The organism is Marinobacter persicus, from assembly GCF_900114155.1.
GTDB classification, from domain to species: Bacteria; Pseudomonadota; Gammaproteobacteria; order Pseudomonadales; family Oleiphilaceae; genus Marinobacter; species Marinobacter persicus.
The window spans coordinates 1-55,558 of sequence record NZ_FOSC01000012.1; the positions used below are offsets into that span (position 1 = coordinate 1).

Below are 55,558 nucleotides of genomic sequence, written 5' to 3' on the forward strand. Positions count from 1 at the left end.
GACGAACGTGGGCTTCGGTGTTTGGAATGGTGTAGAACTGCCCGGAGGGATGAAGGGCGATGTCCAGGTTGGCTTTACCGACATCGACACCGACATTGACTGGGGTTTGGATTTCCGTGTTGTTCATAATAAGCTGACTCTGCCTTGCTATACGGGCTCGAGGCCCCGATGACTGTTCGAGTTATCGCTTGAGAGTCATGCAGCGCTGCACACTTGTTATCGGTCTCTCGGAAGAGGAACCTTGCAGGCATCGAGCTGCTGCATGAAGGCCCCCAGCGGCCACTGGGGGTGGGCCTCAATTTACCCAAACACGGAAGAAATTATCCATACAAGTAGGCACCAACCTCCCCATTTAAGCCAGCTCGTCGGAACCAAAAGGGGCGCCCCAGCAAAGGTACGAGTGCTATTCATACCCCGCTTCCCTCAGTCTTGACCCGACGAGCGCTGAGAAGCAAGTATCAATTGGTTCAACCGTTGCTGGGTAGGGCATTGAGGGGGGCATTCGTAAGAGACGTGTTTGAGCAGCTCCGCCCAAACTTCTGCTGCCAAGGGAACTCGTCATTGCTGTCATAGTCGCGTCCATGTGTTTGTTTCCAAAGCCAGTGGAGCAGAGCGTACAAAGGGACACAGGTAAGTTGGAAACGAAAAAACTTGTCTGGGGGTATCAACTTATTCGATACTCGATCAGCGTTCCTTTTTGTCCATTCGATTGCCGTTCCCCCCAACATGCGCACATCAAGCAGTTGAGACGAGCCGGTCATAGGAGATATCAAAATGAAATGGAGCTTGGATCAGCTACGTACATTTATATATGTTGCGGATACGGGCGGTTTTTCGCGGGCAGGAGAACGACTTTTCCTGGCCCAGTCTACGGTCAGCTGGCAAGTGCAGCAGCTTGAACGTCAGGTTGGCGCGCCGTTGCTTCAACGGAATCCGAATGGCGTCACCCTCACTGAAAAAGGTATGGCCTTCTACCTGAGGGCGCAAAAGGTCGTCACCGCAAACGATGAAGCTGAGTTGTGGTTGACGCAGAACACCGTTGACCGACAAATCATTCGATTTGCCACCACCGATTGTTATGCAAGTTGTCTACTACCAGGACTACTTGAGCATTGGAAATGCCAGTTTCCCAACGTGCAAGTAACTTTGGATTGCAGCTTTAGCACTGGTATCTGGGAGCGTTATAAAAAAGGGGAGTTCGATATTGCTCTGGCACAGCATTGTCCTTCTGACATTAACGCAGAGCCCATCAGGGTCGAACCGTTAGAATGGGTATGTGCCCGAAAATCGTTAGCTTGGCAACAAACTACGGTGCCCGTAGCTTTGTTTGAGCACGGCTGCCCTGACAGAGAAGTGATGCTCGGTGCTCTCAAAGGTGCGGGACGTGAGTATCGAGTGGAATACGAGACCTACAGTTATGGGGGGCTTGTGGCGGCGGTGGAAAGCGGGGCCGTAGTTTCTGCTCTGCCCAGATCGACAATACCTTCCACACTCAAACGTCTTGGTAGTCAGCACGGGCTCCCAAGGCTACCATCTTTGAACGTGAATCTAGCAAGCCCAAACAAAAGAAGTAACGCCATATGCGGCCAACTATACGATGCCGTTATGCGCCACTTAATTGTGGGTAGCCCAAATTTTGCCATTGGTGGCGAGGAAGCAGTCCCAAGCTAGACGTGCATTATGATCATTCGGTTGCCACGCAAAAGAGCAATCTCGCACCAACTACCAATCACTGACTAGCTCCTCGACTGTATTAGCGAATGTCGCTTTCCCGGATCACCATCACCGCTTGGGAGGGCATTGCCAGATTTCCAGGCGTTATTGAAAGTATCGTTGATGCGCAGCTTGCGCGTGCGACGATCGGGAATAATGCCGTCGCATACAAGGAGTTTGACAATGCTCCCCGGTGATTTACCGACACCTCTTCATTGACATTTCTTTGTTCCTTTTGTAGAACGTTCTGTAAATAGAACATTGGAAGTGTTTTACATGGATCAGCTTTCTCTCGAAACCCTGGGGCGACACCTTCAGTCCTTGCGGGTGGCTCGCGGATGGTCGCTCTCGGGGCTTGCCGCCGCCGCAGGTGTTGCCAAATCGAATCTTTCCCGCCTGGAACAGGGAAACGGGAATCCGACCCTGGATACCATCTGGCGACTGGCGGTTCAGCTTAATGTCCCCTTCGGCAACCTGGTTGCCCCGATCCGTGTGCCGGTTGGTGAGGAAGGGGTGCAGGTCCGGCTTGTGGATCAGGGGGGAGACAATCCCCGGGTAGACGCCTACTGGATGTCCTGTGCCCCCAACACGACGCGTATGGCGGAGGGGCATACGCCAGGGACGGTGGAGTCTGTTACCGTCATCAGCGGTCAACTGGAAGTCGGTGTCACTGGCCACAGCCAGCATTTGCGGGCTGGCGAGAGCCACACCTTCGATGCTGATCAGCCACACTTATATCGTACCCGGGAAGCCTGGGCCACCTTACTGGTCACCATCGTGTATCAAAAAGAAGGTGAGGAATTATGAGTGTTCAGGTAGTCAGCGCGGGCGGGCGCGCCTGGTTGAGAGGGGTACGGGATGCGATTCCGCTGCTGGGTGGATACATTCCGGTAGCAATTTCATTTGGCCTGATCGCCAATCAGGCTGGTTTTAGCAGTTGGGAAGCCATCATCATCTCCCTGGTCATCTATGCGGGTGCCTCCCAGTTCCTGTTTGTTGGCATGGTGGCCTCGGGAGCCCCCTTGTGGCTTGTGGTTGTGATGACGCTGCTGATCAATGCCCGGCATATGGTGTATGCGCCGAACCTGGCGCCCTGGCTCACCGGGAACCGGTGGTGGTTCTGGTTGATGCACGGGCTGACAGATCAGGTCTTTGCCCTGGCGCACACCCGCCTGCCGGCGTTGCCATCCTCGGAACGCTTGGGGTGGTTCACTGGCGCCATGTTGCTTGCCTGGTTCAGTTGGGTAGGGGGCACGGCCCTGGGAGCTTTTGCGGGGCAGGAGCTGACCGGGCGCTGGCCATTGCTGAATGACGTTATGCCCTTCGCGCTACCGGCTCTGTTTGTGGTGCTGTTGGCCCCGAGATTCACTTCCTGGTTATGGGCTGCAGCGCTGGGGTGTGCCATTGTCGTAGCGTTGTTGTTCGCGGCTAATGGCCTGCCCAATATGGCGATACCGGTTGCGGCGCTTCTGGGCGCTGCGGTGTTCTTTGTGATGCAATCCAATACACGGGCGGAGGTTTAACGCATGGCTGGTGAGCTGTGGGTTGCGGTGATGGTTGCCGCAGCGGGTACATTCTTAATGCGTTTGTTACCACTGGTGTGGATGCAGAGGCGTCTGGCCCGGGAAGACAGTCAGGGCGCTACAGCGGCCATGCCCAAGTGGCTCGGGGTGCTCGGCCCGGTGATGATCGCGGCCATGCTGGGGGCTTCGCTGGTTCCCGTAGCCGGCACCCTGAATGCCTGGGTTGCAACGGCTGTTGGGGGATGCGTAACCCTGCTGGTCTGGTGGAAAACAAAGTCCCTGGGATGGCCGGTCGTCTGGGGCGTTGTGGCGTTTGGGGTGGTGCGGTTTCTCAATTTCGTTGTGATTTAACTGATCAAGGATAGGAGTGAATATGAGTACTCATACTTCCAGCCAGAAGATAACAACCTCTAAGATTCAGGCCATGAAAGGACGAGGCAGCATCGTTTCTCTCACTGCATACACGAAGCCCATGGCAGAACTCATGGACCCTTTTGTCGATCTGATCATCGTCGGGGATTCCACAGGGATGGTGGCTTACGGATACGATTCTACGTTGCCCGTTACTCTGGATATGATGATTAACCATGGTGCAGCAGTGGTGCGTGGCAGCCAGAAAGCCTGTGTCGTTATCGATATGCCCTATGGCTCGTATCAAGAAAGCAAGGAGCTGGCTTTCCGAAACGCGGCGCGCTTACTGACGGAAACTGGTGCTCAGGGCATCAAGGTTGAAGGTGGGTTAGAGCTTGTTGAAACGGTGGAGTTCCTGGTCAGTCGTGGTATACCGGTAATGCCACATATTGGCTTGCGTCCTCAGCATGCAAACACTATGGGCGGATTTAAGGCCCAGGGCAGAGATGAGGCTGCAGCCAAACGGTTGGTTGAAGAAGCACAGGCTTTTGAGTCTGTTGGCGCTTTCTCAGTCTTAATTGAAGGGGTATTTGAAGCCGCCGCGCGGCGTGTTACGCAATCTTTAGCCATTCCTACCATTGGTATTGGCGCGTCTCCCGAGTGTGATGGCCAAGTGCTGGTAACGGAGGATATTCTGGGCTTGTTTACTGACTACACGCCGAAATTTGCCAAAAAGTACGTCGATCTGAGCGCTCAAATAAAGGATGTGTTTGCTCTGTATGAGAGAGAGGTCAGAGCCGGCGAATTTCCCGCAGAGGAGCATTGCTTTGGGATTAAGAAGCAACCAACTTAGATTGTCGGGAGGGGCAAGGGGTTGTGTGTGAACAAGTGCGAAACAAAGGAAATGAGCCGAACCTGGGCAAGCCTGAATACCTCTATCACGGTAGTCGAAAAAAAACCGTTCGGCTAGAGCCAGCTCAGGGCATTGGACATGGTGACGCTGACAACCAATACGGTATTTATGCTGTCTCAGAGCGGGATTTAGCTGTTCCGTTTGCAATCACATATTACCCCCTGAGCCCTCGTGCGGTTTTCTCGGTCGACACCTCGCAACGCCCACCCCGGATAATGCTGAGGGATACTGAAGTAAGCTGGCATCAGAAGGGGTATATCTATAAGTTGCGATCTGAAACCTTTGAGCAAATAGATGCTCTCCAGTGGGTTTCGCGAGTTCCTGTAGAGCCTGTGTTGATTGAAGAAATTACCCCTGAGCTCTACCGGGATTGGGTCGTTGATTCCTGACAACAGCTAATTCATTTCGGACCTGCAGGTGCCAGTCTTCATTCGTCATCCGATAGAGCCGCACAGTCCTATTGTGAAACTCTTGCATAGTGTAGCAGGCGAACCCAGCCTTCTCAGTTACTCGAACTGAGGCAGCATGGTCTGGCTCTATAATTACCACTACTGACTCACACTGTTTTTGATCGAAGGCATACTGCAGCACGCCTTTAACAGCTTCGGTTGCAAGCCCTTGATTCCAGTATCGTCGCGCTAATCGATAACCGAGGTTGATCTCCTCAACCTCTCCGACTAGCTCGGGCCCAATACCACAGAAGCCAACAAGTTTTCCCGACCTTTTCTCAGTTAATGCCCATGGACCCATACCATGGGATGCGTAACAGTCCTGGCACCAGCCTATAAATTTGCGGGTAGCTTCTTCATCACAAACCCCTCGAACGGAATACCTCATGACCTCAGGGTCACTCAGTATTTCAGTGAGTGCGGGAATATCTTTATGGGATAGCTGCGTTACGATTAGTCTTTTCGTTTGAAACACATACACCGTGTGTACCTATGATTGGAAATTTTAAAACTGGCCCTCAGGAACCTTCGAATTCTACCAGTCTTACTGCAACATTGGCGTGGCGTGCTCCTGATGTACTTTCGTGGTGCGAGCCAAACAAATGGACCCACTGTCCTTTTTCCAGCAATAACTCCCCACTTCCCGAGCTTTGTCCGCTGCTTGTCGTATGTGTACCCGTATAGTTGAACGAGAACGTGTCGGATGAGTCTTTGATTGGGCTGAATTCATACCCCATGGTGACGTAATCGGACGCGACGAAGCCGTTATCTTCAGTAAACACAGCCGTTTTCACAACACTCGACTCCTGCAAAAAATCTGACAGCAATACGGACGGATGACCATTCGGCTTGACGGCTTCGCATTCGCAGTGCCGGATTTCCAAGACCAAATGCTTGCTGCCAATGTAGGCCTCAGGAGTGGCATTTTCGGCCAGCGTGAAGGCGGGAAGTACAGAAAGGCCGGTTAGAAAAAGCGGCAATAAAATTCTTGGCATCATTGGCATAGAACCTCCATCTTGAGATGCTTTAATGTTAAACGAACTGAGTGACGGTGATGACCATTTGATTCGCATTCCGTTGACGACATTATTACACATGGAGCTACTGTTCGAGGTCGCGCACTTCACCTGCCGTCATACCACAAAACCATTTGCAGTATAATGAAGTTACTGAGCGGAGCGGCTTTCTAAGTTTTACAGTATGGCAATGACCGATCAGGCTGCCAGATGCCGCTTTACGCGGCTCCTTCGTCACCATCGTGCTTCGTCAAACAGACTAAGGAGAGCTGATGTTGGATTTAGCTAATGTAGTTCCGTGGGGGCGATCGCTAAAGGAATATCAGGCGATGTTTGAGCTATCGAATGATGACCTGAACAAGAAAATTCTGGGTTGCGGCGATGGCCCGGCCAGCTTCAATGCTGAGGCGACAGAGGTAGGATGCCAAGTCATCTCATGTGATCCGGTATATCAATTCAAGGTTGATGAAGTGCGTCACCGAATTGGCGAGGTGTACCCAGAAATCATGGCCAAGATGCAACAGGCCGCAGACAGTTATGTTTGGGACTCATTCAATAGCGTTGAGCATCTTGGCGAGGTTCGGATGGAAGCTATGTCGCGGTTCCTGTCCGATTTTGATGCTGGTTACCAACAAGGACGGTATGTGTCGGCGTCATTGCCTATGCTGCGATTCTCTGACTCCAAGTTTGATCTGGCACTCTGTTCTCACTTTCTTTTCCTTTACAGTGATCATTTAGATCGGGCGGCCCATCTGGCATCAATGCGGGAGTTATGCAGAGTTGCCTCTGAGGTTCGCGTCTTTCCAGTTGTCTCGCTGGACGGAAAAACCTCAAAGCACCTTGATTCGGTCATGGCGGGACTATCCGCTGACGGAATCGCTGTCTCGTTGCAGCCTGTTAGCTATCGTTTTCAAAAGGGCGCTACTGAGATGTTGGTGGCAAAATCGGCATAACCATTGGCTGTTGTCGGACGACCCTACGGGCCACTTCGGCACATTCCAAAGCTAAGTTTTAAATTTACAGAGTGAGATCTCTCATGGGGTTGAAGGGAAGCTGTTTGTGTGGCGAGATAAGTTACGAAATCGACTCAGTGGATATGCCAATCGTTCATTGCCATTGTCAGACTTGTCGTAAAGCCCATGCTGCACCGTTCGCCTCCACTGCGGGAGTAAAGCGCGAGAATTTCCGTTGGCTCAGAGGTAAGCGTTCTATTTCTACGTTCGAATCATCCCCTGGAAAATTGCGCCATTTTTGCAAACGCTGTGGTTCCCATTTGGTGGCTGAAAGGCCTGCGCAACCCCACGTCATTGTTCGGGTAGCTACTCTGGACTATGATCCCGGTTTAAAACCAGAGGCTCATATTTGGGTGTCGCACGACCTGCCATGGCTTGAGTACGATAGGGCCTGTAAGCATAGAGAGTGGCGAGACGACATTTAACAAATCAATCGAGTTTCCGGCATGAAGGCCTGCCACCGGATGCCCCTGCCGGGGCGGCGCTTATTTGTGACATCAACTGGGAGGGAGCCCATGAATCAGAGTCTTGCGGATGAGCTGGTCATGATGCTGTTAGAAGACCAGCGATTGTTACAGCGACTCTTCGATTCCGGCGAGTTACCGTCGGATTCCTACCATCCCCGACTGAAAGCACTGCACCAGCGCAACGCCTCCCGCCTGAAGGAAATCATCAGGGCTCACTGCTGGCCTGGTATTTCCTTGGTCGGAGAGGAAGCCTCCAAAGCCGCCTGGCTGGTGGCTCAGCATTCGGTGTCCGAGGCCGGGTTCATGGCGGAATGCGTTCACTTGCTGGAGGAAGCCGTTGCGAAAGACGACGCCGAGGGTTGGCAGTTGGCGTTTCTTCAGGATCGGGTGCGGACGTTAGCCGGCGAGCCACAATATTACGGCACCCAGTTTGATGTTGATGAAAACGGGTGGCCAACACCGTTTCCCATCAAGGATCCCGCCTCGGTTAATGAGCGCCGTGCGCAACTTGGACTTGATTCCCTGGAGGAGCGTTTAGGACAAATGACTGAGCAGGAACGGAAGCGACGTGCCAACAGCCAGCACGCCAGTTAACCAAGCGCGGCACTTGGTCGCCTTCGTCTCCATTTTGCTGCGTCGCGCTCGCCGGAACACTTTTTGCGCCTGTTCGAGGTTAGAAGCTGAATGAGCGAAAGAAGATTGAGCTACATATACAGTTTCAAGTGTGGAGATGAGCTTGAGCACTTCGACAAACTACCTGACTATGAGCAAGCCAATATCGAACGATACATTGTACAAGTAATCAGCGATTCTTTTGTTAAACCTGCAGATGAAGACTATGTGACTGCTCGGTTACTGGCAAAAAAAGGAATGCATCGCGCTTTTTTTTGGGCTGCGTGTCAAGCGCTTGAAAAATACCTCAAAGCTTTTCTTTTAATGAGGGGTGCTTCGGTTAATCGCTTCAGAGGTCATCCGATTGCCGATTTATACTCTGAAGCGTGCTCAGTAGATGCTGAGCTCTTAACCGTTGACACGAGTTTCCATCCAGCAATTAAGATTCACCAAAACGTCTCTGAGTCCATTGAAGGGTTATCTGTAGCTCAATTCATCAATGGCATTGAAATGCAGGGAAGTCCCGACAACCGCTATAATTCGTTTGGAGTCAACTTCAACACAGGCTATTTATTTGCGCTTGATAGCTTTGTTTTTGGCTTGCGGCAGCGGATCGGCGTGCCCCCGATAGAAGAAACTCTCAGAAAGTTTGATCAGGATCTTGTCGAGGGATTCAACTTGTACAACCCATGGTTCGCTCCTGTGCACGTGGATCTTGCGGAAGTCCCCAATAAAGATTTCAATCTGCGCATATCTGGCTCTGTCCCAACCCTGGACATTCTCACCGGTCCATATGCGCCAAATGGATCCCGATTTGTGTTGCAATGGCTTGACAAAAAAATGAAATTGCCCAGGAAAACCAAGCAGCATTTGAGCAAGGGCTAATGGGCTCACAGTGATACGCGGCTAACGAGTCAAATCGTACTAACGCAGATATGAGCCAGCTCCATCAGTGGCGGGGGAATGAATGGAAGCTAAGTGTATTGCGGGGTTTGCGTCAATTACTAAAGATTCTGCGGCGAGTGCGTCTTTGTATGAGGGTGCGCGAGGCTTGCCGCTAGAAAAGATGGACGATTATCGTTTCATGGATACGCTCCCCGGAGCGCATCATTTCGGGGTATGACCCCTCTCTATGGCGGCCCAGTCTTGTTTTGGGCAGGAGGAATGGCCTGACCATGTTCCTGAGCCGACAGCTACAATTGAATTTGAGTTGGCGGACGCGGCTGCAGTGGACGCGGCATTGAAAGAAATGAAGGAAAGGGGTCAGGAATTCGTTCATGAAACCCGGACTGAACCCTGGGGGCAAACAGTCGCAAGGTTTATGAGCCCTGAGAGTGTGTTGGTTGGCCTGAGTTATGCGCCATGGCTTCATGAATAAGAGCTTAACCACATAGCGTTACGCCGACTGGCTTTTCAGCTGATTCTCCAAGGTTAGCCGGTTCCGCTTTGCGACAGTTTGTACCCTTTTAGGGCCTCATTGGGGGAAGCTCAGATCGTTTACTGGGAGCTTGCCAATGATAAGTTACCAACTTTATTACCATGATTTTCGAGGGGTTTTGCTCTGGGTCCTTAGAAAGTTACCAACTTTATTTATCTTTATGGTTGATTAATTACTGTAAAATTGAGCTCGGGAAGGTATTTTGTTACCAACTTTATTCCGGTCCTACAGTCTCGCTTCTTTTTGGACTGGCCGGCTGCACAGGCCTGCCGGACGGCATCGAGCCTGTGGATAATTTCAACAAAGACCGCTACCTGGGCACCTGGTACGAAATCGCCCGGCTGGACCACTCTTTCGAGGAGGGGCTGAGCCAGGTCACTGCCGAATACACCGAGAACGACGACGGCAGTATCAAGGTCATCAACCGGGGATACAACGAAGAAAGCGGCGAGTGGGAAGAAGCCGAGGGCAGGGCGGTGTTTGTGGATAACAGTGGTGCCGGCCACCTGAAAGTCTCGTTTTTCGGGCCTTTTTACGCGTCTTACGTGGTGTTTGGTCTGGATGACCACTATTCCCGCGCCTACATCACCGGCTACAACCGCGACTACCTCTGGCTGATGGCGCGAACGCCGGAGGTCAGTGATTCTGTACTGGAAGACTTCAAAGAAACGGCCCGCGCCAAAGGTTTCGACCTGGATGAGCTGATCATTGTTGACCAGTCCCGGCAATAACCGGCGTCGGTACAATTACAAATATCGCAAGCTACCTTTCCTGATTTTATAATACGGGCGCACCGGGCAAGCGCCCAACTCTTTCTGCTTTCAAAGCGCCTTTTCGCGACTTTCGGCCAGCGTCCGATGCACAAATATCAAGGATGTTCGCGGTAATTTGCGGCACACTCCTTCGGCAGCCACCATCAGAAAGAATCGTGCAATGGCCAATACCCTCATCAACGGCTTTACCCACAATTTCCTTGGCCGGGCTCCTGCCTGGTACAAGAAAGTCATTCTGCTTTTCCTGATTGCCAACCCTGTTTTGATGTATGTACTTGGCCCCGGGGTAACCGGCTGGTTACTGATTGCCGAGTTCATTTTCACCCTCGCCATGGCCCTCAAGTGCTACCCGTTGTTGCCGGGTGGCCTGCTGGCGGTGGAAGCCCTGCTGATTGGCCTCACCACGCCAGATGCGGTGTACGCCGAGGTGCTCACCAATTTTCCGGTGATCCTGCTGCTGATGTTCATGGTGGCGGGTATCTACTTCATGAAAGAGCTGTTGCTGGTGACCTTCACCCAGATCCTGGTGGGGGTGCGCTCCAAATCAGCGTTGTCATTGCTGTTCTGTGGCGCGGCTGCCCTGTTGTCCGCCTTTCTGGATGCCCTTACCGTAACGGCGGTGATTATCAGCGTGGCGGTGGGTTTTTTCTCGGTGTACCACAAGGTGGCCTCCGGCAAGGGCTACCAGCACAAGGACCACAATGCCAACAGCGACGATGAAGTTATCGAACTGCATCGTGAAGACCTGGAAGACTTCCGCGCGTTCCTGCGCAGCCTGCTGATGCACGGCGCCATTGGCACCGCGCTGGGTGGCGTGGCCACCATGGTGGGCGAGCCGCAGAACCTGCTGATTGCCAAAGTGGTGGGTTGGGATTTCGTCGAGTTCTTCCTGCACATGGCGCCCATCAGCCTGCCGGTACTGGTGGCGGGTTTTGCCACTTGCTGGGCGCTGGAGAAACTGCGCTGGTTTGGTTATGGCGGCCGGCTGCCCAGGCCGGTTCGGCGGGTGCTGGAAGAGTTCGCCGAGAACGAGCGGGCCCGGCGCACCAAGGCCGACCAGGCCGCCTTATGGGTACAGGCAGTGGCCGCCGGCATTCTGGTGTGCGGCCTGGCGTTCCACCTGGCGGAAGTGGGTCTGATTGGTTTGCTGGTGATTATCCTGGTGACTTCCTTCACCGGCATCACCGACGAAGGGCAAATCGGCAAAGCCTTCCAGGAATCCCTGCCGTTCACCTCTCTGCTGGTGGTGTTCTTCGCCATTGTCGCGGTGATTCATGAACAGCACCTGTTCGCGCCCATCATCAATTACGTGCTCAGCCTGCCCGAAAGCCAGCAACCGGGCATGTTCTTCATCGCCAACGGCCTGTTGTCGATGATCAGCGACAATGTGTTCGTGGCCACCGTGTACATCAGCGAAGTGAAACAGGCCCTGGACGCCGGCGCTATCAGCAACGAGCACTTCCAGACCCTGGCGGTGGCCATCAACACCGGCACCAACCTGCCCAGCGTGGCCACCCCCAACGGCCAGGCTGCCTTCCTGTTCCTGCTCACCTCCGCCATCGCCCCGCTGGTGCGGCTGTCCTATGGCAAGATGGTGGTGATGGCCCTGCCGTATACCCTGGTGATGGGTGGCGTGGGGCTTTATATGGTCATGCACGCCATCTGAATTGTATGGCAGCCGGGGGCCTTGTCTCCGGCTGCGCCTCTCTATATAGTGAGCTTGTCCTTGGTTAACTACCATATATTGTGATCATCTACTGATCACCTTGTTCAAACGGTAGTCGGGAATCCGGTGAGACTCCGGAACTGACGCGCAGCGGTATTGGGGAACGAGCGTGGCACAAAGACACTGACAATCGTCGGGAAGTCGCCACGCAAGGCCGAACCAACAGGTTCACGCCCCTGAGTCCGAAGACCTGCCAGGGATGTGGAGCCTCCAGCATTCAAAGGGGCTCTTTAACTGCACCTTCGCGTTTCAAGGTGAGCAGGTCGGACCAGAACTTACCCCTTCCCTCTCCCGCCAGTGGTGAGGGAGCGTTTGGCGCTTATACGGCGCCAGGTCGTCGGCATGCTTTCCCGTAAACGCGAAGTCAGCATCACTAACGCGTTTAAAGGAGCAATGCCATGTCTTCCCCCGCTCTGGCTGCACCCCAGCCCGGCTCGAAAAGCGACACCGAAGCCCTCCAGGTCATCAAACGCAACGGCACCCTTGTTGGCTTTGACCCGTCGAAAATCAGCGTCGCCGTCACCAAAGCCTTTCTGGCCGTGGAAGGCGATAAAGCCGCCGGTTCTGCCCGCATCAACAACGCCGTTCAGCAAGTCACCGCGCAGGTCATTCAGGCCATCAGCCGCCGCCTGCAAGCCGGCGGCAAAGTTCACATCGAAGACATCCAGGATCAGGTTGAACTGGCCCTGATGCGGGCGGAAGAACAGAAAGTGGCCCGCGCCTACGTGCTGTACCGCGAAGAACACGCCCGCCAGCGCGCCCTCGACGAGCCGGTGGAAGCCCACCCGCACCTGACCGTGAAAAAAGCCGACGGCAGCATTGCGCCACTGGACCTGGGCCTGATGAAACAGCAGGTGGAACAGGCCGCCACCGGTCTTTCGGGCATCGACGGCGAATCGCTGGTGGACGATGCCCTGCGCAACCTGTTCGACGGCATCGAAGAAACCGAAGTGCTGTCCGCGCTGATCATGACCGCCCGTGGCCGCATCGAGCGCGAGCCGGACTACAGCGCCGTCACCGCCCGCCTGTTGCTGGAGCAGCTGCGCCTGGAAAACGCCCGCGCACTCGGGTTATCCACAGACCTGCCGCTGGCGGAACTCTATCCACAGGCCCTGAATGCCTTCATTCATGCCGGCATCCGCTACGAACTGCTGGACGACGCCCTGGCCGCCTTCGACCTGGAAGCCCTGGGCCATGCCCTTAAACCCGAGCGCGACCACCAGTTCGGTTTCCTGGGCCTGCAGACCCTGTACGACCGCTACTTCCTGCACTGGAACAAGGCCCGCCTGGAACTGCCACAGGTGTTCTTCATGCGCGTGGCCATGGGCCTGGCGTTGCGCGAAGACGACCCCAACGGCCGCGCCATCGAATTCTATGAGCTGCTGTCCAGCTTCGACTACATGGCCAGCACGCCCACACTGTTCAACAGCGGCACCCGCCACTCCCAGCTGTCGTCCTGCTACCTGACCACCGTGGATGACGACCTGGAAGGCATCTACGGCGCCATCCGCGACAACGCCATGCTCTCCAAATGGGCCGGCGGCCTGGGCAACGACTGGACCCCGGTACGCGCACTCGGCTCCCACATCAAAGGCACCAACGGCGAAAGCCAGGGTGTGGTGCCATTCCTGAAAGTGGTGAACGACACCGCCGTGGCCGTGAACCAGGGCGGCAAGCGTAAGGGCGCGGTGTGCGCCTACCTGGAAAGCTGGCACCTGGACATCGAAGAATTCCTGGAACTGCGCAAGAACACCGGCGACGAACGCCGCCGCACCCACGATATGAACACCGCCAACTGGGTGCCGGACTTGCTCATCGAACGCATGCGCGACGACGCCGACTGGACCCTGTTCTCCCCCAGCGACGTGCCGGACCTGCACGACCTGACCGGCAACACCTTCCGCGAACGCTACGAGCATTACGAAGCACTGGCCGAGCAGGGCGAGATCCGCCTGTTCAAGAAAGTCTCCGCCAAACAACTGTGGCGCAAAATGCTCACCGTGCTGTTTGAAACCGGCCACCCGTGGATCACCTTCAAGGACCCCTGCAACCTGCGCTCGCCGCAGCAGCACCAGGGCGTGGTCCACAGCTCCAACCTGTGCACCGAAATCACCCTCAACACCAGCAGTGATGAAATTGCCGTGTGCAACCTGGGCTCCGTGAACCTGGCTGCCCACATCCACAACGGCGAGCTGGACGTGCAGCGCCTGGAGAAAACCGTAAACACCGCCGTGCGAATGCTCGATAACGTCATCGACATCAACTACTACGCCGTGCCCCAGGCGAAAAACTCCAATCTCAAACACCGCCCCGTGGGCCTGGGCCTGATGGGCTTCCAGGACGCCCTCTACCAACTGGGCCTGCCGTACTCCAGCCCTGAAGCCGTGCAGTTCGCCGACCAGTCCATGGAGCAACTGAGCTACTTCGCCATCCGCGCCTCCGCCACCCTGGCCGGCGAACGCGGCGCCTACGAAACCTACGAAGGCTCGCTGTGGCAGCAGGGCCTATTGCCCATCGACTCCATCAACCTGCTGAAAGAAAACCGCAGGGAAGGGGAGCTGGCCGTGAACACCGACACCACTCTGGACTGGACCCCGGTGCGCGAGCTCATCGCCAAAAACGGCATGCGCAACAGCAACGTCATGGCCATTGCCCCCACCGCCACCATCTCCAACATCGTGGGCGTGTCCCAGTCCATCGAACCGGCGTACCAGAACCTGTTCGTGAAATCGAACCTCTCCGGCGAATTCACCGTGGTGAACCCCTCACTGGTACGCGACCTGAAAGCTGAAGGCCTGTGGGACAACGTGATGGTGAACGACCTCAAATACTTCGACGGCAGCGTGCAACAGATCGACCGCATCCCGGACGAACTCAAAGCAAGATACGCCACCGCCTTCGAAATCGACCCCCAATGGCTGGTAGAAGCCGCCGCAAGACGCCAGAAATGGCTCGACCAGGCCCAGAGCCTCAACCTCTACATGGCCGAACCCAACGGCAGAAAGCTGGATGCGCTCTACCAACTGGCTTGGGAACGCGGCCTGAAAACCACCTACTACCTGCGCTCCCTGGGCGCCACCGGCGCCGAAAAAACCGCCCCGGTCGCTGCCCCGCAGCCGCAGGTTTGCAGCATCGACGAACCAGACTGCGAAGCCTGTCAGTAACCACTGACAAACAAACCAACACCTGCGGCGATAACTCCAAGCAGCGAAGAACCGGGCTGGTATCCCCTCCCGAAAATGTCTGTAGCCAGGGATGGCTACAGCCAAGCTCCCCAAGGACGGGTTCACGAGCGGTTTTCGGGAGGGGATACCAGAACGGTTCCTCCCCCAAAATTGAAGGCTACAGAGTCAAAGGAGACCCCCATGCTCAACTGGGACGACGAACCAAAAACCGAATCCAAAGCCACAAACACCGAAGGCCCCGCCCCGGTAAACGTAGACGACAAACGCGTCATCAACGGCGAAACCGACATCAACCAGCTGGCACCGTTCAAGTACCCCTGGGCCTGGGAATACTTCATGAACGCCAACAAAAACCACTGGACCCCGCTGGACGTCAACATGGCCCAGGACGTCCACGACTACCACCACCGCCTTAACCCCGCGGAAAAGCACGTATACGAAAACGTCCTGGCCTACCTCACCACCTCCGACATCCTCGCCATGCGCAACATCGGCCTGGCCGTCATGGAAAAAATGAGCGCCCCGGAACTGCAGATCTACCAGGCCCGCCAGGTTTACGAAGAATCCATGCACACCTGGGCCTACCAGCACTGCATTGAAACCCTCAACCTCGACCAGAGCGAAATCTACAACCGCTACCGCGTGGTGCCCGAAATCCACGGCAAAATCCAGATGGCCAACCGCCGCCTCGACGCCGCCATGCGCTCCGATTTGAACCTGCGCAACCGGGACGATCTGCACGAATTCATCATGTCCTACCTGTTCTTCGCCGCCGTGTTCGAAGGCGCCTGGTTCTATAACGGCTTCAGCCCCATCTTCGCCCTGCAGCGCCGTGGCCTGATGCGCGGCACCGGCGAACAGCTCCAGTACATCCTGCGCGACGAAGCCATGCACTTCTCCTTCGGCCTGAAAGTCGTCAACCAGATCATGGAAGAAGAAAACATCACCCTCGACCCCAAAGCCGTGCGCGACATGTGGGACGAATCCGAAGCCAGGGAAACCGACTACGCCAACTACATCCTGCGCGACCCCATACTGGGCTACTCCGCCGAGTACCACAGCGAACAGTTCCGCTTCGTGGCCAACCGCAGGGCCAGAACAGTAGGGCTGGAAGAGCCGTTCCCCGGTGCGAAAAACGTCTCGCCGTGGCTCGATGAGCAGGCTACGCTACGTAAAGAAAAGAACTTCTTTGAAACCCGGGTGATCGAGTACCAGACCGGTGCCCAGTTGGAGTGGTAAAACCATGAAAGTCGCCGTTTTCAGCACCAAACCCTACGACGAACAGTTCCTCGGCCAGGCCAACCAGGAAGCCCACCAGCACGAGCTGACCTTCCTGGAAACCCGCCTGAACGAAACCACGGCGGCACTGGCCCAGGGTTTCGACGCCGTATGCGTGTTCGTTAACGACCAGGTAGACGCCCCGGTGCTGGAAAAGCTGGCGGCCGGCGGCACCCGCGTGATTGCCCTGCGCTGTGCGGGCTTCAACAACGTCGATCTCAAAGCCGCCGAACGTCTGGGCCTGGCCGTGGTGCGTGTGCCGGCGTACTCCCCCTACGCCGTGGCCGAACACACCGTGGCGATGATTCTCACCCTCAACCGCCAGATTCACCGGGCCTACCACCGCATCCGCGAGGGCAACTTCGCCCTCGACGGCCTGCTGGGCTTTGATTTGCGCGGGCGCACCGTGGGCATCATCGGCACCGGGCGGATTGGCGTGGAAGTGGCCCGTATCATGCGCGGGTTTGGCTGCCGGGTGCTGGGGTACGCCCACAAGGTACACAAGGAAGCCGAGGAAGTGGGGGTGGAATACGTGCCGCTGGATGAGCTGTTCGCCGAATCCGACATCATCACCCTGCATTGCCCGCTCACCCCGGAAACCCACCACCTGATCGACGCCGAAGCCATGGCCAAGATGAAAGACGGGGTAATGCTGATCAACACCAGCCGGGGCGCGATTGTGGACACCGGCGCCGTGATCGAGGGCCTGAAATCCGGCCACATCGGCTACCTGGGGCTGGACGTGTACGAAGAAGAGGGCGACCTGTTCTTCGAAGACCTCTCCAACCTGGTGCTGCAGGACGACGTGTTCGCCCGGCTGCTGACCTTTCCCAACGTGGTGATCACCGGCCACCAGGCCTTCTTCACCCACGACGCGCTGGAAAGCATCGCCCACACCACCCTGGGTAACCTCAGTGAATGGGAAGAAACGGGCCAGTGCGCCAATGCGGTGAAGGCCTGACGCGGGCCGGGCACTGAGACAACCCGGTCCATAGCCCGTAAAATAGTGCCATGGCCAGACAATTCTATCGCCGGGGCCCGGACCACCGCGCCGGAGCCCCCGTAACCTTCCTGGACGTGCGCCGCCGCTTCCAGTTTCGCAGCATCGACATCGGACGTTGGGTCACCGAACCCGAGAAGCAGCGTAGTGCCGCGCTTTTCTACGACGCCCTGTGCGACCTGATGACCATCCTCGGCGGCACCGAAAGCCTGATCTCCCTGCGCGGCACCCTGGCCCTGCAATACGGCACCGGCGGCCGGCCCGGAGTGAGTGCCCACTACACCCCAGCCACCCGCACCTTCTCGCTGGCCAAAAATGCGGGGCCGGGCAGCATCGCCCACGAATGGTTCCACGCCTTTGATCACTACATCGCGGACAAGGTATTCACCGATGTGGAGCCCGGCGCCTTCGGCTCCAAACTCTGGCTGACCCGGGAAGACATCGTGGCCCACCCGCTGAACGAACGCCTTGAGGCCTGCTACCGCGCCATTCTGCTGGACCCCACCGGCAACCAGCCCAGCGAGTTGTTCCGAACCTCCGCCAAAGCGGACAAAGCCGCCGGCGTGTACTACTACAGCCAACCGGAAGAACTCTGCGCCCGCGCCTTCGAAGCCTTCGTGCAGGACGCCACCTGCAAAAACGCCTTCCTGGTGCGAGGCACGAAAGAAACCGACGAAGCAAAACTGGGGCTGTATCCACAAGGGGAAGAACGCGCCCGGACGAACCGGGCGTTTGAGACCTATTTCCAGGCTTTGGGCAGAGCGCTCAGGCGCGGTGGGCATTAATCAGTGAAAAGCGTATCCAATCAGTGAATCAGGATCTGAAACACGAGCATGGCAAGAAACGCTAACAGCACCAGTGCGCCCACTGATTCCGGCTTAAGCTTTTTGTTGGCATCCGGCAGCAATTCTGCGAATACCATCCAGATCATCGCACCGGCCGCAAGGCCCAGGCCGAAGGGCAAGAAAGGCTTGAAAGTACTGACAAAAAGATAAGCGGGGATCGCCATCACCGGCTGAGGTAAGCTGCTGAAAATCGCCCAGCCTGCTGCTTTTGTCACCGACATGCCGCGCGGAACCAGCACCAGCGCAATGGCGAGGCCCTCTGGTACGTTATGCACCGCAATGGCAGCGGTGATGAACACACCCAGGTCCTGCCCGCCTCCGTAGGAGACGCCAACGCCGATACCCTCGGCAAAAGAGTGAGCGGTCATCACCCCGATAATCAGCAAGGCTTTCTTGGCGTCCGCCCCGCTGAGTTCACTGACATCCGGTGCGCCTTTGCTCTCGATCCACTGATGGGCCAGATAAACGGCTGCCAGGCCTGCCAGCATACCCAGTAAGGTGAGCCACTCCTGCTTGCCGATACCTTCGGCTGTCAGGCTATGGCTGGCGGAAAGCATCAAGCCGCTCGCCACAGCCGCGCCAACGCTCAACCAAACCGCGTTGAGCTGGCGGTTCGCGGCAAGGGGCAGGGCACCCAGGCCGGTGGTGAGAGCCGTAATTAACGCCGCGATAAAAACCGTAAACAAACTTACCTCGAGAGCCATCTGGCTGCCTCCTTTTGGTAATAAAGATATGACGGTGTGTTATCGACGTTACGGAGCGGATGGGCGGGGAGTTTGGTAGGTAGTGGTCAGGTCTGTTGGAAAAGAACCCGTGATTGATTTGAGTCAGGTTTTCGAGGTCGTGCTTTTTAACCGAAAAGAATAAAAATGCCCGGTTTAACCGGGCATTTGTTGCCTGTTTTTCAGGTGGCGGTCACCGTGAACAGGGCTTAGTTGGTCGCTTCGTCGTAACCATCTTCGATGGCATCGCCGGCTTGTTCGGCGCTTTCGGCTACTTCTTCACCCGCCTCTTCCGCGCTATCGCCGATGGCCTCACCGGCGTTTTCCGCGCCTTCCTGCAGCTCGCCCAGGGCGCTTTCATCTTGGCCGGTGGCTTCTTCATAAGTCTCTTCTGCGGCGTTGCCAGCCTCGTCCATTTGCTGTTCCGCATCTTCTGCAGCCTGTTCGAGCGCAGCTTCGTCCTCATTCTCAGAGCCACAAGCAGCCAGGCCCAGAGTCAAAACCATAAGCAGTGCGCTGAGAGTTAATTTGTTCATAAAGTGCCTCCTTTACCAATTGTCGGGAACGCACAGTAAAGGCTCGGGCGGGCCGATACCATTTCCCGGGGGTTACCCTTTGGTTAGGGCCACTGATGCTTCAGGCAACGGTCTTTTACGAACGCGTTCGTAAAAGACCGGCGAAATTCCGATAACCTTCTGATAGGGTTGGAAACAGTGACGGAATCGGGCGGAGTTATACGCCCGGAACAGTGAGCAGGGTTGGCTCCAGAAAAGGCGCATAACTCCTGCCGTAGCCGTGGTGGATTGGGTTATGTGCTTGTTTCTCTATAGGAATGCCTCTCTTCTCCACACGGAAAATTCTGGAATTATGCGAATGCGTGATAGGCGAACGTGTTCGTTGAATTACGCTGTTAAAGGACACTAGGAGATCGAGTGACTAGGAAGAAAAAAGACGAAATGGATGCGTTGCTCTTTATCGATACTAATATTCTCCTCGACTTTTATAGAGATCGGAAGTCAGATGTGAGTATGAAGTTTCTTGAACAAATTGAGGCGTGCAGAGATAGGCTCATCCTCGGATCTCAGGTCGAGATGGAATACAAAAAGAATCGGCAGCACGTCATTTTGGAGAGTCTAGGTAAATTCGGGGCTCCTGACTGGGGAAAGCTAAGTGCGCCCGCTCTAGTATCTGAAACTCAAGCAGCCGGAATGATCGATAAGCACCGAAAAGAGTTGGTTAAACAACAAAAAATACTTACAGAAAAAATTCAGGCAATTTTGGAGCGGCCTGCAACTCAAGATGAAGTTTATAAAGTCCTTCAACGCGTATTCAAGCACAAAAGCCCATATAACCTTGATCGAGAGGACAAGCGACGGTTCGCAGTTCGAAGGTTGGCGCGGAAGAGATTTTCACTAGGCTACCCTCCGAGAAAAAAGGGCGAGACATCATACGGGGATGCTATCAACTGGGAATGGTTGATTCAGTGCTCAATAGACAGCGGTAAAGATGTGGTTATTGTTACCCGAGATACTGACTTTGGAGTAATTTACAAGAATAAGTCTTATCTCAACGATTGGTTAGCGCAAGAATTTAAGCAGCGAGTGAGTCGAAAAAGAAAGTTGAAACTAACCGCTAGTCTTTCCGAGGGGCTCAAAATCGTCCATGCAAAGGTAACTAAGGAGATGGAAGCAGCGGAGCGCGCTATGCTTTCAGAAATTTGGGCACAACTTAGAACAAGGGATGACGTTGAGCCCGAGCAAGATATTCTTTAATAAGTGGCTGTTGGCGGACGCACCTTCGCTGGCGCTCTGGTGTGCCGCAAAGCCAAGGCGTTATGAAGTTGAAGGGAGTGACTTTTGAGGACGTTGATCTCAGAATCCAAAATGCTCAAAAAAAGCGCTTTTGAGTTACATCGGAGAAGGTTGAATTGGCGATTAGTAGCTAAGAACGAAATAGCGAAGTGTTTTAGAGATGCTTGTGATTCTGCAACGAAATTGTCTTATCCATTCTCTATGTATTGTAACGTCCACGACGATACAAAAAATGAAGAAACGGTCCAATTATCGTCAGGTGTCAATCACACCGGTATTGTAGAGAAAATAGATAAACCGGATGAGAAGGGCTGGAAGGCTGAGACTGAGAAGGGAGCCGCTCTCGTTGCGTCTTTTGGAAGCAACGGTACTGTTGCTTTCATAATTTATCCATATAAATCAGATCGACATTCAAGGAATGAAGATAATATAATTTTGTACCACAACCTTTCACCTGATGCAGTTACAGATGAATTGATAAAGCGTTGTATCGGAAAGTTTCTTCTTTACGTAAGAAATTCAAGTATCTATGGTGGTTATAGCCTGTCTTTTTTTGATCGCATGCATATTAACATGATGATCTTAATAGACATAAGGAATCGGAAGCAGTTGTATAGAAATGCCTTTGGCCTTGTAGCTGAATGGTCAAAAATTATCGGCGCTGGGATAGCTGGTTATATCGTCGCCATCCTGACGCAAGGTTCATAGCAATGTGGTCAACCGGACGGTGGAGTTCGCGTCTATTACGCAAGCGTTTATACGGTTGCCAGAAAAGGGTAGGGACAGTTGACATACTACATCGCAAAAGTTGCAGTTACCGCTGTGTTGGTTGTTCTCATCGCGGAGATCTCCAAACGTAGTTCATTCATTGGCGCCGTACTTGCGTCAGTGCCATTGACTTCTGTTCTGGCAATGCTTTGGCTTTACGTAGATACAGGAGATGTTGGTAAAGTCGGTGAGCTTGCAAGCAGTGTTTTTTGGTTGGTTCTCCCGTCGCTGGCATTGTTTATTGCATTGCCTATCCTGCTGGCGAAAGGAGTGGGTTTTTATCTCAGCCTGGTTGTGTCGGTTGGTATTACCGCAGTTTGTTACTGGTTAATGGTGGTTACTCTGCGTCACCATGGAGTGGAGCTTTGACGTCACCGTATAACAAGTAACTGTGACGTCAATTCCATAAATCAACCTCTTAGCCCAACGTCGCCTGTTTAACTCTCCTGCGCAGAGGACCAAACCAATGCGAAAACTCATAACCTCGGGTTCCCCCCTGGAAGCCCCCATCGGCTTCTCCCGCGCATGCCGGGTCGGAAACATGATCTCCGTCTCCGGTACCGCCCCCATCAAAGACGGTAAAACCACCTGCGTGGGCGATGTGTACGGCCAAACCCGCTATTGTCTGGAACTGTCGATCCAGGCCATTCGTGAAGCGGGCGGCAGCCCGGCGGATATCATCCGCACTCGCATCATGCTCACGGATATTTCCCGCTGGGAGGAAGCGGCCAAGGCCCACGGGGAGCTGTTTTCCGAGATAAGGCCGGCCTGCACGTTTGTGGAAGTCAGCCGCTTTATTGATCCGGAGTGGCTGGTTGAGACGGAGGTGGACTGTGTGCTGGAGGCTGAGTAGCTAAGCTTCCATACTGTTTCTTACTGCCTGGGCGCTCAATCAGTAGTGATACCGAAGCTGGGCGATAAGCAAAGCGTCGTCCGTGACCTTGTAAACCATTCGGTGTTCTTCGTTGATTCGCCGAGACCAATAACCGGCCAGGCTATGCTTGAGGGACTCGGGTTTGCCGACACCTTCGAACGGCTCTCGAGTTGTTGCCTTGATCAGTTTATTGATTCGGATGAGGGTTTTTGTCGGTTTTCTGCCATTACAGATAGTCTTCCCAGGCGTTCTCGGAGAAGATCAGTTTCATTCAAGAAGTTCCTTTTCTTGACCATGGCCTTGCTCCAGCTCCGCCACGGATTCCATTAAACGGCGGGCATTCTTGGGGGCGCGGAGGAGGTAGGCGGTTTCTTGCAACGCCTCGTAGTCCTCAAGCGAGATCATGACCACCGATTGGGACTTGTTTCGGGTGATGATCACGGGAAAATGGTCTTCACAGACCTGCTCCATGGTTTTTGCCAGGTTGGCTCTGGCGGCTGTGTAACTAATGGCATCCATGATGTCGGACCTGTACAGGATGTTTTTCATGCTCAGAATACCGCACAAAAAAGGAATTAACAGTCAGCTGCGCAGCGACCGTTTTTTCTCCGCTTTACGGCTGCGAATCGCGTTTGTTTTTGCGTCCATGCTGGTTCTTGCCGCCTGCGCTCGGAACGATTCTTTGCCGGACGAGCCAACCGCCGTTTATCTATCGGAGTGGACAGCCGGCATTATCGACCGGCCGCGGTCGGACCAGCCCGCTGCGATGCTTGTTGCCGTCCGTACCGGCACCCACGAAGGCTTTGACCGGGTCGTTTTCGAGTTTGATGAGCGGGTGCCGGGCTATCACATTGAGTACATCGACAAACCCGTTCGCAAGTGCGGTTCCGGGAAGGTCACGCCTCTGGCCGGTGATGGCTGGCTTGAGGTCCGGATGTACCCGGCAAAGGCGCACACCGAAGAGTGGCAGCCGACGGTCACCGATCGTAAGCGTATGCCAGACTTGCCGGTTCTCTCCGAGTTGGAGCTGACGTGCGACTTCGAGGCGGTGGTGACATGGGTCTTCGGCGTCGAGTCCCCGAATCGCTACCAGGTCCGGGAATTGAGCAGTCCTCCGCGCCTGGTTATCGATTTGAGACATGGTCGGTAAAACACGGTATTGTCACCGGTGATGGCGCGCTTATGCCCTAAAGCAGGTGCCCTTCCTGGAAAGCTTGAAATTCGGTATCAGTGTCCTTCGTTGTCCAGTTCACGAATAAGTGAGTCATAGGAGTAGTCCTCAAAACCACTATCCTCGCCTTCCTTGAGCAGTTTGCGGAGCGTGGTCAAGCGGGTTTCGGATTCTTCAAGCAGGCGTAAGCCTGCACGAACAACCTCGCTGGTTGAGCTGTATCGGCCATTCTTGAGCTGTTCTGCAATGAACGCATCAAAATGTTGGCCTAGAGTGATGCTGGTGTTCTTTTGCATGGCGCCGCCTCACTAGTACCAATAATTGGTATATTTTCGTTCAGGTAGCATAACAATGAAATCTACGCGACAAGCGGGTGATTGCGGGCGTGATGAAACACTCGTCGAACTTGGACTAGCTTAGATGACAGAACTCCTTATTGTCGGTGTTTTTGTAATCTTCGTGGCAGTTGCCGTCTGGTGGAATAAACAGAACACAGACCCCGCTGAGCAAGCCTGTGCCCGTGAGATCGGAGCCTTGTTGAAAGCTGATCGCGATGCCAAACCGCAAGCCATTGCCGATGTGTTCAGCAAGCACGGTATTGCCCGGTCCAGGTGCAAGCAGGTTGGCCGTTTGGTAATGCCTCAGCTGCGCAAGCATGGCCTGAATCCGGAGGATGCAAAAATAGCGATGATTCAGGTGAGGGCTGCATATTCTCTGGTGCAGTCAAAACCTGACCAGCACTCATCATTCCCTTGATCAGATCCTCAGCCGGCCAGCCCTGCGTGGCCTCAGTCGTCGCATCAATTTGCTGTTTAGAATAAAACGGTGAAAGCCCCGGCGCTGGAACAGCAAAAGAGGACAGAATAACGAATCAGAATACTGTATAAATATTCAGTATTTGTGATAGGCTGCGCTTTCATTAACGGTTTTACCAACCATCATGACCCCGGAGGCGATGGCATATCATGGGCGTAAAAGCACTCTACTATTCCGAGAGGGACGGACTGGACATGGCACTGAAAAACCCGGACAAAATGTTGTTTGCGTCCAAAGCAGAAGCCGATGCCCGGGACAAGGTTCTGGAACTTTCCGAAGAGATTATCACCTTCCTGCAGCGCAAGGTCGGGGGGCTGTCTGAAGAGTTGGCAGAGCAATGCGCCCTGGCCATTGCGGAAGAAAAGGAGTTGTTCACCCGGGCACTTAAAAAACCGGAACTGCTGAACGAAGCTGCCGAAACCGAGTAGCACCCGGTCCAAGGGCAGGCCCGAAGTTACTCAGTCGGGCGTTACACCCTGAAGATCAAAGTGCCGTGATCGCACGGCGCTTACCTCCACGTGAATGTGGCGGCTGTTCAGCCCAAAATCGGACGCCGCCTGCCTCACGGCCTTCTGAATTTCAGCATAGGCCCGCGCTTCCTCGTCTGGCATCACCATCAGCATGACAGCGAACACGGATTCTTTGTGAACGTTGCCCTCGTACTCGCCTTTGAAGGCGTGGCCATCTTCGGCCCAGTAGCCGGTCAGCCAGGCATTATCATGGCCTCCCATCACCGTCGCGCCCCCAAACTTCCGGGAAAGCTGCCGGGCGATCCGCTCACTCGCCAGGGGCACCTGTTCCGGCTCTGCCGACAGAATGACCAGAAAACGACTTCTTTCATTGCCCGTCATGGCAAACTCCTTTTCATCAGCGCTTGGCCAGATAGATGTAGAACGAGATCAGTACAAGAATGGTCGTGGACAACGCAATGGAGCCATCGGGCTGGAGCCATTCGAACACATCCAGCACCCCGGGAATGTCATCACGCTCCAGGCCCCGGGAGGCGGTCGTCAACGAAATAAACAGATCAATAACGGCGACGCCACCGATACCGGCAAGAATCAATTCCACCGAACGATCGAGCTGGCTCTTCCGGGCTTCCAGCAGGCGGGAGATTTTGGAGCGAATCAAGCCGGTACGCTCCAGGGAGCCCTCAATCAGCTCGCCCAGATTCCAGGCCGCATACGTAGCCCTGACCACCTTGGCTCGTTCGGCCTGAACCCCGATGATGGCTTCATTGAATTCAAGGCGAGTGAATTCCAGGTGGTCCAGGGTCTTCGTAATGTCCGTCATCAGCCGGTGCAAATCTTTACTGCGGCGCCGCGAGCCCGCAATGTCGTTGAGCTCCGAATAACTGGATTTCAGGATGCCGCCGTATATCGATAACACGGCGTTGTAGAGCTGGCAGACGGACAGACCGCGAAGCCAGTTGTTCGCCTGGGACTCCACATCGTCCGCAACTGCCAGGATGTTGCCTGAGCCCACAAATTGTCTGGCCTCCAGCAATGCCTCCGGCGAGCCAGTGTACGAGGCCCACAGCCGCAAGCTGTCGCCAAGCGGACCGTTCAGGGCGCTTGGCTGCGTTACCACGTATCGGCCGGTCCAGAGCACATAGGTGTCTGGTGCGTCCGGTGAATCGAACGACACATCCCGAAACACCGTCAACTTTTTCGGATCTCGAAGATACGACACGGCGCCGGCGTCTTTGTACCGTTTGCGCTTGTCGAACCCAAGCGCGTACTGGTGGAATGTCGGGTACACCGTGTGCTTGTAGACCCATTTGGCCAGCCGGGAGAGCGCACCGTCGAGGCGGTGTCCAGCAAGCAACTCAACAAGACCTGGTTCGCGGGTGTCAAAGGCTACGTCCAGCTGCAGCAGGGCGACCGTGTCATCGTAAAGGTACAGGTGACAGTGCTCGATCACGCCGCCGTTGTCGGCCAGAAGCTCGCCGATGTCGGCAGGCAGGGGCGTGTCATCCATTGCCACCGAGTAACAGGCGAACGGTTGGAAGAACGCCGGCAGGTTATCGTGCTCAAGTGTTCCGTAACCGTTTGTCCAAGGCCATTCAAAGCGCCTGAGAGTGTCTGTTTCGGGCAACAGATTGAGCGGGGCACCGGCATCGCAGCCGGCCTCCGCCATTTGCTTCAGGGCATCCGCAGCGCGACGCTCGCTGTCTGCACTAATGGGCGATCGCACAGGCGACAGCGTTCGCACTTTCAGCATGTTGGATTTCCTACGGTCTTTTTCAGAGGGTCGTCAGGCGTAAAACGTCTTGTAGTTTACCCCTGAATGCCACACTTTGGTAAAACCCGTGCTGGCCTCAGTAGGCGTCCTCGCTGTAAATCAGCTCGTAGCTGTGGCTGTAGATTTCCAGAATGTTTCCGAAAAAGGGGTTTTCCAACCGGATCGGGTTGATTCTCGAGCCGGTTAGCCTGGGGCTGGGATTTACCGTGTTACCCGCCCATGCGGTGATCGCTCACGCGCGGCGATGGCTTTAAACTGTTCTGGTTTAAAACGGTACGGTCAAAACCGTTAAGGAAATGAGAATGGACGAACTCCAGCTACTGATCGATCTCCATAAACACGCCAACCGCCAGGGCCCGGGAGGCGATGCCGAGACCGAACGAGCCTTGGATCTTGCGGGCCTGAGCCGCGCCGCGCCCTTGAAAGTGGCCGATATCGGTTGCGGTACGGGTGCCTCCGCGCTAACACTGGCCCGCATGCTGAACGCCGAGATCACGGCGGTCGATTTTCTTCAGGCGTTTCTGGACGAGCTGGAAACCCGGGCCCGGCGGGAAGGGCTTGAGGAAAAGATCACGCCGGTGTGTGCGTCCATGGACGAACTTCCGTTTGAGGACGAGGCGTTTGACGTGATCTGGTCCGAAGGCGCGATCTACAACATCGGGTTCCAGAAGGGCGTTTCGGATTGGAAGCGTTACCTCAAGCCCGGCGGTGTGTTGGTTGCCTCGGAACTTACCTGGACCACTGGCATGCGCCCGGCGGAACTTCAGCAGCATTGGGATAATGAATACCCCGAAGTCGATACCGCCTCGGCGAAAATGAAGGTTCTGGAGGACAACGGTTATTCTCCGGTGGGCTATTTTCTATTGCCCGAACACTGCTGGCTGGCCAATTATTACCGGCCCATGCAGGCGGATTTTCAGGGGTTTCTGGAACGCCATGGCAACAGTGACGAAGCTCGTGCCATCGTTGAGGCCGAGCAGCATGAAATCGAGCTCTACGAAAAATACAAAGCGTTCGTCAGCTATGGCGTGTACATTGCGAAAAAGTCCGATGCCTGAAACCCACCCAAACCGAGCTTTGACCCGTTCATGAAAAAGTCCATCGCCCTGGCCACTCTGATTCTTCTGCTGTTCGTCGGCATCGTGTTCCAGTATTACATCACCGCGCTGCCAGACCTGGAGCAGCCGATTACCCTCCGTGAGGCCAGCATTACCACCGAGGCAGGCTCGGTGTCGGCCACCTTTGTGGATAACGCGGGCGATCCGTTCATGTTTGGCTTCCGCGCCAGTGAAGACTTTGAGCCGGAGGTGTACCCGGCGTTCTACATGCGCAACCCGGAACTGGTGCCTTACATGTACTGGCCGAACATTGGCGGGCCGGATGAGCGGGCGTTGTTGCGTGTGGTGGAGGGCTGGCTGCAGCGTAATGCGCCACCGGAGCTGATGGAGCGGCTGGAGCAGGGCCATGCGAAAGACTTGTCTGTTGATGAACAGAAAATAGCAGCGGTGTATGAGGTCTACGCACTGTTGCGTGAGCGTCACCAGGGCTGACACAACCATGACGGTCTCGCTTGCCCTCAAGGCACTGGTTATCTGGGTCGTGATTCTGATGCTGGCCATGGCCAACGGTTTTCTGCGTGAGTTTGTTCTCATGCCCAGGCTTGGTACTCCCGCCGCATTGGTATTCAGCGGCTTGTTGTTGTCGGCGCTGATTCTGGGCATAGCTTACCTGTCGCTTCCCTGGTTAAAGCCCGGCTCCCCAATCCAATACTGGCTGGTGGGCTTTGGCTGGCTGGCGCTGACCCTGGTGTTCGAATTCTCCTTTGGACTCTGGCAGGGCAAGTCCTGGCCGGTGATGCTGGAAGCCTACTCCTTCAAGGGCGGTAACCTCTGGCCCGTGGTGCTTGCAGTCACGGCGGTGGCGCCTTACCTTGCCGCCAAATTGCGGGGCTGGTTGTGAGTAGGGTAGAGGGCTTTTGAAGTTTGTTCTTAGTAAGCTATCCGGGGCATTCCGGGGCAGCAATGATGCCTACTAAATGCTTCAGGCGATACTCTTGATATATATACGGCATCGCCGTATATTTTGAGAATGCTATTCATCGAGACTTCAACGTTCACCAAGCTATTGCCGAATTACCTCACGGATGAGGAATACCGTGGGCTTCAAACGTATCTTCTGCAGAAGCCGGATGTGGGCGACCTTATAAAGGGCTCAGGCGGTGTTCGTAAGGTTCGATGGGCACCAGCGGGTTCCGGGAAGAGCGGTGGTATCAGAGCCATTTACTACTGGAAGAAGTCTGACCACGAGATATGGATGCTCACGCTGTACAGTAAATCAGAGCGCGCCAGCATTCCTGGCCATATGCTCAAGCAGATAGCGGAGGCAATCAAAAATGGGTAACAGGAACCTTGGGGCAGAGATACTTGACGGTATCAATGAAATCAAACAGTTCAAGAAAGGCAAACTAGCTCTACGAACCCATGAGCTTTCAGAACCCTCACCACCCAAAGTGATCAGGCTGAAATTGCACATGTCGCAGTCAGCATTTGCCGGCCTAATGGGTGTGAGTGTGCGAACCCTTCAGGACTGGGAGCAGGGTCGGCGTGAGCCACAGGGTCCTGCGGTTGCGCTTCTGCGTATTGCTGAGCAGCATCCCGAAATTTTTAATCAGCTTCACTGACCCACGAGAGGTTCAACTAGTGTCCCGTCTGGTTAATTCGCTGATCTACTGCGTAGCTCTGGGGTTCCTGGCCAAGGCGCCAGTGTGCAGGTGTGGTGGTGCCACATCAAGCGCTGGCAACACCGGCCAGGAATCCCAGAGCTACGCCCTTCGGGAGCCACTGAGAGCGTTGATAGCCGCGTTGCGCTAATTCGATATGGAACCACCATACCTTCATTAGCACGCCTTGCTCTCAACGCTCTCAGTGGCTCAGTAGGTCAACGAATTAACCAGACGGGACACTAGGCCAAGCACCGGATGCCAAACCCCTCTGCTTTGCTGTGGTTTTGTCACCGGTGATATGCAGCCGCCGCGCCTTTGAAAGTGGCTGATATTGGCTGCGGTACGGGTGCCAAATTGCGAGGCAGGTTGTAAGAAAGGAGCGTGTGGTTCATGGAAATCCTGCCGTATGAGAAGGTAAGGGCCGAATTCAAACCCTGGACGGAAACCTATCTGGCCGTCGCCCAGGCGCTGATTCGGTTTATTGAAACGGATGAGATGGAGGTGATGCACTTCGGCTCCACCTCCGCCAGGGTTGGTGGCAAGGGCATCATTGATCTGTCGGTGCTATACCCCGAAGGCCGGTTGCAGGCGGCGGTTGATCACCTCAAAACACTGGGCTTTCAGGACCAGGTATCCACCAAGCCCTTCCCCCCGGAGCGCCCGCGCAAGGATGGCGCAGTGCTGTTTGAAGGCCGAAAGTACCTGATTCACGCCCATGTGATTCAAAGGGATTCCGAGGAACACCAACGCCAACGCGCCTACCGGGATTACCTGCTGGCCAATCCACAGGTTCGCGCGGACTATGAACGCGAGAAAATAGCAATTCTGGCTGAAGGCGTGGATGATCAGGATGTGTACGTAAAGCGCAAGGCGCCGTTTGTGAAGACTATACTTCACGGGCTGGAGCGCTGATTCGATCAGCGCAAACAAGGATTGGCTAAGGGCCCGGACGGGCCAAGAGGAAGCACCATGAAGCGCCTGACTCCCATCGCACTCCCCCTGCTTGCAGGATTTCTCGCCGCATTGGGCCCTGCGGCGCCAGCCTGCGCTCAAACGGATTCCTATATGAGCGCCGAAGCATCGGACCCCCGGCAATTGGGCTGGATGACGGGCTTCCCGCCGCCACCTGAAAAACTAATCATGCAGCCCGAATCGGATTTCTTCAGCTTCCCAAAAATGCGCTGGACAGTCTGCCACATCCGGGAATTGATGCCCACCAGGCAGGTGAGCCGGGGCATTGGCGCACCGGTGCCGCTGGAATATGCACTCGATGATGGTATTGATGCGGTGACCTTTACGCCCATGGGCGGCGGGGAACCGATGACCTGGGAAGAGTCGCTCTCGGCGAACTACACCGATGGCATGCTCATCCTGCATGAGGGCCGGGTGGTTTACGAACACTACTCCGGTTGCCTGGACGAAACTGGCAAGCATGCCGCCATGTCGATGACAAAATCCATGACCGGACTGCTGGCGGAGATTCTGGTGGTCGAGGGGCAACTGGACGACACCGCGCAGGTTTCGGCCATTGTTCCGGAGCTGGTGGACAGCGCCTTCGGGAGCGCGACGGTGCGCCAGGTGATGGACATGACCACGGCGCTGGATTACAGCGAAGACTACGCTGATCCGGAAGCGGACATCTGGCTCTATTCAAAGGCGGCGAGCCCATTGCCCAAACCCGAGGGCTATGAGGGCCCCAACGGTTACTTTGAATACCTGCAAACCGTGAAACAGGATGGCGTTCATGGCGAAGCCTTCGGTTACCGGACCATCAATACGGATGCACTGGGCTGGATTATCTCTCGAGTGACGGACAAGAGCGTTGCGCAACTGCTTTCCGAGCGGCTGTGGAGCCAGATGGGCGCCGAGCAGGACGGCTACATGACGGTGGACGCCAAGGGCACCCCGTTTGCTGGCGGCGGACTGAGTGCTGGTTTACGGGATCTGGGGCGTATTGGGCTGCTGATGCTGAACGACGGCAAACTGAATGGCGAGCAGCTGTTTCCTGAAAAGGTCACTGAAAACATTCGGGCGGGTGGCGACAAGGAGGTATTTGCCAAGGCCGGTTATAACACTCTGGAGGGTGGAAGTTACCGGAGCATGTGGTGGCTTTTGCATAATGAACACGGAGCTTTCGCTGCACGGGGTGTGCATGGGCAAACCATCTATGTGGACCCGACCGCCGATATGGTGATTGTCAGGTTGGCATCGTTTCCCGTGGCGAAAAATGCCCGGATTGACCCGACCTCGCTGCCCGCCTATCAGGCGGTAGCGGATTACTTGATGAGTAAATGACCATCCGGTGCTCTTTGATGACTGGCGGTGACCAATAACCAGCCGCCGTTGCTATTACGGCAGAATCACCAGGTGATTGGGCAGCTCATTGCGCTCGTGAGTCGCCGGTACGTGCTCTTTGAGGAGCTTGCCGCAGGCTTCAATGCAGTCCAGAAAGCCCTGCCGGGTCTGGCCCTGGTGCACCTTGGCGGTGAAGTCCGCCACTATGTCTTCCCACACCTGGTTGTCCAGAACGTCGGCAATGCCCTGATCCACCAGAATCTCCACATAGCGTTCCGCCTCCGAGACGAAGATCAGCATGCCGGTGCCGCCTTCGGTATGGTGCAGGCTCTGCTCCAGGAACTGGCGCCGTGCCAGGTTGGAGGCTCGCCAGTAACGCACCTGCCGGGGAATCAGCCGGGTGTTGATGCTGGGCATTTTGAACAGCAGGCTGAGTACGATGAAAACACCCCACTGAACCAGCAACAGCACGTCGGCTCCGAACCAGCTACCGAAGTAGTTGGCAATACCCGGTACCAGTAGCGCCAGGATGCCGGCCCAGAGCAGGGGAATATAGCTGTAATTGTCGGACTGGGCCGTCAGTACAGTGACCAGTTCGGCGTCGGTGTGCCGCTCTACCTCGTTGATGGCAGCGGTTACGGCTTCCTGATCGGTTTTGCTTAGTAATGTCATGATTCTGTGATTCTCATATGCAGGTGAGAGGATTCAGCGCGCGCGGATACCAAAGCGGAATTACCAGCCACCGGAAGCACCGCCACCGCCGAAGCCGCCTCCGCCGCCGCCAAAACCACCGCCGCCGAAGCCGCCACCGCCACCACGACCGCCCATGGCGGCACCGAGCAGCGCCGCGCCGACCAGGGCAGCGCCACCGCGCCCGCCACGGCCACCGCGACTACCGATAAAGAACACCACGCCGAGCATGCCGAGGAATATCAGCCCCACCAGGCCGGCATTGGGCTTTTCCTGGGCAGCACGGGGTGACTGCTGACCCTGGGGAACCGCGAGGGGCTCGCCGCCGAGCACCTGGATCATGGCCGCAGCGCCGTTGAAGATGCCGGCTTCAAAATTACCCTGGCGGAAAGCCGGGCTGATGGCCTGGTTGATGATCACCGAGGATTGGGCATCGGTAAGCCGGCCTTCCAGGCCATAACCCACTTCGATGCGAATGGCGCGCTCTTCCTCGGCCACGATCAGCAGGGCGCCGTTGTCCTCTCCTTCCTGACCAATACCCCAGTGCCGGCCCAGTTGATAGCCGAAATCCTCAATGGGATAACCCTGCAGGTTGGGCAGGGTAACCACCACAACCTGTTCGGTGCTGGCCTGTTCGTGGGCTTCAAGCATCTGGGTCAGGCGTGTTTCCACTTGTGGAGAGAGCATGTCGGCCCGGTCGACCACCCGGCCGGTCAGCTCCGGAAATTCCGGCGTTGACTGGGCCCAGACGGTGGTCGGGAGCAACAGCAGTAACGTCAGCAGCAGACTTTTGCGCGGCAATACAACCATCAGAAGTCCACCGCTGGTGCGTCTTCCGCATTGTCCGTGGTGGCTTCAAAGTTGGCGCGGGGCTCCAGATCGCTGTACAGAATGCTGTGCCAGATCTTGCCCGGGAAGGTGCGCAGTTCGGTGTTATAGCGCTCCACCGCCTGAATGAAATCCCGGCGGGCGACGGCAATCCGGTTTTCAGTGCCTTCAAGTTGTGATTGCAGGGCCAGGAAGTTCTGGTTTGATTTCAGGTCCGGGTAACGTTCAGACACCGCCATCAGGCGGCTCAGCGCACTGCTCAGCTCGCCCTGGGCCTGCTGGAACTGCTGCAGTTTCTTGGGATTCTCCAGAATGCTCTCGTCCACCTGAATCGAGGTGGCCTTGGAACGCGCTTCAATAACGGCGGTCAGGGTTTCCTGCTCCTGGGCCGCGAAGCCTTTGACGGTTTCCACCAGGTTGGGAATCAGATCGGCGCGGCGCTGGTACTGGTTTTCCACCTGGGCCCAGGCGGAGGTTACCTGCTCGTCGTAGGTGGGGATGTTGTTGATTCCACAGCCACTGAGTAATAAAACCAGTGCCATCAGTGATGTCAGCTGCCAGACAGTCCGCTGTCGAAACGGTTTTTGAAGGGTTCCCATAGTGTTCTGTCCCGGAGGTGGTTGCACGCAGAAGAAAAGACGCCTAGCGAAGGAAGGCATCGAACTACGTCCTATATGGGGACAGAACCGCTATTTTCAAGGTAGGTTAGCCGCCTTCAGCCTCCCGATAAGTCACCATGCGCTGCTTGTCCTCATCCTAGGGGGGCTAACGGAAGCAGTCGGCTATTTCGCCGGGCAGCTTGAGAACTTCCGGGGACTGCTGCCACACTCTGTAGGGCCGGTATTCTTAATGTTGGCCGGTTCCAACTCCACAATGGCCGTCAGGCGGAGGTGGCGTGAAGAGTCCTTCCAGCACCACATTTGCCCTGTTGGGTGCCGCGCTGATCGCAATCAGCTACGGGCTGGCGCGTTTCGCCTTTGGCCTGTTTGTACCGCCCATTCGTGATGAGCTGGCACTCTCCTCCTATGTGGTGGGCATTATTGGTGCCCTGCCATTGATCAGTTTTGTGTTTGCCACCCTGGTGGCACCGTTGGCCGCCGTGCGGCTGGGTGCCCGCAATACTGCCATGGCCTCCGGCGTGTTCGGCGCTGTCGGGCTGGGGCTGATCAGCCAGGCCTCCGGCGCCATTTCGCTGGGTATTGGCGTGGTTGCCTGCGGTATCTGTACCGGGCTGATGATGCCGGCGCTCACCGCGGCCATGCAGGCACTGGTGGACCGCTCGGTGCACGGGCGGGTCAGTTCGGTGATGAATGCGGGCACCAGTGTGGGCGTGGCGGTGTCTGTGCCCGCAGTGTTGTTCATGGCCGGTGAATGGCGCCATGCCTACATGGCGTTTGCCGGGCTGGCGGTGTTGGGCCTGGTGGCCACCTGGATATTCATCCCCTCTGTGTCGCGGGTAACGCCGGCCAACGCCGCGCAACCGCCCATCGATGCCCAGCAATGGTGGAAGCTGTTCCGCCTCTCGCTGTTTGCCTTTGCCATGGGCTTTGTTTCCGCGGCTTACTGGATTTTCGCGCCGGATCTGGCGTCTGAGCTGGGTGCCCTGCCTGCCGGCTCAACCGGCTGGCTGTGGCTCGGCGTGGGCATTGCGGGCCTTGGCGGTGCCGTGGTGGCAGACCTGGCGGATCGCAACAACCCACCCATTACCCAGGCGCTGATGCTGATGATGCTGTCGGTCAGCCTGGCGCTGCTGGCGGCCAGCCCGGGGCAGATCGTGATTGCGGTGTTCTCCGCGCTGGTGTTTGGCCTGGCTTACATGAGCCTGACCGGCCTGTACCTGATGACGGGCATTCGCCTGCTGCCCGGCCGCTTGTCCATGGGCCCGGTGCTGCCGTTTATGGCGGTTTCGCTGGGCCAGGCAACCGGATCGCCCATTGTTGGCTGGCTGGTGGATGCGCTCGGCTATGCCGATGGCTTTGCCGTTTTCGCTGCTATCGGTGTGGTGGTGGCGATGCTGTCGCCCCTTTACCCGCGTTATCTGGAGTACGAGCCGGAGGAAGAACCGGAAGAGGAGACCGGCCTGCAGGCGGCCTATGATTACCAGCTGCAGGACGAGGAGGGCGAACCCATTACCGAGGCGGCCGGCTATGAGTCGTCGGATGACGACGAGCCGGCCGTGGGTGAACCCGGAAAAGATTAGGCGTCAAACAGGAAGTTGGCAATCAGTTCCTTGCCGCCTTCGGTGGCAAAGGATTCGGGATGGAATTGGATGCCGTGGATGGGGTGCTGCTTGTGTTTCACGCCCATGATCTCGAACTCACCACCTTGATGGATGCGCTCATGATCAGTGAAGCTTTGCACCGGCAAATCGCCCACCACGGCGGTCACGTTCAGGCATTCCGGGAAGCTTTCCGCCTCCGCCATCAGTGAGTGGTAGCGCATGATTTCCAGCTGGTCCGGTGTGTTGGCGAACACGCCTTCGCCGGTGTGGCTGATGGGGCTGATTTTGCCGTGCATGGGCAGGGTGGCCTTCACCACCTTGCCGCCGAACACGTGCACAATGCCCTGCATGCCCAGGCACACGCCCAGAAGGGGAATGGTGGGGCCCAGTTCGCGGATCACCTCGGCGCACACGCCAAAGTAGGCCGGGTCGTCGGGTGAGCCCGGACCGGGGGAGATGATGATTCGGTCCGGTGCGGCGGCGCGGACGTCTTCCAGGGTCACCTGGTTATTACGCTTCACCACGATCTCGAAATGCTCCAGCCGGCCCCGGTGGCGTTCCGTGCTCAGGATTTCACCGATGTACTGGTAGAGGTTGTAGGTGAAGGAGTCGTAGTTGTCGATGATGTAAACCTTCATGCCTCGCCCTCCGCGCTGAACTTGTCCAGAACCTTCTTGGTGCCGGCGAATTTGCGCCGGATTTCCTCGTACTCATCCTCCGGGTTGGAGTCGTACACGTTGCCGCCGCAGGTCTGCACGTAGGCTTCCTCGCCCTTGGCGAACACGGTGCGGATGGGGATGGCGAAAGTGCAGTCACCGTTGAACGAGAAGTGGCCCACGGCACCGCCGTAGGGGCCGCGGCCATCGCACTCCAGGTCGTCGATGATCTTCATGGCCTCGATCTTGGGTGCGCCGGTCAGGGTGCCGGCCGGGAAATTGCTCGCCAGTGCCGAGAACATGTCGTGATCTTCGGAAATAATGCCGACGATTTCGCTGGAAATGTGCTGAACGTGGCTGAACCGCTTGATGTCCATCAGGCTGCGCACCTTAACAGTACCGAAGCGCGCCACCCGGCCGATGTCGTTGCGGTGCAGGTCAACGATCATGTTGTGTTCGGCGATTTCCTTCGGGTCATTCAGCAGGGTGCGGGCGTACTGGGTGTCTTCCACGTCGTTGGCACCGCGCTTGGTGGTGCCGGCCAGCGGGAAGGTTTCCATTTCGCCCTGGCGTAGGCGGAACAGCAGCTCGGGGCTGGCGCCGATCAGCTTCTGGTCACCGAACTTCACGTAGTACATCTGCGGCGAGGGGTTCACCTCGCGCAGCTGCTCGTACAGGTTGATGGTGTCACCTTCCAGGCGGAAGCGTTTTTTGAAGCCCACCTCGCACTGGAACACCTTGCCGTCGATGATGTCCTGTTTCACCTTCATCACCGCTTTGGCGTGCTCTTCCTTGCTCATGGTTTCGCCGTTGGCGGTGACTTTCAGCGGGCCGTTTGCCACCGCGGGTTCGGCAAGAATGTCCTCGATCAGCGCCATACGGCTGTGATCGTAATGGAAATAGATGACTTCGCCGGTCATCTTGTCGAGAATCAGGCCGTCCTTGAATACCCCGAACCGGAACACATCGAACATCTCGCTGTGCTGCAGTTTCAGCGTTGGCTCGAAGTAGTTCATGCAGTCGTAGCCGATGTAACCGGTCAGCCCGCCGGCGTACTTCCGGGAGATGATGTCCTGGGGCACGATCTCGCGCAGCAGGTAGTAGGGGTTGTCGCTGGCGTAGCTGTTCACCTCGCCATTGCGTTCCTGGATGTGCAGTTCGCCCTCGGTGGCCCAGAGGATCTGCTCCGGGTCGAAACCGATGATGGAGTGGCGGGCCATGTGGCTTTCTTCGCCCAGTGACTCCAGCATGAAGCAGTTGTCGAAGCGTTTTTCGATCTTCTTGAACAGGCCGAAGAAATCGATGTCGGCCGCCAGGGTCACATAATGTGGCTTGCGCGGCAGGGTAATGCGGGCCGGTTTTTCACTCATTGCGGGCTCTGCTTGTGTTGGTTGTTTCCGGTGGTGCGGGGGCTGAGCCGAAGTTATCACATTTGCCGGTCTGTGCCACCAGCCGGTTATGCGGAAAACCCCGATTGACGATTGGCCTAATGTACTACCTCGAACCTGTTGACCGGTCCAGAAAGGGCCGTTTATGCTCTCTAGTACTTATACCTGTTAAATCTACCAAAAGGGATGCACCACTTGGGCACGATCACTAGCCGGGTGGTGGCAGTTTTTGTTTTGTCTGCCGAAAGCTCCCTGCGTTGCGGTTCTGGTTTTTATCATTTCATAAATATAAACGAGAAAGGGTGAGTCACATGGGTTTGATTAAAAGCATCAAGGAAAAAGCGAAGTCTCAGTTGCGGACCATTGTTCTGCCGGAAACTGAAGACGAGCGGGTGCTGAAAGCGGCCGAAAAAGTGCTCGAAGAGCAGACAGCCAAAGTGGTTCTGATCGGTAACGAAGACACCATCAAGGCCGATGCCTCCTCCTGCACCGCCAATATTGAAGGCGCGACCATTATTGATCCGAAAACCTTTGCTGATCTTGATAAATACGTAGACGAGCTGGTTGAGCTGCGCAAGAAAAAGGGCATGACTCCGGAAGAAGCCCGCGAAATCCTGACCACCGAGCCGCGGTTCTTCGGTTGCATGATGGTGCGTCTGGGCGATGCCGACGGCCTGGTGGCTGGTTCCAGCGCCCCCACCGCCGATGTTCTGAAGGCCGCTATCCAGGTCGTGAAAACCGCCCCGGGCATTAACACCGTGTCTTCCTGCTTCGTGATGGAAACCGTGGACGGCAACTTTGGTGAGAACGGTCTGATCCTGTTTGCCGACTGCGCCGTTATTCCCGAGCCGAACGCCGAGCAGCTGGCGGATATCGCCTGCGCCACCGCCGCCACCGCCAAGAACGTGGTGGGTATCGACCCGAAAGTGGCCATGCTGTCTTTCTCCACCAAGGGCAGTGCCAAGCACCCGCTGGTCGACAAGGTGCAGTATGCCGTTGATCTCATGGCCGACCGCAATGTGGATTTCCCGTTCGATGGCGAACTGCAGGCCGACGCAGCGATTGTTGAATCCATTGGTGCCAAGAAAGCACCGGGCTCCGACGTAGCCGGCCACGCCAACGTGCTGGTCTTCCCGGACCTGCAGTCCGGCAATATTGGTTACAAGCTGGTTCAGCGCTTCTCCGGCGCCGCCGCCCACGGCCCGATCATCCAGGGTCTGGCCAAGCCGGTGAACGATCTGTCCCGTGGCTGCTCCGTTGACGACATCGCCAACCTGGTTGCCATTACCGCCACCCAGGTCAAGTAACGCTTTCTTTTACAGACTATAAAAATCCAGAGGAAACACAGTATGTTGGTATTTATTCTTAACGCGGGCAGCTCATCGCTGAAGTACCAGTTGATGAACCCGGTGACGGCTGAAACCCTGGCTGCCGGTATCTGCGAGCGTATCGGCCTGGATGGCGTGCTCAAGCACGAATTCGGCGATGACCGTGAACTGAAAATGGACGTCGATATGCCGACTCACAAAGAGGCCATCGAGTCTGTGCTGCGCACCCTGACCAGTGGTGAAGGCAAGGTCATCGACTCCACCGATGAAATTGAAGCCATCGGCCACCGCGCCGTGCACGGCGGCGAGAAGTTCTCCGCGTCTGTGCTGGTCACCGACGAGGTGATCAACGAAATGAAAGACCTGATCCCGCTGGCGCCACTGCACAACCCGGCCAACATCATGGGCATGGAAATCTGCCGCGAGCTGATGCCGGGCAAGCCCAACGTGGCCGTGTTCGACACCGCGTTCCACCAGACCATGCCGGACTACGCGTACATGTACGCGCTGCCGTATGACCAGTACGCCAAGCACAAGATCCGCAAGTACGGCTTCCACGGCACCTCGCACTACTTCGTGTCCAACGAAGCGCGCAAGATGCTGGACAAGAAGCACAACACCCGCATCATCGTGTGTCACCTGGGTAACGGCTCTTCCGTTTCTGCCGTTCAGAACGGCGAGTGTATCGACACGTCCATGGGCCTGACTCCGGTTCAGGGCCTGATGATGGGCACCCGTGCCGGCGACATCGGTGCCGGTGCGCTGCAGTACATGATGCGTCAGGAAAACCTGACCATCGATGACGCACTGAACGTGTTGAACAAGAAATCCGGCATCCTGGGTATTTCCGGCAAGTCCTCGGACCTGCGCGAGGTGCTCGAAGGCATGCAGAATGGTGATGACCGCTGTCGTCTGGCCGTGGACATGGTCGCCTACAACATCAAGAAATACGTGGGCTCCTACGTGGCCGCGCTCGACGGTATCGATGCCCTGTGCTTCACCGGTGGTATCGGTGAAAACGCCGCACTGATCCGTGAAAAGGTTTGTGCCGGTCTGGACGCCATGGGTCTGGTGATCGACCCGGTCAAGAACAACAAGCGTTCCAAGGAAGCCCGTGACATCGCCACCAACGGCTCCGCTTCACGCATCTTCGTGATTCCGACCAACGAAGAGTTTGTGATCGCAAACGATACCTTCAAGATCGTTTCCGAAATGAAGAAGTAAGCCTTCAGGTACCAGGGCGGGCAAAAGGCCCGCTCTGGCCATTTCTTTTCCCTGGAGTACACGGGCGTGAAGTACCTGCCCTATCTCAGAGAGGCCACCCAATGCCAGCATCGGCAATTGGAGAGCCTGCCGATCATGCGGGAACTGCTTAAGCCGGATTTTACCCTGTCGAAATACCGAGCGTTGCTGCACTGCCACTATCGGGTCCACCGACAACTGGAAAGCCGTCTGGCTCATTTTCTCTGCAGTTTTCCCTCAGATATCTTCCATTGGCAACATTTCACTGCATCATCCCGCCTTTTTTCTGACTTGACAAAACTGGGTGAGCCGCCCTGCGAGCCCGGTCCATTGCCACCCACGGTACCGATTACCAACCTGCCCGAAGCCCTGGGTTGCTGTTATGTGCTGCTCGGTGCCGGTTTTGGTGCCCGCTTTATCGCCCCGCGCCTGGAACAGCATCTGGGCCCGGATACCCCACTGAGTTTTTACCGGGACGGTCAGCCGTTCCTGAAACCGCTCTGGCATCAGCTTGACCGTCTGCTGGCGGCCCATGCCAGCGAACCGGCGGCCAGAGAAGCCTGCGCAAATGCCGCCCGAGCCACCTTTTCCCTGTTTTTTCAAAACTTCCAGACGATATCCCGCCCAGAACACCGAGAGGTCAGTACCCCGTGAACGCCGCCGTTTCCACCGAGGATCTTGAGCAATGTGAAAAGGAGCCGATTCATATCCCCGGAGCCATTCAGCCAGATGGTCTTTTACTGGTATTGGACCCGGACGATTTCACCATCATCCAGCTCAGTCAGAACACCGATGTGTGGCTTGGCTGGGCACCTGAAGCGCTACTGGGAAAACCGCTGGCCCATGTGCTGGGTCAGGATCTGGACGAGTTTCTGACAAGGGTATTGGGCCATCCGGTCAACGACCACCCCACGTTGCAGCCGGTGCGGTACCGGGGTAAGGGGTTCATCCTGCGAGGGCACCACAATCAAAGCGGTATTCTGGTGGAAATGGAGCCGCTGCCGGATGATGACCAGTTACTGACTTACCAGCTGTTCAGCCAGTTGAGCAATTTTTTTCACGATCTGGAGCGTATTCGCGATCCGGACCGGTTGCTGACCATGACGGCCCGGCTGGTAAGGGAGGTGACCGGTCACGAAAGTGTCATGGTGTATCGCTTTGATGCCGAGTGGAACGGGCAGATCATTATTGAAGACCGGGCCGACGGCCAGCACCGGTTTCTGGGCCACCACTTTCCGGCCAGTGACATCCCGTCCCAGGCCCGGCGGTTGTATGAAATCAACCGCATCCGCCGCATCAGTAATGTGGGTTACACGCCCGTGCCGTTGCTACCGGCCGAGAACCCCTTTACCGGGGAGCTGGACATGACTTACACGCAGTTGCGCAGTGTTTCACCCATTCACCGGGAATACATGCGCAACATGGGCACCGTGTCCTCCCTGACCATGTCGCTGATGCCGGATGGTGAGCTCTGGGGCATGATTGTCTGCCATGGCGACAAGCCCAATTACCTGAGCCAGCCGGTGCGCACCTTCTGCAAAATGGTGTCGCAGATGGCCAGCGAAAACCTGCAGCTGGCCCTGAACCGGGAGTTCAATCACCGCATGTCCCAACTGGGCAGGGCGATCGACAGTTTTAATGCTCCGTTCCAGGCCGCACTGGATCTTGAGGAGGGCCTGTCCGGCCTGGAGACCCTGCTGCCCGCATTCGATTGTGAGGCGGTTTTCCTGCGTCTTGATGGCATCTGCTATCAATACGGTCGAAAACTGGACGCCGACCGGGTGCGGATCCTGCGAGAGGCCATCCGTGAACAGGACAGCACCGGTATGGCCAGTGCCGAACACCTGCCTGAATCGGTGCGGGGTTCGGTTGATTGGGTGTGCGGTTACCTGTTCATTCCGTTGTCCCATGCCAGCGACGAGTACCTGATACTGCTGCGTGGTGAGCGACCACTGGATATCAACTGGGCCGGTGAGCCAGCCAAGGCTGTTGACCGCTCCCCGGTAGGCGACAAGGCCCGGATATCACCACGTCAGTCATTTGAGGCCTGGACCGAACAAGTGCGGGGGCAAAGCCTGCCCTGGGAACGCCACCACCGGGCTGGTGCCAGTCGTTTACGCCGGGCAATCAACCTGCGCATGGCCAGCGAAATGTCGCGCCTGCGCCAGCACGACGCCAAAATGGCCCACCTGGCCACTCACGATGCCCTGACTGGTCTGCCCAATCGTCTGTTGGTGGATGACCGCCTGGAACGTGCATTGTCCCGGGCGCGTCGTGAACACACAGGTGGTGCGGTGCTGTTCATGGATCTGAACGGTTTTAAACCCATCAATGACCAGCACGGCCATGATGCGGGTGATCTGATCCTGCAACAGGTGGCTGGGCGCCTGGCGGAAATTGTCCGTGATTCAGACACGTTTGCCCGTTTCGGGGGTGACGAGTTTGTGTTTGTCATCACCGGTTATCTGTCCCAGTCCACTGCTCGCCTGGGTGCCGAGGCCATGGCCAGAAAACTGCTGGACGCGCTGGCGCAGCCCTTCGAGGTGGAGGGCCAGCAGTTCCGTTTGGGGGCCAGCATCGGTATCGCGCTCTATCCGTTTGACAGCGAGGATCCGGAAGATTTGATCCGCCAGGCGGACCAGGCCATGTATGTGGTCAAGGAAACCCGGCGCAGTCATTATCACTTCGCGTCGGACGGTTAGGCTGGAGTGCGTTTCACTGTTCCGGACCATTGGCGTCAAACGCGCCCTTGTGGAAGGTAATGGCTGCTTCCACTTCTTCCAGGCCACACATTTTAGGCTCGTCGGGCGTGGCGCCGGCGAGTACTTTCAGTACCGAATGCACACCACGGGATAGTGATTCAATGTTGTAACCACCCTCCAGAATCATGGCCAGCCGGCCATGACAGTGTTTGTTGGCAATTTGCTGGACCACGCCGGTCATCGCCGCAAACCCCTCGTAAGAGACATTGAGTGCCAGATCAAACCAGTGGGCATCGAAGCCGGCGGACACCAGCACCAGGTCGGGCTGGAAGTAATCGGCGGCGGGAACCAGAATTTCCCGCATGGCTTTCAGGTAGGCTATGTCGCAGGCGCCACCGGGCATTGGCACGTTCACGGTGGTGCCTTCGCCGCGCCCGGCTCCCACGTCGGTGAGTGCCCCGGTGCCGGGATAGAAGGGAGCGGCTCGGTGAATGTCGAAAAACAGGACATTCGGGTCGGCCCAGAAGATGTCCTGTGTGCCGTTGCCGTGATGGGCATCCCAGTCCACGATCAACACCCTTTTGCAACCCAGCACATCCTGCGCGTGGGCGGCGGCAATGGCCACGTTGTTGAACAGGCAGAAACCACGGGCACGCACCGGCTCCGCGTGGTGGCCGGGCGGGCGAACCACGGCGAAGGCTGAGCCAGCCCGGCCCTCGATCACCGCTTCCACGGCGGCGATGGCCGTGCCGGCCGCAACTTCCGCGGCCTGAACACTGCCGGGTGAGACGGCGGTGGTGTCCACGTCCAGCCAGGCACTTTGGTCACGCAGGGAGAAAATATCGTCCAGAAAGGATTTGGTATGGACCCGGCTCAGCTGGTCCATGGTTGCCGCCTTGCCGGGTTCGATACTGACGCCCTCAATCGGCTCCCGGGCCAGCAGATCCATGATCGCGGTAATCCGGCCCGGGTGTTCGGGATACTTCCATGGAATGTAAAGCCCCGACAGAATGGACCGTACACGTTTGTCCAGCCGGCCGGGGAGAAACTCCGCGTTGGTGTCGGGGAAGTGGGCGAGCATGCGTTCATCGTAGAAAACGATGACGCCGTGTCGTGGTGCCACGCTTTGGCCCTCCAAGGGGTCATTTAAGCCTGTCGATGCCCAGCGTCTTCATTACATAGCGTTCGTAGATCGGGTCGCTGGTGCCTGCACGCACTTTGTGCAGAAAATACTTCTCGAAGGCGATCTTTCCATAATGCACCCATTTGCCCTTTTTCATCCAGTTCACATTGCGTGGTGGAATCTGGGGAATGGCCACGAATGCGATTCCGGTGTCTCCCATGTCGGCCAGGCATACGGCATTCCAGGTGGCTTCGCTTTCCGGTTCCTGTTCATCCAGGACAGCGCGGATGTTGCGGGCTGTTGCGGTCACCATGCTTTCGATCATGAAGCCGGTCTTGGGCACGCCCACCGGCAGTGGTGTCTTGCCCGGGGGTGCGATGGCCACGGCAACGCCAATGCCCCATATATCGGGGTAGGTGGGGTTGCGCTGATGCTTGTCGATGATGATGAATCCGCGCGGATTCACCAGGCCTTCAATACCTCGTACAGCCTCGATACCGGTGAAGGCGGGCAGCATCATGGAATAGTCGAAGGGCAGTTCATGCCGGGTTTTCTCGCTGCCATCGTCGTTCACTTCCACCACGTGCATCAGGCCGTCTTCGATCTTCTCGACCCGGGCATTACAGATCCAGTTGATGTGGTGCTGGCGCAGTTCCGATTCCAGCATGCTCTTGCTGTCGCCCACGCCCCCCAGGCCCAGGTGGCCGATATAGGGTTCCGGTGTCACAAAGGTCATCGGGACCTTGTCCCGGAGTTTCCGCTGACGCAGATCCCGATCCATGATGAAGGCATACTCGTAGGCTGGCCCAAAACAGGAGGCGCCCTGCACCGCGCCGACCACCACCGGGCCAGGGTTCTCCACGAAGGATTGCCAGCGGTTGCGGGCCTTGTCGGCGTGGTCCACGTGGCAGATGGACTGGGTAAATCCCCCATCCGGCCCGAGCCCCTCCACTTCATCGAACGCCAGCCGTGGCCCGGTGGCAAGAATCAGGTGGTCGTATTCGACGCTGGAGTCGTCCGCCAGAATCACCTTGCGGCCGTCCGGGTCCACTCGTGTGACGGCGTTGACGATCAGCTCCACCTTGCGTTTGGCCAGGACCCCCGCCAGCGGAACCTTGATGTCGTCCGGTTTTCGCCAGTCCACCGCCACCCAGGGGTTGGAGGGGACAAAGTGGAAGTAATCCTTGTCGGAAATCATCACGATGCGATCGGTTTTTCGGGCCAGTTCGCGCATCTCGAACGCCATGGGCATGCCGCCCAGGCCGGCACCGACAATCACGATAGTGGCCATCGGATGCTCCTTTGAATGTTATGACGTGCATGAATAAATTTAGAACACGGTGTTCATCCGCGCTACTGGAAGAAACCGGCACCGGTTTCCTGGTTGTTTGAAATGCGCACGGCTTTTCTGTAACCTTTTTATTAATTGAACGTTCAATTAACAATATTGAGGGATCAGAGACCGTCGCCATGCCAAAAGTTGGAATGAAAGACACCCGCCGACAGCAGTTGATTGACGCCACCATGGAGTCGATTGCCGAGCTGGGCATGCAGAACACCACCATTGTCAGCATCAGCAAGCGGGCGGGGATGTCATCGGGGATTATCAGTCACTATTTCGGCGGCAAGCAGGGGCTGATTGAAGCAGCCCTGCGCCACCTGCTGGACCAGTTGGGCAGGGAACTGCTGGAGCGCATGGCAAAAACCGACGGCTCTCCCGAGCAGCGGCTGGATTGCATCATCGAATCCAACTTCTCGGAATTCCAGCGTTCGGCGCTGGCGGCGAAAACCTGGCTGAGTTTCTGGTCCCGTGCCATGCATGAGCCGGGGCTGCACCGGTTGCAGCAGATCAACAACGCCCGGCTGTACAGCAATCTCAGGTATTCGTTTGCCCAGGTACTACCCGCCAACGAGGCCACGGAGGCGGCGCGGCAAACCGCCGCACTGATCGACGGTTTCTGGTTGCGCAGTGCCCTGAGCGCAGACCCGTCCGAGCACTTCGAGGCCGGCGAGCGTCTGTGCAAGAAATTCGTCCACGAGACACTGGCCCAGGCCCGCGCCTGAGCCCATTGAATCAAACGGCCCACAAGGCCTGAAGTCACCCAATTGAGGGATTTTCCGGATCATGTCTGAAGCAGCAACGGTTCCTGTTGTCCGTAACTTTATCCACGGCCGGTTTCTGGCCAACACCACCGGTGAAACTTTCCCGGTGGTGAACCCGGCCACCGGCCAGGTGATCTACGAAGTGGAAGTGGCCGATGAGGCCATCCAGCAGGCGGCCATTGAAAGCGCCCGCGCCGGCTTTGCCCAGTGGTCCGCCATGCCCATGGTCGAGCGCAGCCGGATCCTGCTCAAGGCCGTGGCGATACTGCGCGAGCGCAATGACGAACTGGCGGCGGTGGAAGTGAAGGACACCGGTAAGCCCTGGCAGGAAGCCGAAGCGGTGGATGTGACCACCGGTGCCGATGCCATCGAATTTTTCGCCGGCCTGGCGCCGTCCATCGAGGGCAACCAGCAGGATCTGGGCGGTGACTTCTATTACACCCGCCGGGAACCGCTGGGGATCTGTGCCGGTATTGGCGCTTGGAACTACCCGCTGCAGATTGCCTGCTGGAAGTCCGCGCCGGCGCTGGCCACCGGCAACGCCATGATCTTCAAGCCCTCCGAGGAAACCCCCATGGGTGCGGTGAAGCTGGCGGAAATCTTCACCGAGGCCGGTGTGCCGGCGGGCGTGTTCAACGTGGTGCAGGGCGCTGCCGAAGTGGGGCAGTGGCTGACCCACAGCCCGGCCATCGCCAAGGTGTCGTTCACCGGCGAGGTGGGTACTGGCAAAAAGGTCATGGAAGCCTCCGCCTCCACCCTGAAAGACGTGACCATGGAACTGGGCGGCAAGTCGCCGCTGATCATCTTCGATGACGCCGACCTGGAGAACGCCATCTCCGCCGCCATGGTGGGCAACTTCTACACCCAGGGCGAGATCTGCACCAACGGCACCCGGGTGTTCGTCCACGAAGACATCTACCCGGCCTTCATGGAGCGCCTGCTGGAGCGCACCCGCAAGAACATCCTGCCGGGCGATCCCATGGACCCGAACACCAACTTCGGTGCCCTGATCTCCAAAAAACACCAGGAGCTGGTGCTGGACTACATCGCCAGGGGCCTGTCCGAAGGCGCCACCCTGAGCCACGGTGGCCGGGCGTTCGAGCCGGAGGATTCGAAAGGCGGTTACTTCGTGGAGCCGACCATTTTCACCGACTGCTCCGACGACATGACCATCGTGCGCGAGGAGATCTTCGGGCCGGTGATGTCGGTGCTGACTTTCCGCGATGAAGACGAGGTGATCGCCCGGGCCAACAACACCGACACCGGCCTGGCCGCCGGCGTGTTCACCAACGACATCCGCCGCGCCCACCGGGTGATTCACCGCATCCAGGCGGGTATCTGCTGGATCAACAGTTACGGCGAGTCCCCGGCAGAAATGCCCGTGGGCGGTTACAAACTCTCGGGCATCGGCCGGGAAAACGGGCGCGTGACCCTGGACCACTACACCCAGATCAAATCGGTGTACGTGGGCATGAAAGATATCGATGCGCCCTTTTAACCCCGCAGGCCACAGAGGAGTACGCGTATGAAAGAAGCACAATACGACTACATCATTGTGGGTGCGGGCTCGGCCGGTTGTGTGCTGGCCAACCGGCTCACCGAAGACTCGAACAACCGGGTGCTGCTGCTGGAAACCGGCGGCAGCGACAAGAGCATCTTCATCCAGATGCCCACCGCCCTGTCCATTCCCATGAACACCAAAAAGTACGCCTGGCAGTTCCACACCGAGCCGGAGCCCTATCTGGACAACCGCGAAATGCACTGCCCCCGGGGCAAGGTGCTGGGCGGTTCATCCTCCATCAACGGCATGGTGTATGTGCGCGGCCACGCCCGGGATTTCGATGAGTGGCAAGCCGAAGGCGCGGACGGCTGGAATTACGCCAACGTATTGCCCTACTTCAAAAAAGCGGAAACCTGGGCCTTTGGTGGCGATGACTACCGGGGCGGCGAGGGTCCGCTGGGTGTGAACAACGGCAACAACATGCTGAACCCACTGTACTCGGCCTTTGTTCAGGCAGGTGTGGATGCCGGGTACATGGAAACCAAGGATTACAACGGTGCCCGCCAGGAAGGCTTCGGCCCCATGCACATGACGGTGAAAAACGGTCGTCGCTGGTCCACGGCGAATGCTTACCTGCGCCCGGCCATGGCCCGGGACAACCTGACTGTGGTCACCCACGCCCAGGTGCACCGGGTGCTGCTGGAGGGCAAGACCGCCACCGGCGTGCGCTACGAACAGGGTGGCAAGGTGCATGAGGCCCAGGCTGGCAAAGAAGTGATTCTGTCCGCCGGCTCCATCGGCTCGCCGCACCTGCTGCAACTCTCCGGCATTGGTAACCCGGAGGTGCTGAAGCAGGCAGGCATCGACGTGCAGCACGAACTGCCCGGCGTGGGCGAGAACCTGCAGGATCATCTGGAGTTCTACTTCCAGTTCCGCTGCAAGCAGCCGGTGTCGCTGAACCGCAAGCTGGACTGGTGGAACAAGTTCAAGATCGGCGTGCGCTGGATCCTGCGCAAGGACGGTCTGGGTGCCACCAACCACTTCGAGTCCTGTGGCTTTATCCGCTCCAAGGCGGGCGTGGAGTGGCCGGACCTGCAATACCACTTCCTGCCGGCCGCCATGCGCTACGACGGTAAGGAAGCGTTTTCCGGGGACGGTTTCCAACTGCACATCGGCCACAACAAGCCCAAAAGCCGGGGCTTTGTGCGCGTGCAGTCGGCCGACCCGAAGCAGTCACCGCGCATCCGCTTTAATTACCTGCAACACGAGGATGACCGCGAAGGCTTCCGTGACTGCGTGCGCCTGACCCGGGAGATCATCAACCAGCCGGCCATGGACGCCTACCGGGGCGCGGAAATCCAGCCCGGTGAGCAGATCACCAGTGACGAAGACATCGATGCCTTTGTCCGCCAGGCGGTGGAGAGCGCTTATCACCCGTCCTGCACCTGCAAGATGGGCACCGACGAGCTGGCGGTGGTGGACCCGGACACCCGGGTGCGCGGCATCGACAATCTAAGGGTGGTGGACTCGTCCATCTTCCCGACCATTCCCAACGGCAACCTGAACGCGCCCACCATCATGGTGGCTGAGCGGGCCGCCGACCTCATTCGGGGCAGGGAGCCCCTGCCGGCCTCGGCCGCACCGGTCGACATGGACGCCCAGTGGCAAGTGCACCAACGCCCTGGCCAGGCCAAACGGGCGCATCCCTAGCTATTCCGCGACCGTGATCCTACCCCGAGTGCGCAACGCGCCCGGGTAGCAAGCCCTCAGGATTTCCCTATCAGCGCAACGGCCTTGTGCCGTTCTCGGGCGCCGGATAGGCAAGTCCTGGGTTTGTGTCCGATTCGAAATAAGCAGCGCTTAATCAAGTAGAGGAGGAACACCCATGCTGTGCTTTATACTGAGTAGTACCAACCGGAGGCTGAGCGTATGACACTCTGGTTATCGTCTGGTCTGATTTTCACCTTCGCCGCCATTGCCCTGATTCTGTACAAATGGTGGGACATGCAGTGCATCGGCGTGACGCCGGTTCGCACGCTGGTCTTCATTGCCATCCTGTTCACCTCCGGCCTGGACGTGGGGCTGATCATGTTCCCGCTGACCGAGTTCGGCGGCTATGGCAATGTCTCGGACAACCCGGAATACGGCTTCGCAAACCCGCTGGCCATTGAATTTGGCTTCTGGGCGTTCCTGATCTGGGGCTTTTATTTCCTGACCTGCTTCTACTTCGCCATCATCGAGCCGAGAGTGCAGTTCTTTGAAATCCCGGTGGTGAAGTTCATCAACAACGTGGTGATCATTGGCACCTGTGCGTTTACAGCCTATCTGCTACTGGCGAACCTGCCGTGGTATCTGCCGCAGCTGAGCAGTGACGACGGGGTAGTGCCGGCGTTTTATGTCATCGTATTCCTGTCGATTGCGCTGGCGGTCTATTCCAGTTCGAAGATCAAGTACGTGCGCATCCTGAGTGTGGGCTCCAGTATTCTGTTCATCGCACTCATCATCGGTATGTGGTTCCGGGCGTTTGTGCTCGGGCAGGGCTCGCCGGCGGACTTCTTTGGCACGGCGGGCATGCTGGGGGACTATTTCGGAAACCTGCACCAGTTTGTGCTGCCGATTAACGACTACCACGAGTTCTATCTGTTCTGGTGGTTCGCCTGGAGCATCATGATTGGCCAGTTCACCGCGCGCTTTGTGTCCGGTATCAAGACCTGGCAGCTGCTGCTGGCCATGCTGGTGGTGCCGTCCATCGCCATTGGCGTGTGGTTCAGTGTGCTGTACTACTACCACGCCGAGGGGCTGAAGATTGCCGCGTTCACCAATGTTGCCATGATCTCGGTCGGGGTGCTGATGGTGATCAACTCGCTGGATTCGCTGATCCGCCTGTACACCGATAACCTGAACCTGACGGCGAAGCGCCTGGGCCGGGTGAACTACGTGATCTTCAACCTGGTGGCACTGGTCGGGCTGACCCTGCTGTTCCAGCTGGATTTCCTGCGCATCCAGTGGGTGGGGGCGCTGGTGATTGCCCTGTATTTCACCTGTTTTGCCTACATTCTGCTGAAGAAGCGCAAGGAAGTGGCGGCCATCAAGGCGTCACCGGAAGACAACATTCTGGACTTCCACCGGGTGGAACTGGCGGGCTAACGCCCGCTGTCTTTGAATGCGTGATAGTAGAGAACCGGCACCAGCACCAGGGTCAGCAGGGTGGATACCAGCACCCCGCTGGCCAGGGTGAGCCCCAGCGGCTCCAGGGCCGGTTCGAAAATCAGCACGCCGCTGCCGAACATGACGGTGGCGGCGGTGAGCAGGATCGGGCGGGTGCGCTGGGCGCCGGCCTGAATCACCGCTTCTTTCAATTCCATGCCTTCCTCCAGCCGCTGCTGAATAAAGTCCACCAGCAGAATGGCGTTGCGAGTGACAATCCCGCCCAATGCAATGACCCCCAGTACGCCCGTGCCGGCAATGTTGATACCCCACAGCCAGTGGGCCGGAATCACGCCGATAAAAATCAGCGGAATCGGTAGCATAATCAGCACCGGTAACCGGTAGGAGCGGAACCAGCCGGCCAGCAGCACGTAAATCAGCACCATCACCACCAGCCCGGCCACGCCCAGGTCCCGGTAGACATCCCGGGTCATTTCCCATTCACCGGACCAGTAGCCGGTGGTTTCCCGGGTGCTGTCCGGCAGGTTCAGCCAGCGCACGTCGATATCGGGCCAGTGGTCGCTGCTGAAGGATTCCATCTGCACCGCCGTGGGCTGTGCCACGGAGCGGTCCAGGTCGGCAAATACGGTGGTCACCGGCATCAGGTCGCGGCGAAAACGGGCCTGGTCGCCACCGGTGTGCTCAAAATCCAGCACCGATTCCAGCGAGACCGGCTGGTTCTGCCGGCCGATGACGTACAGGCTGCGAATGGCCTGCTCGGAATCCCGGTCGGCCTTGTCCAGGCGCAGGACGATGGGCATCGGGTCTCGGCCGTAGTCGTGGCTGGCCCAGTCGCCCAGGGTTTCGCCGGCAATGGCCAGGCGCAATGTGCGGGTCACCTCCGCCGGCACCACGCCGAAGGTGGCCGCGCGTTCGGGGTCGACGTGCAGGTTCAGTCGCGGCAGGGCGGCGGTCGGGCTCTGGCTGGTGGCAATCACGCCCTCCTGTTCGGCCAGCCATTGCTCGAGCTTGTCGGCGGCGGCCTGGCGGCTTTGCGGGTCCGGGCCGTAGATCTCGGCGGTAATGGCCCGGTCACTGGCGGGGCCGGAGGGAATGCGGCCGATGTGGCCGGTGGCGTTGTGGGGCTCCAGCCAGTCGTCCAGTTGTTGGGCGATCTCCCGATTGATCTGGTAGCTCTGGCGCTCGCGCTCTTCTTCGGGCACCAGATTGACGTGCAGGATCAGGTCCCTCGGTGCCTTGCGCTCGGGTGCGGTGAGGGTTTCCGGCGGGTAGATCATTGGTGCCATCAGGCCGGAATACACCGTGACCCCGCGCAGTTCCGGTATCTGAGCCAGTTTCCGGTTCAGGTCCGAGGCGGTGCTCAGAGAATCAGTGAGGGTGGCGCTGGCCGGAAGTTCCACATCCACGGCAAACACGTTGCGATCCAGCAGGGGGGTCAGGCCGATCTGCACGGTACGCATGGCCACCAGCGACAGGCTGGCCAGCAGCAGAACGATCAGCCCCAGGTAGAACAGCCAGCGCAGGGAGGCAAACCGAAGAAAGGGCTCCATGAGACGGCGGTACTGGCCCACAAAGCCGCTCTCGGGGGCGGATTCCGTGGCGCCGTTGTTCGGGTTTTGGCCGGCCTTGACCTTCAACAGACGGTAGCCGAAGTAGGGGGTAATGGTCAGGGCCACCAGCAGGGAGAACAGCACGGCGGCGGAGGCCCCGACCGGAATGGCCCGCACGTACTGGCCCATTTCGCCGGTGATGTAGGCGGTGGGGAGTAGGGTGGCCACCACCAGCAAGTCCGCCAGAATGGTGGGGTTGCCCACCTCGTCGATGGCTTTCACCGTCAGCTCCCGGGTTTTTTCTCCGGCGCGCTGGAAATGCCGGGCGACGTTTTCCAGCATCACCACCGCGTCGTCCGAGAGAATGCCGATGGCCAGGATCATGGCGGCAATGGACACCGGGTTCAGGGTGAAGCCAAGGTAGTTGTACAGGTAGGGCACCACCGCCAGGGACACCGGCATCATGATGGCGATGATGGTTGCCGCGCGCCAGCCCAGGCCAAGCCAGATAATGCCCACTACCACCAGGGTGCCGCTCAGCAGTTGGGACAGGACACTGTACACCCGTTTGGCGGCATCGGCGCCGGCGTCGTGGGTGATGTCCAGGTGCACATCCGAGGGCAGGGTGTCGTCGCTGAAGGTCTGTAACCGTTCAATGATGGTCTCGGTGATGTCACTGACGTTGTGCCCGGCCAGGGTGGTGACCGCCAGGGTGACGGCCGGGTAGGGGGCGGAAAAGCCTTTTTGCCAGTGCAGCACGGCCTGGTTCTCTTCCACTCGCCCGGCACGCAGTTGGGCCACCTGTTCCAGGTAGACCGGGCCGCCGCCGTCGTGGCCCACGGGTATTCGCCCGAGCTGCTCCAGGTTATCCAGGCTGAGACCGGCCTGCAGGTCGGTCACCGGGCTGCCCTCCAGGCGGCCGGTGGGAACCTGCCGGTTGGCGCCGGCCACGGCCTCGGCCAACTGATTCAGGGGAATCCTGCGGGCCGCCAGTTCCGCCGGGTCCGGCAGAATTTCGATAGCGGCCTTGTCGCCCCCGAAGCGCTGCACATCCCGTACGCCGGGTATTCGCAGCAGCTCTGCCGAAAGCTCGGTGGCCATGTCTTCCAGCCCGTTGGGGCCCACGGTTTTGCTGCTGAGGGTGGCCATCAGCACCACCAGCCGCGATTCGCCGAAGGTTTCAATGGTGGGTGAACCGGCCGTGGCCGGCAGTTCGGTGGCGTGGGCGCCAAACAGCTCGTCCAGTTGGGAATAGGCCTTGTTTTTCGGGGTGCCCGCTTCGAATTCCACCGATAACAGGGCCGCGTGACTGGAACTGCTGCTGCGCACTTCGCTGACCGTCTCCAGCTCACGAACCCAGCCGGCGGCCTTTCGGGCCAGCTGGTTGTCCACACGTTCAACACCGGCACCGGGCCAGGGAATCAGCACGGTGGCGGTGGGCACGTCGATGTCCGGGCGGTCTTCCCGGGGGGTGACCAGCAGGGCGTAACCGCCCAGCAGCAGGCAGGCGATGACAAACAGCGGAACAATGGGGGAGGCCAGCAAACGCTGGGCAATGCGCCCGGCCAGTCCGGGTTTATCGCTTGCCATTGTCTGCTCCGGCTGTTTTGACCGTGACTGTCTGGCCATCCTGCAGGTCCGCTGACGGCTCCAGTACCACTTGTTCGCCCTCAGACAGGCCTTCGGTGACCGGAATCTTGTCGGTGCCGTTGGCTGGCGGGTTGGCGGTCTTGATCCATTTCAGGTGCACGGCGGTTTCATCGCCGCGTTGTTCCAGCACCAGGGTGCCGGTTAACTGACCCCGGCGGATCAGCGCGCTTTGTGGCAGTGCCATCCAGTTGCGGGTGCCGACCATACCTTCATCCGGGTTGGGCACCAGTACGGTGACCACTTGCCCCGGGGCCAGCGCGCCTTGGTTGCTGTTCAGTGTCAGTCTCAGGCGTTGGCCGGTGGCTTCGTTGTCCAGTGCCGGGATAACGCCGGTCAGGTGGGCGGGCAGGGTGTGGCCTTCTTCGCCGGTAATAACCGATACCAGCTGTCCGGGAAGCAGACTGTTGGCAATCCGGCTGGATACCGGAACGTCGATGCGCAGGGTATCCCGGGCCTCCAGCACCATCAGGGCCTGGCCGGGGCCAACGAAGCTGCCGGCGTCGACCAGTGTTTCCGCCACCAGGCCATCGAAAGGGGCGGTCAGCCGGGTGTAATCCAGATTGCTTTGCTGGCTCTGCAATTCGGCTTTGGCGGTTTCCAGGCGAGCTTCAAATTCCTGGACCCGGACACCCGCCTGTTCCATTTTGACCCGGGCAATCAAATCTTCCCCGTATAGCCGTTGCAGTCGTTCATGTTCACGCCGGGCCTGACTCAGGGCCGATTCCGTCGCCTGGACATTGGCGCGGGCGGCCCGGATGGCGGACTCCACTTCCCGGGAGTCGACGGTTGCCAGGGGTTGGCCGGTGGTCACTGTGTCGCCCGGCTCCACGTTGACCGTCTCCAGGGTGCCGGACATACGGGTGCTGATCACGGCCCGCCTGCCCGGGCGAACCACCCCGGGCAGGGTGCGGGTGGCGCCGTTTTGCCAGGGCCGGATTTCGGCCACGGTGACTTCCGGTGTCGGCGTGTTTTTCTTCGCTTCCGGTTCCGGGGGGTCGCCGAAACAGCCGGCCAGAACCAGTAACGAGCAGAGCCCCAGGGCCCGGGTGAAAACAGTCATTGGTAGTCATTCCCTAACGCCAGAAGTGGATCACGGCCGTGCTGGAGGTGATGGTTCATGGCGGCCAGCACCGCCTGATAGCGGCTGTCAATCAAGGTGGCCCGTTCCCGGTCAAGCCGGGCCCGGGCGGTCAGCAGGTCGGTCATGGAGCCGAGGTTTTCCTGATAGCGGCGGCTGGCCAGCCGGGCGGCTTTTTCGGCCGCTTTGACCGACTTGCCGGCAGCCTGCCAGGCACTGAAGCCGGCCTGCCACTGGCTGGCGGCAATGGCCTGTTCACGGTCTATGCGCCGCCGGGTTTCTTCCAGTTCAGTGCGGATTTTGTCGGCAGCGGCCCGGGCTTCGGCAATGCGGCCCTGACGGCCCAGGCCATCAAACAGGGTCCATTGCAGGTTCACGGCCACCAGCCAGCCATCGGCGTTGTCGTCCAGCAGTTCGTTGCCATGGGCCCATTGCTGGCGGGCCAGCAGATTGACCCGGGGCAGCCACTCCGCCTCGGTGGCGCGGGTTTGCTGGTCGGCGGCCCGGGCGGCCAGCTGGCGGGCCTCCAGGTCTTTGCGCGGTGCGCCTTGGCCGCTTTCCATGGGCGGTGCCGGTTGCGGCAAGCCGGTCTCCAGTGTCAGTGG

At 57.7% G+C, this 55,558-nt stretch carries 56 protein-coding genes, 3 pseudogenes and 1 riboswitch (1 of these 60 cut by a window edge); of the genes and pseudogenes, 40 read left to right on the forward strand and 19 right to left on the reverse strand.

The window, feature by feature from the left end:
- Positions 1-774: 774 nt before the first annotated feature.
- The 5 genes from BMZ63_RS13160 (at position 775) to panB (ending at position 4,440) form a co-directional block, all read left to right on the forward strand.
- Positions 775-1,671 (forward strand): LysR family transcriptional regulator, encoded by an 897-nt coding sequence (locus BMZ63_RS13160; protein ID WP_091706185.1) that lies wholly within the window; start codon positions 775-777, stop codon positions 1,669-1,671.
- Positions 1,672-1,989: 318 nt separating this feature from the next.
- Positions 1,990-2,520 carry a helix-turn-helix domain-containing protein gene (locus tag BMZ63_RS13165; RefSeq protein ID WP_091706187.1) on the forward strand — a complete coding sequence of 177 codons (531 nt, stop codon included), beginning with the start codon at positions 1,990-1,992 and terminating at the stop codon, positions 2,518-2,520.
- On the forward strand, positions 2,517-3,236 hold the full coding sequence (locus tag BMZ63_RS13170) for an AzlC family ABC transporter permease (protein WP_091706189.1): 720 nt from the start codon (positions 2,517-2,519) through the stop codon (positions 3,234-3,236). Before BMZ63_RS13165 ends, BMZ63_RS13170 begins: the two co-directional genes overlap by 4 nt.
- Positions 3,237-3,239: 3 nt before the next feature.
- The gene (locus BMZ63_RS13175; RefSeq protein WP_091706191.1) at positions 3,240-3,587 is read left to right on the forward strand and encodes an AzlD domain-containing protein; all 348 of its coding nucleotides are present in this window, start codon (positions 3,240-3,242) and stop codon (positions 3,585-3,587) included.
- A 22-nt stretch (positions 3,588-3,609) separates the two neighbouring features.
- Positions 3,610-4,440 carry a 3-methyl-2-oxobutanoate hydroxymethyltransferase gene (panB, locus tag BMZ63_RS13180; RefSeq protein WP_091706193.1) on the forward strand — a complete coding sequence of 277 codons (831 nt, stop codon included), beginning with the start codon at positions 3,610-3,612 and terminating at the stop codon, positions 4,438-4,440.
- A 408-nt stretch (positions 4,441-4,848) separates the two neighbouring features.
- Here the strand turns inward: panB and BMZ63_RS13185 are convergent, their stop codons facing one another.
- Positions 4,849-5,430, reverse strand: a complete 582-nt coding sequence (locus BMZ63_RS13185; RefSeq protein ID WP_091706194.1) for a GNAT family N-acetyltransferase — start codon at positions 5,428-5,430, stop codon at positions 4,849-4,851.
- 37 nt (positions 5,431-5,467) lie between these two features.
- Complete coding sequence (locus tag BMZ63_RS13190) at positions 5,468-5,953, reverse strand: hypothetical protein (RefSeq protein WP_091706196.1); 486 nt, start codon at positions 5,951-5,953, stop codon at positions 5,468-5,470.
- A 284-nt stretch (positions 5,954-6,237) separates the two neighbouring features.
- On the opposite strand from BMZ63_RS13190, the gene BMZ63_RS13195 reads away from it, so the two are divergent.
- The 10 genes from BMZ63_RS13195 (at position 6,238) to BMZ63_RS13245 (ending at position 18,242) form a co-directional block, all read left to right on the forward strand.
- Entirely contained in the window at positions 6,238-6,918 is a 681-nt protein-coding gene (locus tag BMZ63_RS13195; protein WP_227663598.1) for a hypothetical protein, read from the forward strand.
- Positions 6,919-7,001: 83 nt separating this feature from the next.
- Positions 7,002-7,403: a GFA family protein gene (locus BMZ63_RS13200; RefSeq protein WP_091706199.1), complete on the forward strand. Its 402-nt coding sequence runs from the start codon at positions 7,002-7,004 to the stop codon at positions 7,401-7,403.
- A 90-nt stretch (positions 7,404-7,493) separates the two neighbouring features.
- Complete coding sequence (locus BMZ63_RS13205; protein WP_091706200.1) at positions 7,494-8,039, forward strand: DUF6624 domain-containing protein; 546 nt, start codon at positions 7,494-7,496, stop codon at positions 8,037-8,039.
- Positions 8,040-8,129: 90 nt separating this feature from the next.
- Positions 8,130-8,942, forward strand: a complete 813-nt coding sequence (locus BMZ63_RS13210) for a HEPN domain-containing protein (RefSeq protein WP_091706202.1) — start codon at positions 8,130-8,132, stop codon at positions 8,940-8,942.
- Positions 8,943-9,782: 840 nt separating this feature from the next.
- Positions 9,783-10,226 (forward strand): lipocalin family protein, encoded by a 444-nt coding sequence (locus tag BMZ63_RS13220; protein ID WP_227663599.1) that lies wholly within the window; start codon positions 9,783-9,785, stop codon positions 10,224-10,226.
- 202 nt (positions 10,227-10,428) lie between these two features.
- Positions 10,429-11,934, forward strand: a complete 1,506-nt coding sequence (gene nhaB, locus BMZ63_RS13225) for a sodium/proton antiporter NhaB (protein WP_091706205.1) — start codon at positions 10,429-10,431, stop codon at positions 11,932-11,934.
- Between the two features lie 76 nt (positions 11,935-12,010).
- Positions 12,011-12,206: riboswitch (cobalamin riboswitch) on the forward strand.
- Between the two features lie 186 nt (positions 12,207-12,392).
- Complete coding sequence (locus BMZ63_RS13230; RefSeq protein WP_091706207.1) at positions 12,393-15,158, forward strand: ribonucleoside-diphosphate reductase subunit alpha; 2,766 nt, start codon at positions 12,393-12,395, stop codon at positions 15,156-15,158.
- Positions 15,159-15,359: 201 nt separating this feature from the next.
- Entirely contained in the window at positions 15,360-16,418 is a 1,059-nt protein-coding gene (locus BMZ63_RS13235) for a ribonucleotide-diphosphate reductase subunit beta (protein ID WP_091706208.1), read from the forward strand.
- A gap of 4 nt (positions 16,419-16,422) precedes the next feature.
- Positions 16,423-17,418: a 2-hydroxyacid dehydrogenase gene (locus BMZ63_RS13240; protein WP_091706210.1), complete on the forward strand. Its 996-nt coding sequence runs from the start codon at positions 16,423-16,425 to the stop codon at positions 17,416-17,418.
- A 50-nt stretch (positions 17,419-17,468) separates the two neighbouring features.
- A complete protein-coding gene (locus BMZ63_RS13245; RefSeq protein ID WP_091706211.1) occupies positions 17,469-18,242 on the forward strand; it encodes a CLCA_X family protein in 774 nt (257 codons plus the stop codon).
- A 20-nt stretch (positions 18,243-18,262) separates the two neighbouring features.
- Here the strand turns inward: BMZ63_RS13245 and BMZ63_RS13250 are convergent, their stop codons facing one another.
- Together BMZ63_RS13250 and BMZ63_RS13255 are read right to left on the reverse strand one after the other, a co-directional pair.
- Positions 18,263-19,006, reverse strand: coding sequence for a ZIP family metal transporter (locus BMZ63_RS13250; RefSeq protein ID WP_091706213.1), 744 nt, complete (start codon positions 19,004-19,006; stop codon positions 18,263-18,265).
- Positions 19,007-19,233: 227 nt separating this feature from the next.
- Entirely contained in the window at positions 19,234-19,560 is a 327-nt protein-coding gene (locus tag BMZ63_RS13255; RefSeq protein ID WP_091706215.1) for a hypothetical protein, read from the reverse strand.
- A 396-nt stretch (positions 19,561-19,956) separates the two neighbouring features.
- Here BMZ63_RS13255 and BMZ63_RS13260 point away from each other — a divergent pair, with 396 nt between their 5' ends.
- The 4 genes from BMZ63_RS13260 to BMZ63_RS13275 all read left to right on the forward strand — a co-directional run bounded on the left by BMZ63_RS13260 (position 19,957) and on the right by BMZ63_RS13275 (position 22,456).
- A complete protein-coding gene (locus tag BMZ63_RS13260) occupies positions 19,957-20,796 on the forward strand; it encodes a PIN domain-containing protein (protein WP_218141249.1) in 840 nt (279 codons plus the stop codon).
- Positions 20,797-20,907: 111 nt separating this feature from the next.
- Positions 20,908-21,543, forward strand: coding sequence for a hypothetical protein (locus BMZ63_RS13265; protein ID WP_143072224.1), 636 nt, complete (start codon positions 20,908-20,910; stop codon positions 21,541-21,543).
- Positions 21,544-21,621: 78 nt separating this feature from the next.
- On the forward strand, positions 21,622-21,972 hold the full coding sequence (locus BMZ63_RS13270; protein ID WP_091706220.1) for a DUF3147 family protein: 351 nt from the start codon (positions 21,622-21,624) through the stop codon (positions 21,970-21,972).
- A gap of 97 nt (positions 21,973-22,069) precedes the next feature.
- On the forward strand, positions 22,070-22,456 hold the full coding sequence (locus BMZ63_RS13275) for a RidA family protein (protein ID WP_091706222.1): 387 nt from the start codon (positions 22,070-22,072) through the stop codon (positions 22,454-22,456).
- Between the two features lie 39 nt (positions 22,457-22,495).
- Here the strand turns inward: BMZ63_RS13275 and BMZ63_RS13280 are convergent.
- Positions 22,496-22,748: pseudogene (locus BMZ63_RS13280) on the reverse strand (Txe/YoeB family addiction module toxin).
- Entirely contained in the window at positions 22,745-22,996 is a 252-nt protein-coding gene (locus BMZ63_RS13285; RefSeq protein WP_091706413.1) for a type II toxin-antitoxin system Phd/YefM family antitoxin, read from the reverse strand. The pseudogene BMZ63_RS13280 and the gene BMZ63_RS13285 overlap by 4 nt, the downstream one beginning before the upstream one ends.
- A gap of 28 nt (positions 22,997-23,024) precedes the next feature.
- Here BMZ63_RS13285 and BMZ63_RS13290 point away from each other — a divergent pair, with 28 nt between their 5' ends.
- Positions 23,025-23,627, forward strand: a complete 603-nt coding sequence (locus BMZ63_RS13290; RefSeq protein WP_091706223.1) for an AMIN-like domain-containing (lipo)protein — start codon at positions 23,025-23,027, stop codon at positions 23,625-23,627.
- A 77-nt stretch (positions 23,628-23,704) separates the two neighbouring features.
- Here the strand turns inward: BMZ63_RS13290 and BMZ63_RS13295 are convergent, their stop codons facing one another.
- The gene (locus tag BMZ63_RS13295) at positions 23,705-23,944 is read right to left on the reverse strand and encodes a type II toxin-antitoxin system ParD family antitoxin (RefSeq protein WP_091706225.1); all 240 of its coding nucleotides are present in this window, start codon (positions 23,942-23,944) and stop codon (positions 23,705-23,707) included.
- 124 nt (positions 23,945-24,068) lie between these two features.
- On the opposite strand from BMZ63_RS13295, the gene BMZ63_RS13300 reads away from it, so the two are divergent.
- Positions 24,069-24,404 (forward strand): hypothetical protein, encoded by a 336-nt coding sequence (locus tag BMZ63_RS13300; RefSeq protein ID WP_091706226.1) that lies wholly within the window; start codon positions 24,069-24,071, stop codon positions 24,402-24,404.
- A 209-nt stretch (positions 24,405-24,613) separates the two neighbouring features.
- Positions 24,614-24,892: a YebG family protein gene (locus tag BMZ63_RS13305; RefSeq protein ID WP_091706228.1), complete on the forward strand. Its 279-nt coding sequence runs from the start codon at positions 24,614-24,616 to the stop codon at positions 24,890-24,892.
- Positions 24,893-24,922: 30 nt separating this feature from the next.
- Here the strand turns inward: BMZ63_RS13305 and BMZ63_RS13310 are convergent, their stop codons facing one another.
- Both BMZ63_RS13310 and BMZ63_RS13315 read right to left on the reverse strand, forming a co-directional pair.
- A complete protein-coding gene (locus BMZ63_RS13310; RefSeq protein ID WP_091706230.1) occupies positions 24,923-25,315 on the reverse strand; it encodes a hypothetical protein in 393 nt (130 codons plus the stop codon).
- A gap of 16 nt (positions 25,316-25,331) precedes the next feature.
- Positions 25,332-26,687, reverse strand: a complete 1,356-nt coding sequence (locus BMZ63_RS13315; protein WP_091706232.1) for a hypothetical protein — start codon at positions 26,685-26,687, stop codon at positions 25,332-25,334.
- A 146-nt stretch (positions 26,688-26,833) separates the two neighbouring features.
- Between BMZ63_RS13315 and BMZ63_RS15180 the strand changes: the two are divergent.
- From BMZ63_RS15180 to BMZ63_RS13355, 8 genes and pseudogenes are all read left to right on the forward strand, one after another.
- Positions 26,834-26,941: pseudogene (locus BMZ63_RS15180) on the forward strand (LysR family transcriptional regulator); the annotation flags it as partial.
- Positions 26,942-27,010: 69 nt separating this feature from the next.
- Positions 27,011-27,766, forward strand: a complete 756-nt coding sequence (locus BMZ63_RS13325; protein WP_091706235.1) for a class I SAM-dependent methyltransferase — start codon at positions 27,011-27,013, stop codon at positions 27,764-27,766.
- A 30-nt stretch (positions 27,767-27,796) separates the two neighbouring features.
- Positions 27,797-28,258 carry a hypothetical protein gene (locus BMZ63_RS13330; RefSeq protein WP_091706236.1) on the forward strand — a complete coding sequence of 154 codons (462 nt, stop codon included), beginning with the start codon at positions 27,797-27,799 and terminating at the stop codon, positions 28,256-28,258.
- Between the two features lie 7 nt (positions 28,259-28,265).
- Positions 28,266-28,667: a hypothetical protein gene (locus BMZ63_RS13335; RefSeq protein WP_091706238.1), complete on the forward strand. Its 402-nt coding sequence runs from the start codon at positions 28,266-28,268 to the stop codon at positions 28,665-28,667.
- Between the two features lie 433 nt (positions 28,668-29,100).
- Entirely contained in the window at positions 29,101-29,388 is a 288-nt protein-coding gene (locus BMZ63_RS13345; protein WP_091706241.1) for a helix-turn-helix domain-containing protein, read from the forward strand.
- Positions 29,389-29,407: 19 nt separating this feature from the next.
- Positions 29,408-29,578: a hypothetical protein gene (locus BMZ63_RS14990; RefSeq protein WP_177187084.1), complete on the forward strand. Its 171-nt coding sequence runs from the start codon at positions 29,408-29,410 to the stop codon at positions 29,576-29,578.
- 242 nt (positions 29,579-29,820) lie between these two features.
- A complete protein-coding gene (locus BMZ63_RS13350) occupies positions 29,821-30,342 on the forward strand; it encodes a GrpB family protein (protein WP_177187085.1) in 522 nt (173 codons plus the stop codon).
- A 57-nt stretch (positions 30,343-30,399) separates the two neighbouring features.
- Positions 30,400-31,725: a serine hydrolase domain-containing protein gene (locus tag BMZ63_RS13355; RefSeq protein ID WP_177187086.1), complete on the forward strand. Its 1,326-nt coding sequence runs from the start codon at positions 30,400-30,402 to the stop codon at positions 31,723-31,725.
- A 54-nt stretch (positions 31,726-31,779) separates the two neighbouring features.
- Here the strand turns inward: BMZ63_RS13355 and BMZ63_RS13360 are convergent, their stop codons facing one another.
- The 3 genes from BMZ63_RS13360 to BMZ63_RS13370 are packed head-to-tail and all read right to left on the reverse strand — an operon-like array spanning position 31,780 to position 33,785.
- Complete coding sequence (locus BMZ63_RS13360; RefSeq protein WP_091706244.1) at positions 31,780-32,397, reverse strand: TPM domain-containing protein; 618 nt, start codon at positions 32,395-32,397, stop codon at positions 31,780-31,782.
- A 60-nt stretch (positions 32,398-32,457) separates the two neighbouring features.
- Positions 32,458-33,225 carry a TPM domain-containing protein gene (locus BMZ63_RS13365; RefSeq protein ID WP_091706246.1) on the reverse strand — a complete coding sequence of 256 codons (768 nt, stop codon included), beginning with the start codon at positions 33,223-33,225 and terminating at the stop codon, positions 32,458-32,460.
- Positions 33,225-33,785: a LemA family protein gene (locus BMZ63_RS13370; RefSeq protein WP_091706417.1), complete on the reverse strand. Its 561-nt coding sequence runs from the start codon at positions 33,783-33,785 to the stop codon at positions 33,225-33,227. The genes BMZ63_RS13365 and BMZ63_RS13370 overlap by 1 nt, the downstream gene beginning before the upstream one ends.
- Before the next feature lie 353 nt (positions 33,786-34,138).
- On the opposite strand from BMZ63_RS13370, the gene BMZ63_RS13375 reads away from it, so the two are divergent.
- Complete coding sequence (locus BMZ63_RS13375) at positions 34,139-35,443, forward strand: MFS transporter (RefSeq protein WP_091706248.1); 1,305 nt, start codon at positions 34,139-34,141, stop codon at positions 35,441-35,443.
- On the opposite strand, the gene BMZ63_RS13380 is transcribed toward BMZ63_RS13375, so the two are convergent.
- Positions 35,440-36,102: an anthranilate synthase component II gene (locus BMZ63_RS13380; protein ID WP_091706249.1), complete on the reverse strand. Its 663-nt coding sequence runs from the start codon at positions 36,100-36,102 to the stop codon at positions 35,440-35,442. The genes BMZ63_RS13375 and BMZ63_RS13380 overlap by 4 nt on opposite strands.
- Complete coding sequence (locus BMZ63_RS13385) at positions 36,099-37,490, reverse strand: anthranilate synthase component I family protein (RefSeq protein ID WP_091706251.1); 1,392 nt, start codon at positions 37,488-37,490, stop codon at positions 36,099-36,101. The genes BMZ63_RS13380 and BMZ63_RS13385 overlap by 4 nt, the downstream gene beginning before the upstream one ends.
- Before the next feature lie 329 nt (positions 37,491-37,819).
- Between BMZ63_RS13385 and pta the strand changes: the two genes are divergently transcribed.
- The 5 genes and pseudogenes from pta to BMZ63_RS13405 all read left to right on the forward strand — a co-directional run bounded on the left by pta (position 37,820) and on the right by BMZ63_RS13405 (position 42,780).
- Complete coding sequence (gene pta, locus BMZ63_RS13390; protein WP_091706253.1) at positions 37,820-38,815, forward strand: phosphate acetyltransferase; 996 nt, start codon at positions 37,820-37,822, stop codon at positions 38,813-38,815.
- Between the two features lie 42 nt (positions 38,816-38,857).
- The gene (locus BMZ63_RS13395; protein ID WP_091706255.1) at positions 38,858-40,060 is read left to right on the forward strand and encodes an acetate/propionate family kinase; all 1,203 of its coding nucleotides are present in this window, start codon (positions 38,858-38,860) and stop codon (positions 40,058-40,060) included.
- Positions 40,061-40,126: 66 nt separating this feature from the next.
- A pseudogene (locus tag BMZ63_RS15315) lies at positions 40,127-40,363 on the forward strand (biliverdin-producing heme oxygenase); the annotation flags it as partial.
- 45 nt (positions 40,364-40,408) lie between these two features.
- Positions 40,409-40,732: a heme oxygenase-like domain-containing protein gene (locus BMZ63_RS15190; protein WP_227663613.1), complete on the forward strand. Its 324-nt coding sequence runs from the start codon at positions 40,409-40,411 to the stop codon at positions 40,730-40,732.
- A complete protein-coding gene (locus BMZ63_RS13405) occupies positions 40,729-42,780 on the forward strand; it encodes a bifunctional diguanylate cyclase/phosphodiesterase (protein ID WP_091706258.1) in 2,052 nt (683 codons plus the stop codon). The genes BMZ63_RS15190 and BMZ63_RS13405 overlap by 4 nt, the downstream gene beginning before the upstream one ends.
- 13 nt (positions 42,781-42,793) lie before the next feature.
- Here BMZ63_RS13405 and BMZ63_RS13410 read toward each other — a convergent pair whose 3' ends face one another.
- Entirely contained in the window at positions 42,794-43,861 is a 1,068-nt protein-coding gene (locus BMZ63_RS13410) for a histone deacetylase family protein (protein WP_091706419.1), read from the reverse strand.
- A gap of 61 nt (positions 43,862-43,922) precedes the next feature.
- Positions 43,923-45,194, reverse strand: a complete 1,272-nt coding sequence (locus BMZ63_RS13415) for an NAD(P)/FAD-dependent oxidoreductase (protein WP_091706260.1) — start codon at positions 45,192-45,194, stop codon at positions 43,923-43,925.
- A gap of 179 nt (positions 45,195-45,373) precedes the next feature.
- Between BMZ63_RS13415 and betI the strand changes: the two genes are divergently transcribed.
- The 4 genes from betI (at position 45,374) to BMZ63_RS13435 (ending at position 50,654) form a co-directional block, all read left to right on the forward strand.
- Positions 45,374-45,967: a transcriptional regulator BetI gene (gene betI / locus BMZ63_RS13420; RefSeq protein WP_091706262.1), complete on the forward strand. Its 594-nt coding sequence runs from the start codon at positions 45,374-45,376 to the stop codon at positions 45,965-45,967.
- A 61-nt stretch (positions 45,968-46,028) separates the two neighbouring features.
- A complete protein-coding gene (gene betB, locus BMZ63_RS13425; protein WP_091706264.1) occupies positions 46,029-47,504 on the forward strand; it encodes a betaine-aldehyde dehydrogenase in 1,476 nt (491 codons plus the stop codon).
- Positions 47,505-47,531: 27 nt separating this feature from the next.
- Complete coding sequence (gene betA, locus BMZ63_RS13430) at positions 47,532-49,217, forward strand: choline dehydrogenase (RefSeq protein ID WP_091706266.1); 1,686 nt, start codon at positions 47,532-47,534, stop codon at positions 49,215-49,217.
- A 219-nt stretch (positions 49,218-49,436) separates the two neighbouring features.
- Positions 49,437-50,654 (forward strand): BCCT family transporter, encoded by a 1,218-nt coding sequence (locus tag BMZ63_RS13435; protein WP_091706268.1) that lies wholly within the window; start codon positions 49,437-49,439, stop codon positions 50,652-50,654.
- Here BMZ63_RS13435 and BMZ63_RS13440 read toward each other — a convergent pair.
- The 3 genes in view from BMZ63_RS13440 to BMZ63_RS13450 are tightly spaced (each overlapping or abutting the next) and all read right to left on the reverse strand, a layout consistent with a single transcriptional unit that may run on beyond the window.
- Positions 50,651-53,815, reverse strand: a complete 3,165-nt coding sequence (locus BMZ63_RS13440; RefSeq protein ID WP_177187089.1) for an efflux RND transporter permease subunit — start codon at positions 53,813-53,815, stop codon at positions 50,651-50,653. The two genes, BMZ63_RS13435 and BMZ63_RS13440, sit on opposite strands and share 4 nt — an antisense overlap.
- Complete coding sequence (locus BMZ63_RS13445) at positions 53,802-54,935, reverse strand: efflux RND transporter periplasmic adaptor subunit (protein WP_091706271.1); 1,134 nt, start codon at positions 54,933-54,935, stop codon at positions 53,802-53,804. The genes BMZ63_RS13440 and BMZ63_RS13445 overlap by 14 nt, the downstream gene beginning before the upstream one ends.
- On the reverse strand, positions 54,932-55,558 hold the final stretch of the coding sequence (locus BMZ63_RS13450) for a TolC family protein (protein ID WP_177187090.1). The gene runs 651 nt beyond the window's last position; only the last 627 of its 1,278 coding nucleotides appear in the window; its start codon lies beyond the right edge, outside the window; its stop codon occupies positions 54,932-54,934. Before BMZ63_RS13450 ends, BMZ63_RS13445 begins: the two co-directional genes overlap by 4 nt.

Excerpts from the sequence above, each read along its gene's own strand:
- BMZ63_RS13160 (WP_091706185.1), top strand. The coding sequence starts at position 775 with ATGAAATGGAGCTTGGATCAGCTACGTACATTTATATATGTTGCGGAT.
- BMZ63_RS13165 (WP_091706187.1), top strand. The coding sequence starts at position 1,990 with ATGGATCAGCTTTCTCTCGAAACCCTGGGGCGACACCTTCAGTCCTTG.
- BMZ63_RS13170 (WP_091706189.1), top strand. The coding sequence starts at position 2,517 with ATGAGTGTTCAGGTAGTCAGCGCGGGCGGGCGCGCCTGGTTGAGAGGG.
- BMZ63_RS13175 (WP_091706191.1), top strand. The coding sequence starts at position 3,240 with ATGGCTGGTGAGCTGTGGGTTGCGGTGATGGTTGCCGCAGCGGGTACA.
- panB (WP_091706193.1), top strand. The coding sequence starts at position 3,610 with ATGAGTACTCATACTTCCAGCCAGAAGATAACAACCTCTAAGATTCAG.
- BMZ63_RS13190 (WP_091706196.1), bottom strand. The coding sequence starts at position 5,953 with ATGCCAATGATGCCAAGAATTTTATTGCCGCTTTTTCTAACCGGCCTT.
- BMZ63_RS13195 (WP_227663598.1), top strand. The coding sequence starts at position 6,238 with ATGTTGGATTTAGCTAATGTAGTTCCGTGGGGGCGATCGCTAAAGGAA.
- BMZ63_RS13200 (WP_091706199.1), top strand. The coding sequence starts at position 7,002 with ATGGGGTTGAAGGGAAGCTGTTTGTGTGGCGAGATAAGTTACGAAATC.
- BMZ63_RS13205 (WP_091706200.1), top strand. The coding sequence starts at position 7,494 with ATGAATCAGAGTCTTGCGGATGAGCTGGTCATGATGCTGTTAGAAGAC.
- BMZ63_RS13210 (WP_091706202.1), top strand. The coding sequence starts at position 8,130 with ATGAGCGAAAGAAGATTGAGCTACATATACAGTTTCAAGTGTGGAGAT.
- nhaB (WP_091706205.1), top strand. The coding sequence starts at position 10,429 with ATGGCCAATACCCTCATCAACGGCTTTACCCACAATTTCCTTGGCCGG.
- BMZ63_RS13230 (WP_091706207.1), top strand. The coding sequence starts at position 12,393 with ATGTCTTCCCCCGCTCTGGCTGCACCCCAGCCCGGCTCGAAAAGCGAC.
- BMZ63_RS13235 (WP_091706208.1), top strand. The coding sequence starts at position 15,360 with ATGCTCAACTGGGACGACGAACCAAAAACCGAATCCAAAGCCACAAAC.
- BMZ63_RS13240 (WP_091706210.1), top strand. The coding sequence starts at position 16,423 with ATGAAAGTCGCCGTTTTCAGCACCAAACCCTACGACGAACAGTTCCTC.
- BMZ63_RS13245 (WP_091706211.1), top strand. The coding sequence starts at position 17,469 with ATGGCCAGACAATTCTATCGCCGGGGCCCGGACCACCGCGCCGGAGCC.
- BMZ63_RS13250 (WP_091706213.1), bottom strand. The coding sequence starts at position 19,006 with ATGGCTCTCGAGGTAAGTTTGTTTACGGTTTTTATCGCGGCGTTAATT.
- BMZ63_RS13255 (WP_091706215.1), bottom strand. The coding sequence starts at position 19,560 with ATGAACAAATTAACTCTCAGCGCACTGCTTATGGTTTTGACTCTGGGC.
- BMZ63_RS13265 (WP_143072224.1), top strand. The coding sequence starts at position 20,908 with ATGCTCAAAAAAAGCGCTTTTGAGTTACATCGGAGAAGGTTGAATTGG.
- BMZ63_RS13275 (WP_091706222.1), top strand. The coding sequence starts at position 22,070 with ATGCGAAAACTCATAACCTCGGGTTCCCCCCTGGAAGCCCCCATCGGC.
- BMZ63_RS13285 (WP_091706413.1), bottom strand. The coding sequence starts at position 22,996 with ATGGATGCCATTAGTTACACAGCCGCCAGAGCCAACCTGGCAAAAACC.
- BMZ63_RS13290 (WP_091706223.1), top strand. The coding sequence starts at position 23,025 with ATGCTCAGAATACCGCACAAAAAAGGAATTAACAGTCAGCTGCGCAGC.
- BMZ63_RS13295 (WP_091706225.1), bottom strand. The coding sequence starts at position 23,944 with ATGCAAAAGAACACCAGCATCACTCTAGGCCAACATTTTGATGCGTTC.
- BMZ63_RS13300 (WP_091706226.1), top strand. The coding sequence starts at position 24,069 with ATGACAGAACTCCTTATTGTCGGTGTTTTTGTAATCTTCGTGGCAGTT.
- BMZ63_RS13305 (WP_091706228.1), top strand. The coding sequence starts at position 24,614 with ATGGGCGTAAAAGCACTCTACTATTCCGAGAGGGACGGACTGGACATG.
- BMZ63_RS13310 (WP_091706230.1), bottom strand. The coding sequence starts at position 25,315 with ATGACGGGCAATGAAAGAAGTCGTTTTCTGGTCATTCTGTCGGCAGAG.
- BMZ63_RS13315 (WP_091706232.1), bottom strand. The coding sequence starts at position 26,687 with ATGCTGAAAGTGCGAACGCTGTCGCCTGTGCGATCGCCCATTAGTGCA.
- BMZ63_RS13325 (WP_091706235.1), top strand. The coding sequence starts at position 27,011 with ATGGACGAACTCCAGCTACTGATCGATCTCCATAAACACGCCAACCGC.
- BMZ63_RS13330 (WP_091706236.1), top strand. The coding sequence starts at position 27,797 with ATGAAAAAGTCCATCGCCCTGGCCACTCTGATTCTTCTGCTGTTCGTC.
- BMZ63_RS13335 (WP_091706238.1), top strand. The coding sequence starts at position 28,266 with ATGACGGTCTCGCTTGCCCTCAAGGCACTGGTTATCTGGGTCGTGATT.
- BMZ63_RS13345 (WP_091706241.1), top strand. The coding sequence starts at position 29,101 with ATGGGTAACAGGAACCTTGGGGCAGAGATACTTGACGGTATCAATGAA.
- BMZ63_RS13350 (WP_177187085.1), top strand. The coding sequence starts at position 29,821 with ATGGAAATCCTGCCGTATGAGAAGGTAAGGGCCGAATTCAAACCCTGG.
- BMZ63_RS13355 (WP_177187086.1), top strand. The coding sequence starts at position 30,400 with ATGAAGCGCCTGACTCCCATCGCACTCCCCCTGCTTGCAGGATTTCTC.
- BMZ63_RS13360 (WP_091706244.1), bottom strand. The coding sequence starts at position 32,397 with ATGACATTACTAAGCAAAACCGATCAGGAAGCCGTAACCGCTGCCATC.
- BMZ63_RS13365 (WP_091706246.1), bottom strand. The coding sequence starts at position 33,225 with ATGGTTGTATTGCCGCGCAAAAGTCTGCTGCTGACGTTACTGCTGTTG.
- BMZ63_RS13370 (WP_091706417.1), bottom strand. The coding sequence starts at position 33,785 with ATGGCACTGGTTTTATTACTCAGTGGCTGTGGAATCAACAACATCCCC.
- BMZ63_RS13380 (WP_091706249.1), bottom strand. The coding sequence starts at position 36,102 with ATGAAGGTTTACATCATCGACAACTACGACTCCTTCACCTACAACCTC.
- BMZ63_RS13385 (WP_091706251.1), bottom strand. The coding sequence starts at position 37,490 with ATGAGTGAAAAACCGGCCCGCATTACCCTGCCGCGCAAGCCACATTAT.
- pta (WP_091706253.1), top strand. The coding sequence starts at position 37,820 with ATGGGTTTGATTAAAAGCATCAAGGAAAAAGCGAAGTCTCAGTTGCGG.
- BMZ63_RS13395 (WP_091706255.1), top strand. The coding sequence starts at position 38,858 with ATGTTGGTATTTATTCTTAACGCGGGCAGCTCATCGCTGAAGTACCAG.
- BMZ63_RS13410 (WP_091706419.1), bottom strand. The coding sequence starts at position 43,861 with ATGCTCGCCCACTTCCCCGACACCAACGCGGAGTTTCTCCCCGGCCGG.
- BMZ63_RS13415 (WP_091706260.1), bottom strand. The coding sequence starts at position 45,194 with ATGGCCACTATCGTGATTGTCGGTGCCGGCCTGGGCGGCATGCCCATG.
- betI (WP_091706262.1), top strand. The coding sequence starts at position 45,374 with ATGCCAAAAGTTGGAATGAAAGACACCCGCCGACAGCAGTTGATTGAC.
- betB (WP_091706264.1), top strand. The coding sequence starts at position 46,029 with ATGTCTGAAGCAGCAACGGTTCCTGTTGTCCGTAACTTTATCCACGGC.
- betA (WP_091706266.1), top strand. The coding sequence starts at position 47,532 with ATGAAAGAAGCACAATACGACTACATCATTGTGGGTGCGGGCTCGGCC.
- BMZ63_RS13435 (WP_091706268.1), top strand. The coding sequence starts at position 49,437 with ATGACACTCTGGTTATCGTCTGGTCTGATTTTCACCTTCGCCGCCATT.
- BMZ63_RS13440 (WP_177187089.1), bottom strand. The coding sequence starts at position 53,815 with ATGGCAAGCGATAAACCCGGACTGGCCGGGCGCATTGCCCAGCGTTTG.
- BMZ63_RS13445 (WP_091706271.1), bottom strand. The coding sequence starts at position 54,935 with ATGACTGTTTTCACCCGGGCCCTGGGGCTCTGCTCGTTACTGGTTCTG.